The following is a 57,671-nucleotide window of genomic DNA, read 5'->3' as shown; positions in this document are numbered from 1 at the left end:
TATGTAATACTGATAGAGATAATTTCTCCTGTAGTAATAGCACTTTTTCTAAAAATTGGAGCCGTACCATGTCTGCGACTATTGTAAATACAACTGATGATAACTTCCAAGCAGATGTTCTAGACGCTGAAACACCTGTACTTGTTGACTTCTGGGCAGGTTGGTGTGCACCTTGTAAAGCAATTGCACCTGTTCTTGAAGACCTATCAAGTGAATATGCTGGTAAAGTAAAAATTGTTAAAGTTGATGTAACTTCTTGCGAAGATATTGCGGTGAAATACAATATCCGTAATATTCCTGCTTTATTACTTTTCAAAAATGGTGAAGTTGTAGCTCAACAAATTGGTGCTGTACCTCGCTCTAAACTTGTTAGCTTTATTGATGAAAATGTTTAAGTCAAAATGCTAAGAATGAAAATACGCTATACTTTTTTATAGCGTATTTTTTTCGGCTATAAATTGACAAATTAACTAAGCTGGCTTATATTACATGCTCAAGAGGCACTGAAGGGAATCATCTTCGTCCGGCTTCTTACAAGACACAAACATAAAGATCGCCACTCGGCAACAGAAATTGTTTTTTCACATTTTTCTTCGAAACAATCAATCAGACTTCTGAATTGTTATTGTGTAAATACAATTGCGATAATCTTTTTTGTATGCGAGCGATTTTTCTTCTTTTTAAACCACACTCTACTCTTTCCTAATTCTGACCCTTATGAATTTAACTGAACTCAAGAAAAAACCAATTGGTGAATTAATTAAAATTGCTGAATTTATGGGCCTGGAAGGTATGGCTCGTAACCGAAAGCAAGATATTATCTTTGCCATTTTGAAACGCCATGCAATGAATGGCGAAGAAATTTTTGGTGATGGCGTTCTTGAAATTCTCTCTGATGGTTTTGGTTTTTTGCGCTCTGCGGCAGGTTCGTATTTAGCAGGTCCGGATGATATTTATGTGAGTCCTTCACAAATCCGACGCTTTAACTTGCGTACAGGTGATACCATCACAGGTACTATTCGCCCTCCAAAAGAAGGTGAGCGTTATTTTGCGTTGCTCAAAGTTAACCAGATTAACTATGACACGCCAGAAAATTCTCGAAATAAAATTTTATTTGAAAACTTAACACCCCTTTTCCCAACTGAACAATTGGTTATGGAACTCGGTAATGGTACGACAGAAGACTTAACTGCTCGTGTTGTTGACTTAGTTGCGCCAATTGGTAAAGGACAACGTTCTATTATTGTTGCACCGCCAAAAGCGGGTAAAACAATGTTACTTCAAAATATTGCTCAATCTATTGTTAGAAACAATCCTGAAGTATTCCTGATTGTTCTATTAATTGACGAGCGTCCAGAAGAAGTAACTGAAATGGAACGTACTGTTCGCGGTGAAGTCATTGCTTCAACATTCGATGAAGCTCCTGCTCGCCACGTACAAGTTGCAGAAATGGTAATTGAAAAAGCAAAACGTCTTGTTGAACATAAAAAAGACGTTGTGATTCTTCTTGACTCTATTACCCGTCTTGCACGTGCCTACAACACCGTTATCCCATCATCAGGTAAAGTATTAACTGGTGGTGTAGATGCTCATGCATTAGAGCGCCCTAAACGTTTCTTCGGTGCTGCACGTAATATTGAAGAAGGCGGATCTCTTACGATCATTTCAACTGCTTTGATTGAAACAGGCAGTAAAATGGATGACGTAATTTATGAGGAATTCAAAGGTACAGGTAACCAAGAGATTACACTTGATCGCCGTATTGCTGAAAAACGCGTCTTCCCTGCCATGAATATTAAGAAATCTGGCACTCGTCGTGAAGAGCGTTTAATGGATGATGATAACTTACGTAAAGTATGGATCCTCCGTAAACTTCTACATCCTATGGATGAGCTGGCTGCAATGGAATTCTTACTCGATCGTATGAAAGAAACCAAAACAAATGATGATTTCTTCGATCAGATGAAGCGTAAAGCTTCAACTTAATCGATTAATCTTCATAAAAAGCCACTCTTTTGAGTGGCTTTTTATTTGGTTGACAAGCTTTACACAAAAATACATTTTGCAGTTTTTTATGTAATTTTACTTATAAGCTTTTGATAATAATTATTTTTGAATTAAAAAAAATAAGTTTTTTAGTAGTTTATCTCTACCTTTTCCAATACACTCAAGCTGATTGATTGTTTTTTTCTGTTAAAAAACAGACTGTTTTTCTGTTTTTCATACATTTTTTTGACAGACGACAGTAGTATTTCAGCATTTGCAGTGATAGCATAGCGGCAGACCAGTTAGACTGCTCCATGCGTTGTTACCTAGCTACGTTTTAGGAATAATAAAAGCAAAACAGTCCAACTTAGGTTTTTTTAATCTCAAATCTTTTTTGTGAGAGTGATGCCATGTTATTCAAAAAATTTGCTGCCGTTGCTGCTGTAGCTGCTACTTTAGCTTTCGTTGGTTGTTCTAAGAAAGAAGAAGCTCCTGCTGCTGCTTCTGAAGCTGTAGCTGCTGCTTCTGAAGCTACTACTGCTGCTTCTGAAGCTGCTACTGCTGCTTCTTCAGCTGTTGATGCTGCTTCTGAAGCTTCTGCTGCTGCTGCTTCTGCACCTGCTGCTTCTGAAGCTACTGCTTCTGCTGCACACTAATCTATATATTAGATTAGAAAAAAAAGAGGACATTTTGTCCTCTTTTTTTACGCCTAAATTTGATATTCCAAAGATCACTTCACTTAAACTATCTAGATAAATTGATATCACACATCGTAGCTGAATAAACCCATCTAAATATAAGTAAAAAAAAGCAGATCAATCGATCTGCTCATTTCCAACGCGTTGTCTAAACTTTTGACCTGCTCTGAAGGTCACTACCCTACGTGCTGAAATTGGAATTTCTTCACCTGTTTTAGGATTACGTCCTGGACGTTCGCGTTTATCTCTTAACTCAAAATTACCAAAACCAGAAAGCTTAACCTGCTCCCCAGCAATAAGTGCTTGGCTAATTTCGTCGAAAAACAACTCGACCATTTGTTTTGCTTCACGGCGATTTAAGCTGGTTAACTCACTTAAATGATCAGCCATGTCTGCTTTAGTTAATGCTGTCATGAGGCCCTCAATGTCGCTTGATAAGTGTTTTCTAACACTTGGATTATATTGTCCATACCAGATTTAATTTCAGCATCTTCAAGCGTACGTGAAGGATGTTGCCATAATAACGCAAACGCTAATGAGCGTTTACCTTCTTCGACACCCTGCCCCGTATACACATCGAATAACCATGTAGAGTCTAAAAGCTCTCCACCAGTTTTTTCGATTAACTGCTGAATATCTCTAACATTTATATTATCAGAGATTAAAAGCGCAATATCACGTCTGATCGAAGGAAAACGTGATAATTCTGTAAAATTAGATACATAAGATTGCAAAACTGCTGTTTGATCGAGTTCAGCAACCCAAGTTGTGCTCAAATCTAGCTCATTTTCTAAAGATGGATGCAGACGGCCTAAGTAACCAATTGATTGTCCATCAACTAAAATTTCAGCAGACTGTCCTGGATGCAACCATGCACGCTCTGAACGCACATATTCAACTTTGACACGACCAGCAGCTAGAATCTCTTCAATCTCTCCTTTGAAGTCGAAGAAATCCATTGGTTGAGGCTTAACATGCCAAGATTCAGGTTGCTGTGAACCTATTGCAACCAAAGCTAAAGTTGGAATCTGTTTTAGATCTTCAATACTTTTAGCATTTTGATAATCAAAACGTAGCCCTAATTCAAAGAAACGAACACGGCTTTGCTGACGGTTAAGATTATATTGTACGCAAGGAATTAAACTTGAAAGTAAAGTACTACGCATCGCAGCCAAATCACTTGAAATTGGATTTGCTAGCATTAATGGATTTACTTGTGGGTTTAATTGCTTTTCAAGTTTTGCATCAGCAAAGCTAAAGCTAATTGCTTCTTGATAACCTAAAGTCACGATCGTTTGACGCAGCTCAGCGAGTTCAAAACGATCTTGATATTTAGCAAATTTAACATCCATGCTTGGTAAGCTAATTTGGATATTGTCATAGCCATCAATACGCGCTACTTCTTCAATTAAGTCTTGATAAATAGCCATGTCATAGCGATGTGATGGTGGTACTACACACCATTCACTTTCAGCCTTAACTGTTACCTTACAGCCTAGTCGAGTTAAAGCATCTGTAATGAAATCAGCAGCAACTTGATATCCCAATAATTGGTCTACTTGAGCTTGCTTGAGTTCAATAGCTTCACGTTTTGGAAGTAAATCAGTTTTTTCAGCTACAGTGATAGGACCAAACTCACCACCCGCTAATTCTTGAATGAGCTGAGAAGCACGATTCATCGCAATTAATGGCAATTCAAAATCTACACCGCGTTCATAACGTTGCGAAGAATCTGTATGCAAACCAAAACGGCGAGCACGCCCAGCGATCGCAAGCGGAGCGAAGAATGCGCTCTCCAAGAAGATATCAGCCGTATCATCAGTTACACTTGATGCTAGACCGCCCATAATACCAGCGATTGCTAATGCTTTCTGGTCATCTGCAATAACCATCACATCTTCTTGCAACTCAACTTCTTGATCATTCAAAAGTTGCAACTTTTCTTGCGGCTGAGCTTGACGAACGTGTACAGTTCCATCGATTTTAGCTAAATCGAAAGCATGCATTGGCTGACCCAATTCCATGAGGACATAGTTCGTTACATCAACCAAAATGCTGTGAGTACGAATTCCTGAACGTGCTAAAGCTTGTTCCATCCACTCTGGAGTCGCAGCTTTTACATTCACGTTTTTAACTACACGCCCTAAGTAGCGTGGAGCACCATCCGTACTGATCACTACTTTTTTCTCATCAGTGATTGTCGCATCAACTGATTTGATTTCAGGCTCATTCATTTGCAGTTGGTTAATTACTGCAATCTCACGTGCGATACCACGGATACTAAAACAGTCACCACGGTTTGGCGTAATACTGATATCGATGACGTTATCATCAAGTTTTAAGTATTCACGGATGTTTATCCCTACTGGAGCATCGACAGGTAGCTCAAGCAAACCATCAATTTTATCTTCAAGGTCAATTTCAGAAGCACCACAAAGCATGCCTTGTGACTCAACTCCACGAAGTTTACCTTTTTTGATTTTAAAATCACCAGGTAAAACTGCACCAATGGTTGCCACAGGTGCTTTCATTCCAGCGCGAACGTTCGGTGCGCCACATACAATTTGTAAAGGCTCACCTGAACCAATATTCACTGTTGTAACACGTAGACGGTCTGCATCAGGGTGCTGCTCAACAGTGAGTACTTCACCTATTACAACGCCTGTAAATGGTTTAGCTACAGGTGCCAATTCATCCACTTCAAGACCAAGCATCGTCAACTGATCAGACAATGTATCACTATCAATTGCCGGATTAACCCATGTACGTAGCCAATTTTCGCTAATCTTCATCTTTATAAACCTTTTTTAATCCTGAAAAACTGTTAGGCAAATTGGCGTAAGAAACGCACATCATTTTGATAGAACATACGCAAGTCATTAATGCCATAACGCAACATAGCAAAGCGCTCTACCCCTAAACCAAAAGCAAAGCCTTTGTATTTATCAGGATCAATACCCGCAGCACTTAATACATTTGGATGTACCATGCCACAGCCTAAAACCTCTAACCAACGGCCACGTTCATCCATAATATCTACTTCTGCACTTGGTTCAGTAAACGGGAAATATGATGGACGGAAACGTACCTTTAAATCTTTTTCAAAAAATTCATTCAGCAGGTTAATTAATAAACCTTTTAATTCAGCAAAGCTGGTGTTCTCAGCAACATACAAGCCTTCGATCTGATGAAACATTGGCGAATGCGTCTGATCAGAGTCACAACGATAAACGCGGCCTGGACATACGATACGAATTGGTGGCTCACTTGTTTCCATTGTACGAATCTGTACACCAGATGTGTGCGTACGCAGTAAATGAGTGGCATCAAAATAGAAAGTATCGTGCATAGCACGCGCTGGATGGTGACCAGGAATATTTAATGCTTCAAAATTATGATAGTCATCTTCAACTTCTGGACCAGTCGCAACTGTAAAACCAGCTTTAGTGAAGAACTGACAAATTCTTTCTTGTACTTGAGTAACAGGGTGAACTGTACCGACGCGTTGACCGCGGCCCGGCAAAGTAATATCAATCGTTTCACTTGCTAGTTTTTGCTCAAGTGCTGCCTGTTGTAATGCCGCTTGACGTTCTGTTAAAGCAGTATTAATTGTTTCTCGAACAGCATGAATCGCAGCACCTTGTACTTTGCGTTCTTCAGGGTCCATTTTCCCTAATGCTTTCGATTGTTCTGCAAGCTGGCTTTTTTTCCCTGTAAATTGCACACGCACCTGATCAAGTGCAACAAGGTCTTGAGCTGCTGCAATGGCAGCAAGCGCTTCTGTGGTCAGGGCTTCCAGTGACATATTAACTCTCAAAGCAACAAATTAAAAAAATATAATAAAACACTGCATTCTAACAGTTTTTCATCAGATTGATGAAGTTTATCCATCATGAAAAATGTATTAGGCAACAAAAAGATAAAACGTATAAGATAATAGCATCGTCAATGAGATCAACTATTATGGCGCTCAATCAAATTTGGAAACAACAACTTACGCTTGTGACGTATGGTAATGAATACCTCCGTCAGAATTTAAGCTTTACCCAATGGCGACAACATCATATTTTTGACCACCATAGTTTTCAGTTTCGTGACTTAGCCTCTCAGCATTTACTCGCTCAACACTTTCAAGTTTGGCTAGAAGCGCTAAAAAAACAAGGTACCACTCAGCTCAGTTTACATTTATCAAGCCTGCTAAATGAAGAGCAAAATCCAAACAGCAACGTTGAGCTTCTGCCTTATACTCATTTTATCGTTAGCCATCAAAATGATAAGAAATTTGCATGGATTTTTGGCCATGAACTTGCTGAATGGTATAACAATGATAATGAGTTTGAAGCGCCTGCTTCACAAACCTGTGAGCTTCGTCTAGAAACTTTCTGGCGTTTTGAACTCAATGAAAAATTATCAAAAAAAATTGAAGCTGATTTAAAAAATCCGCCATGGCAAGAAATAGCTGACTTTATGGAGAGTGAATTATTTCGTAGTAAATATGCAGCAGGGTTTGAAGAGCCAGAATTTCAAAAAGCTCATTTTGATGGTACAAACATTACGAGCCAAGAACCAAGACTTGCTTTAATTCCAGAGAATTATCCTGCAGATTATGCTCATCAGCTTTTATCTCGCACTCAAGCATTGGCTAATTATTTAGAACAAAAGAAACGCCTTGCAAATGATCCATTAGGAGAAGAGCTAGACCAAGAACAACTCATCAATTTAAGAAATTTTACGCAAAAAACTGATGATTTATTTGCCAAACTTATTGTTAAGGCTGCAAATCACTACCAAACAGCTCAGATTGTACCTGTAGTTAAAGCCTCTCCGTTCGAGCAATCAAATGAAAATCCACAACATTTGAAATCTCATCACCATAAAGGTACTGGTTCAGGCGTTATTAAGCTGATTATTCTAACGATTATTATTTGTGCTCTGGCTTATTATTTTGGGCTTTAATCAAAATTACAGTTCCCATTGATAAAGTAATTCTGTTATTTCGAAGCCGAACTCAGGTAGTTCGGTTTCGCCAATTATTCTGGCTCCCATTTTTTCATAGAAGAAGCGACTCGGATTTTTGTTAAAGACTTCTAAACGAATAAAAGCATAACCTTGATTTAAAGCGCATTGATAGAACTTCTGGAATAACTCACGGCCTATGCCTTGTTTTTGAACTTCTCTTAAAAGATAAAAAGCAAGAATTTCAGCAATATTATTTTCTGGATTTAAATAACCATCGAGAAAGCCTTTCACTATTCCATTTTCAGAATAGATAAATAACTTATGATCAGGACTTTTGGTGATTTCTTTCCATAACTGTTCTTTATCTAGTACGTTAAGCTCATCCAATATTTCCTGCTTAAGCATACCTGTATAGGTTTCTTTCCAACACTGCACATGCACTTCTGCAATAGATAATGCATCTATAAAATTAGCTATACGAATTTCTGTTTCACTTAGTGATTGCAATTCGTTCCCCTCATATCACTACTTTTAAAGTGAAGCACCCATTTGTTTCATATAAACTTATTCAGCTAAAAGCCGCTCTCGAACATGCATTAAAGTAAAACCTAACAAATTTAAGCCTTGCCATTGAGATGGATTTTGAATATGTGGATGGTCTTGTGCCATACCAACTCCCCAAATTTTATCGACTGGAGATGCTTCAACTAAAATACGATCTTTTGTGGCTAATAAGAATTCTTTCAATTTATGATGCTGAGAGAATTTAGCAAAGTTCGCCTGTACGACAATGCCAAACCGATTTTCTTGCCATATCTGTTCATCATAATTACGCACTTTACGACCAAGCTGTTTCGCCTCATTCGGATGTTTAACCTGCAAGATCCGTGCAAAATTTTCTTCATCATTAAATAATTTTGCTTTTTGCGCCATCATATAGTGCTCAGCAGTAAAGTATTCATCACCTTCCACTTTAAATTGCGCAGGAAACCACTGGCTAAAACAGCTTTTATCAACAAGATCAGCTTGTTTGGGAGTATGCCCCCAGAAATATAAGTACTTAAATTGGTGGCCTTGCTGTACTTTTTGAATTAAGTCATTTAGAAATTTTTCATCTTTCATCATTTATCTCTGATTATTTTCTCTTTTTTTAAATAGAACCACTAAAAATAAAAAAGACCGCTAAAAAGCGGTCTTTTTTTGAATCTCTAAGCTTATGCAGCTAATGCGCCTTTAGCTTTTTCAGCTAAAGCAGCAAATGCTACTGCATCATGCATAGCGATGTCAGCTAATACGCGACGGTCGATGATCACTTGAGCTTTTTTCAAGCCATCGATCATACGGCTGTAAGATAAACCGTTTTGACGAGCACCAGCATTGATACGCGCAATCCATAGAGCACGGAATTGACGTTTCTTTTGACGGCGGTCACGATAAGCGTATTGACCAGCTTTGATTACCGCTTGGAACGCTACGCGGTAAACGCGTGAACGAGCACCATAGTAACCTTTAGCGCGAGCAAGAATTTTTTTGTGACGACGATGAGCCACTACACCACGTTTTACACGAGCCATTTATAATCTCCTTAGATGTATGGGCACATACGACGAACTGAGTTCACGTCAGAAACATGAACCATTACACAGCCGCGTAATTGACGGATACGTTTAGCAGATTTTTTGGTCAAAATGTGGCGCTTAAATGCTTGTTTGCGCTTGAAACCGTGTGCAGTCGCCTTGAAGCGTTTAGCAGCACCGCGGCGAGTTTTCATCTTAGGCATAACAACCTCTTTTGAACACCTGTTCGGAACGTTTGCACCATTGCAAAAACGACCTGCAGGTAAGGGAGCCGATATTCTAAAGCATCCCAACTTAAAACAAAAGTAAAATGCTCATTTTTTGATAGTAAATTGTCTATTTTATATAAACGATATTTTCTATAATCAATTATCAAATTACGAGAAAATCCATAAAATCATCGCCTATAATAAGTGCAATATCCTAAATTCAAAAGAATATGAATATACAAAATGATGCTTTCGCTGCATTACGGTATCGAGACTTTTCTATCGTTACGATCAATCAGTTTTGCTTAACGCTCGCAATTTTGATTCAAGAAATTATTGTTGCCTATTCATTATATCAAATCACCAAAGACCCACTAACTTTAGGTTTAATTGGTCTTGCAGAAGCCATTCCTTTTATTGCCCTTTCTCTTTGGGGAGGCTATTTTGCAGATAGGTTTAATAAACAGATTATTATGAAAATCTGTTTATTTTTTGCGGTTCCCCTTCCCTTGGTTTTATGGTTACTTTTCCACTTACATGGTTTAGAGCATATCAGTGTTAGCTTCCTTTCTTGGGGCATTTATGCTGTTATTTTTGGCTTAGGAACAATCCGCGGTTTCTACAATCCTTCTGCAACATCTTTAAAACCATTTTTAATTCCACGCGAACTTTATGCAAATGGTGCGACATGGACAACCATTGGTTGGCAAAGTGGTGTAATTATTGGACCAATGCTGGGTGGTTTCATGCTTGCTTATTTAGGTAGAGAAACCAGCCTATTTAGCGTTGCTGTTTTACTTGGCATTTGCTTTATTTTAATTAACTTATTGCATAAACGTAATTTCCCTAAAATTGAAACTGACAATATTCTAGAAAGCTTAGGAGAAGGTTTCCGTTTTATCTGGAAAACCAAAATTGTTCTTTGGGCGATTTCTCTTGATTTAGCTTCTGTTTTATTTGGTGGCGTTATCGCGTTATTACCAATTTTCGCAGAAGATATATTAAAAGTCGGTCCTGAAGGGCTTGGATATTTACGAGCAGCTCCATCTATTGGCGCACTTATCACGATGATTGCTTTGACTCGCTTTCCGCCAACTCAGCACGCATGGCGTAACATGTTACTTGCTGTAGCAGGTTTCGGAATATTTACTATTCTATTCGCCTTCTCAAAAAATATGTGGTTATCTCTTTTTGCTCTTGCTATGACAGGCGCATGTGACAGTATCTCTGTTGTTGTAAGACAAACCATTTTGCAAATTTTCCCACCAGAAAATATGCGAGGCCGCGTTGCTGCCGTAAACGGTATGTTTGTATCTTCAAGTAATGAATTGGGAGCCTTTGAATCAGGTTTAGCGGCTAAATATTTAGGCACGATTACCGCTACAATTTTTGGAGGCTGCATGACGCTGGTTGTTGTGACTTTCTGTTGGATCAAAACGAACGATCTATTTAAAGTTGATATCACCAGAAGCTCAGAAGATTAATTTAAATAGTTATAAATCAAAGCATCTTCGGATGCTTTTTTATTTTAAATAAAACCCATCACCACCCAGTAAATAAACAAATAGCGTCCTGCTTTGGCAATAATAACAATACCAAGGAAACGCCAAAAATTTTCTTTGAAGAGTCCAGCAACCAAAGTAATTGGATCGCCAATGATAGGTGCCCAACTCAAAAGTAAGGAGTAAAAACCATACTTATGATAAAAGCGTTGGGCTTGTTCTAAACGCTTTTCAGAAACTGGAAACCACTTTCGATGTTTAAATTGCTCTATCTTTAGACCTAACCACCAATTGACACAAGAACCTAAGACATTACCCAAAGTAGCAGTACTGATTAAAAGCAAAGCTGAATATTGTCCCTTTAATAATAAGGTGACCAATACCGCTTCAGACTGTAAAGGTAATAATGTGGCAGCGCCAAAAGCACTGATAAAAAGCAAAAAGTAACTCAGCATAAGCAATTATACCAAATGACTTTTTGCTTTAAGCATTTATTAAATCTAGGCAAGAAATTAAGCCACTTTAATCGATAATGCTTTCTGAACTGCTGGGCGTGCTGTTAAGCGGACAATATATTCTTGTACATATGGGTAATCTTCAAGTTGAATACCTTGCCATTCATAACGCAATATCCAAGGTAAAATTGCCATATCAGCAATCGAGTACTCACCAGCAACAAACTTTTGACCAATTAATTGTTTATTAAGTACACCATATAAACGTTTAGTTTCATTTACATAGCGGTCTATGGCATAGGGGATTTTTTCTGGGGCAAAACGATTAAAATGATGATTTTGCCCAAGCATAGGCCCTAACCCGCCCATTTGCCACATGAGCCACTGCTCAACCTCAACTCGCTCTTGTTCATCATCTGGATAAAATAATCCGGTTTTTCGACCTAGATATTGCAAGATAGCACCCGATTCAAATATTGATATCGGCTCACCACGAGGTCCATTTTGATCAACAATCGCAGGAATTTTATTATTTGGAGAAATTCTCAGGAAATCTGGTTGAAATTGATCATTTTCTAAAATATTAATTGGGTAAAGGGTGTAATCCAATCCCATTTCTTCTAAGGCAATTGTGATTTTATGTCCATTGGGAGTGCCCCAATAATATAGATCAATCATTCTATTTTCCTATTCATCGTTATCATGACTGCGTCTTGCGTTATATCATGTTTTAAGAGGAGCGATGAGATTTCCAACACTAAAAAACACATAAAATTCGTGAATTGAATTTCTTAAAAAAATATAGCAATTGTCTTAAATAAAACTGAACAAAGAAAAGTTAAGTGATATTTTTTATTAATATTAGAGTAAAAAAAAGCACTGCTTTTGCAGTGCTTTTTTTGAGTCTTACTTTTTCTTTTTCGGTCCAAGTAACATACCCATTTGACGGCCTTCCATTTTTGGTGCTTGTTCCACAACCCCATACTCAGCCACGTCTGCTTCAATTTTTTGCAATTGAGCTAAGCCAAGTTGTTGATGAGCCATTTCACGACCACGGAAACGTAAAGTGATCTTCACTTTGTTTCCTTCTTCAAGGAATTTCAAAATAGCACGAAGCTTAACTTGATAATCACCAACATCAGTTGCAGGGCGCAGTTTGATTTCCTTCACTTGCACTTGATGCTGTTTTTTCTTCGCATCTTTTTGCTTCTGCTTAAGGTCAAACAAGTGCTTGTTGTAATCCATAATTTTACAAACAGGCGGCTCGGCGTTTGCAACGATCTCAACAAGATCAAGTTCAACTTCTTCAGCAGCACGCAGTGCTTCACTTAATGAAACAATTCCTTTTTGCTCACCTTCAGCACCGACGAGGCGTACTTCTTTTGCACGGATCTCATCGTTAATTGCTGGACGGTTGCTTTTTGCACCTTGTTGTTGGTTACGGTCAGGCTGTTTAATCTTTCTTACTCCACAATATACCGGCCGCGTTCGGCGACGGCAGACTTCACTAAGTCAATGAATGCATCTACTGACATAGTACCTAAATTTTTTCCTGAGCGCGTACGTACATTCACTGTACCTTCTTCAACTTCTCGATCACCAAGAACTAACAGGTAAGGAATACGCTCTAAAGTACGCTCACGAATCTTAAATCCGATTTTTTCGTTTCTCAAGTCAGAAATAGCACGAAGACCATTTTCTTTGAGTTTTGCTACGACTTTCTCACAAGCTTCAGCTTGAGAGTCAGTAATATTCATAACACATGCTTGTAACGGCGACAACCAAGGTGGCATGAAACCAGCGTAGTGTTCAATTAGTATACCAATAAAACGTTCAAAACTGCCAAGAATTGCACGATGCAACATAACAGGCTGATCACGATCATTGTCTTCAGTTACGTATGACGCATCTAAACGCTCTGGTAAGTTGAAGTCACACTGAATAGTACCACATTGCCATACACGTCCGAGACAGTCTTTCAATGAGAATTCAATTTTCGGACCGTAGAACGCACCTTCACCTGGCTGTAATTCCCACTCAAGACCCGCTGCATCTAAAGCATCTGCTAAAGATTTCTCAGCCATATCCCAAAGTGCATCATCACCCACACGTTTTTCTGGACGTGTAGACAGTTTCATTTGTACTTCTTCAAAGCCAAAATCTTTATAAACATCTAAAGTGAGTTTAATAAAGTCTGCAACTTCTTGACCGATTTGTTCTTTAGTACAGAAGATATGAGCATCATCTTGTGTAAAACCGCGTACACGCATAATACCGTGTAAAGAACCAGATGGTTCATTACGATGGCAAGAACCGAACTCGGCTAAACGAATTGGTAAATCACGGTAAGACTTCAAACCTTGGTTGAAAACTTGTACGTGACATGGGCAGTTCATTGGTTTAACCGCATAATTACGACTTTCAGAATGAGTCGTAAACATGTTGTCTGCGTAGTTTGCCGCATGACCTGATTTTTCCCAAAGCGTAAAGTCTACGATTTGCGGAGTTTTAATCTCGAGGTAACCATTATCTTGCTGAACTTTACGCATGTATTGTTCAAGAACTTGATAAATTGTCCAACCATTTGGATGCCAGAACACCATACCCGGTGCTTCTTCTTGCATATGGAACAAGTCTAAGGCTTTACCAATTTTACGGTGGTCACGCTTTTCAGCTTCTTCAATACGCTTAATGTACGCAGCAAGCTGTTTCTTATCAGCCCATGCTGTACCATAAATACGTTGAAGCTGTTCATTCTTCGCATCACCGCGCCAGTAAGCGCCAGAGATTTTTGTCAGCTTGAATGATTTTAAGAATTTGGTGTTTGGTACGTGTGGACCACGGCACATATCCAAATAATCTTGATGGTAGTACAAGCCCATTTGTGTTTCTTCAGGCATGTCTGCAATCAAGCGTAATTTGTATTCTTCGCCACGTGCAGTAAATTCAGCAATTACTTCATCACGTGGTGTCATTTTTTTAATGACATCGTAATCTTGGTCGATGAGCTTTTTCATGCGCTCTTCGATCGCTGCCATATCGTCTAATGTAAACGGACGAGGCATCCAGATGTCGTAGTAAAAACCTTCTTCAATGACTGGACCAATCACCATCTTGGCTTCAGGGAATAGCTGCTTAACAGCATGTCCTACAAGGTGTGCACAAGAATGGCGAATAATTTCAAGACCTTCTTCATCTTTTGGAGTGATAATTTGTAAGGTCGAATCTTCGGTAATTAAGTCACATGCATCAACTAAGCGATCATTTACACGGCCAGCAACAGTATTTTTTGCTAGACCAGGCCCGATACTTTGGGCAACTTCCATAACAGATACAGCGTGATCAAAACTTTTTTGATCGCCATTTGGCAATGTGATAATTGGCATAAAAAAATCCTTAAGGAGTGATGCCCTATACGAAGGAGCATTTCACCGCGAGATTATGATCGAGGCGAACCTCAAAATATAAAAACGGTGTAAATCAAAATTAAAAAACCTGAAAGATTTTACACTTGTTCAAGCAAAGTGAAAACCTTTGAGCCCACAAAATCATAAATACATTTTGCTTATCAGGTAAACAGCAATAAATGACTTAAAAATATATTGGGAAGATTTTTTAAACACACTCAGCGCAAGTGGTTTAAGATGAAGAAAATAGCATTTTTGCTCATTTTCTGACTGAAGGGTATTTCTGTTTAAGACTAAAGCATAGATGCTTTGATGCGTATTAAGTCATATTTTCAAAGAATGAATTAAAAATAGAACACGGAGTTGTTTACCATGGTTAGTGCTTATGATGAGTTACCACGCACACCCGCAAACTTTGTTGCATTGTCACCTCTACGCTACTTAGAGCGTGCAGCCTATATTTATCCGAATCAAGCTTCAATTATTCATGGTAAGCGCCAAATTTCATGGAAAGAAACTTACCAACGTTGTTGCCAGTTTGCTTCTCAGCTCAAACAGCTGGGCATTGAAAAAAATGATACGGTGTCGGTCTTATTACCAAATATTCCAGCCATGGTTGAAGCACACTTCGCAGTTCCAATGGCTGGTGCCGTACTCAATACACTCAATACACGCTTAGATGCAAAAACAATAGCTTTCATGCTTGAACATGCTGAAAGCAAAGTGCTTTTGGTTGACCCTGAATTTGTTAATTTGGCAAGAGAAGCCCTCTCTCTTATTCCTGACCAACACATTATTGTGATTGATGTAGCTGATGATGAATATGAAGGCGAAAATCAGTTTATTGGTTCTTTTGAATATGAAGAATGGCTAGCCCAAGGCGACATTAACTTTACTTGGCATTTACCAGAAGATGAATGGGATGCGATTAGCTTAAATTATACATCTGGAACTACAGGTAATCCTAAAGGTGTGGTCTATCATCATCGTGGGGCTTATCTCAATGCTGCAAGCAATATCTTAGCCTGTGGCATGAAACCTCGTGCTGTGTATTTATGGACATTACCACTTTTCCATTGTAATGGTTGGTGTTTTGCATGGAGTATCGCAGCCAGTGGTGGAACGAATATTTGTTTACGCAAAGTCGACCCAGAATTAATCATGCAACTCATTGCAGAACATAAAGTTGATTATTTCTGTGGTGCACCGATTGTTCTTTCAATGATTATTAACTTACCTAAAGAAAAACAAACCAACTTTGATCATCATGTTGAAGTTATGGTTGCTGGTGCAGCTCCTCCAGTTGCTATTATTGAAGGTATGCGAAACATGGGAATTAACGTCAACCATGTTTATGGCTTAACAGAAACATATGGTCCTTCTGCCTTATGTGCTTCACAATCTGGATGGAATGAACTTTCAATTGCTGAACAAGCTCAGCTTCATTCCCGTCAAGGTGTACCTTATCCATTACAAGACAGTATGCGTGTTTTAGACCCTGAAACAATGCAGCCTGTCCCGAATGATGGACAAACCATGGGGGAAATTATGTTTCGTGGCAATATTGTCATGAAAGGCTATTTAAAGAACCCGAAAGCAACCCAAGAAGCTTTTGCTGGCGGATGGTTCCACACGGGAGACTTAGCCGTTTGCCACCCCGATGGTTATGCAAAAATTACTGATCGCTCGAAAGACATTATTATTTCAGGCGGAGAAAATATCTCATCTCTAGAAGTAGAAGATGTGTTGTATAGACACCCAGCTGTTTTAACCGCTGCGGTCGTTGCCAAACCCGATGCTCGTTGGCAAGAAGTACCCTGCGCATTTATTGAATTAAAAATGGGTACTACAGCAACACCTGAAGAAATTATTGAATATTGCAAAAAAGAGTTAGCACGCTTTAAAGTTCCTAAAGATGTGATTATTACAGAAATTCCAAAAACATCGACCGGCAAATTACAGAAGTTTATTTTGCGTGAATGGGCAAAAGAACGGGCTGAGAATATATAAATAAAAAAAGCGACGCTTCGAGCGTCGCTTTTTTTATTTAAGCGCATTTAGCCTTGATCAGACAATAATGCGATTTGCTGCACATAGTTAACAAATTTAACTTTTGATGCCTCAATATCTGCTTCACTCGCCTGTTGAGTTTTATCACGGTTGATTCTCAACACATGCTGACGCAAAGTGTGACGTTCCGATGCATTATAAATTTTACTAAATTCATTAATTGCAGGATCACCCTGCTCAATCATACGGTCAACCCAACGCATTAATTGAGCCTGTCTTTTCGCGCCTTGCTGCGGAGTTAAATAAGACAAAATAATCGTCTCATCTTCATTGCGCAATAACTTACCAATACGTTGAAATTGGCGACGACGTGCTTCAAAAGAACTAATGTTCTGCACTTCCATTAAAGCATCAATTAAACGCTCATCAACTGGAAGTTTCTGAATTTGTTTAATAGAAAGTTGTGCGAGTTGCTCACCTAAAGCAGCCATGCGTTGCACTGCTTTTTTCTGTTCGGTTTTACTTGCACGTCCTTCTAAAGAACCGAAATCTTCTTCAGTATAACGTTGGGAACCACGTGCCACGATTAATCTGCCTCATAAAATTTTGCTGCGAATAACGCCAGTACTTCATTTAATGCCTGCTCTTCGTCGGTACCATCAATGACCAATCGCAAAGTGGTCCCTTTACCTGCACCTAACATCAGCAAAGACATAATATTTTTTGCATCTACCAAATGATCGCCTTTTCCAATCTGGATTGACGAACGAAACTTTGTAGTGACCTCTATCAGTTTTCCTGATGCACGAGCATGTAAACCGAGTTTATTAATTACATCAACAGTTGTGTCTATCATGACCAGTGCTTCATTTCTCTGTGTAAGACCTGAACAGACCATTCTGCCTCAAGTGCTTGTTTTAGTCTATCTACGATATAAACCGAACGATGTTGCCCCCCAGTGCAACCAATAGAAATCGTCATATAGTGACGATGTCCTTCAGCAAATGCGGGAAGCCATTTTTTTAAGAAGTGAAGAATATCATCAAACATTTCGTTTGCTTGCGGACTTGCTTCTAAAAATAGTCTTACTGGCTCATCCAAACCAGAAAAACGTCTTAATTCTAAATCCCAATGCGGATTTGGTAAATGCCGTACATCAAAAACATAATCGGCATCTAAAGGAATGCCATGTTTATATCCAAATGACTGCAATATGACAATAAGCTTATCTGACTGCCCCAATTTAGACAGTAAAATATGCTTTAAATCATGAACGCTTTTATCCGTTGTATCAATATGAACCGTAGCGCGGAACTGAATTGGAAGCAGTAACTGCTTTTCTTCATGAATACATTGCAACAGACTTTTAAAACGATTAGCTAATGGATGTGGACGACGCGATGCACTAAAACGCGCAATCAGATCCTGATCTTGTGTCGTCAAGTAAATAACATCAACAGTTCCATGTCTTTGTAATTGCTCAAACACATGATCGAACTCTTGCATATCTGCCCGAGTACTTCTTACATCCACACCTAAAGCCAATTGCTCTAGATTGTTTTCATGATCTAGCTTTGCCACAATTTCAGGCAGCAATGCCAAAGGCAAATTATCAATACAGTAATAGCCCAAATCTTCTAATACTTGAAGGGCCGAAGATTTTCCTGAACCAGACTGTCCTGTCACGATAAGTATACGCTTCATGGCATGGCTGTCCTTTGATCTCTTTTATTGGGGTGTAAAGGCAACTTCTAAATTGTCAATCAAACGGGTTGCACCTAGTTTTGCCGCGACAAACAACACAATATCACGATCAAATTGAGCAACAGGTAACAGATTTGTCTGACGAGCTTCGACATAATCAACAACAAAACCATTATCTGTCAACTGAGTTTTGATATCTTCTACAACTTGTTGCAAATCTTTGCCTTGATGTAACTGTTGCTCAGCCTGCTTCAAACTTTGATAAATAACCGGAGCAATCTGACGGTTCTCAGCACTTAAATAACCATTTCTTGAGCTAAGCGCCAAGCCATCTGCTGCACGAACAATTGGCACGCCAATTACTTCTAAAGGAATATTTAAATCTTGTACAAACTGACGAATAACGGCTAACTGTTGGTAATCTTTTTGTCCAAAGAAAGCGTAATTCGGTTGCACAATATTAAAGAGCTTAGTTACAACCAAAGCTACACCATCAAAGTGTCCTGGACGTGAACTACCACATAAAGCATCTGTAATCTGGCTGACACTTATGTTCGTTAAACGTGGTTGTGTACCGTACATTTGCTCAACTGATGGCGCAAAAATAATGTCACAGCCAACATCCGCAAGTAGGCGACTATCCTGCTCTAAAGTACGAGGATAGCTGTCAAAATCTTCGCCTGGACCAAATTGAGTCGGATTTACGAAGATGCTTACAACCACAACATCACATAGCTTTTTCGCTTCACGAACAAGTGTGAGATGCCCTTCATGTAGATTTCCCATGGTTGGGACAAAACCAATAATTTTACGTGCAGCTCTAGCAGGATTTAAAGAAGCTGCAAGACCTTGTATGGTTGTTTCTGTTTTCATGAATTACAGCTCAACGTGAAAAGTATGTTCTTTGGCAGGGAATGACTGATCCTGCACAGCAGCATGAAAAGCTTTGAAAGCGTCTAAAATAGCAGTTTCACCTGATTGCTCTTTCATAAAGTTACGCACAAAACGCGCAACTCGACCAAAAGTTAGGCCCAACATATCTTGTACAACCAATACTTGGCCATCAGTTGCATTACCTGCGCCAATACCAATTACAGGCGTATTTGGAAATAATTCAGCAATTTCTTGACCCAACTGGGCAGGAACACATTCAAGTAATAATACCGCTGCGCCCGCCTCAACCACTGCTGTACAATCAGCAATAAGCTGATCTGCTGCTTCACGTGTTCTAGCTTGTAATTTATAGCCACCGAATACATGTACAGATTGAGGCGTTAAACCTAAATGTACACAAACAGGTACACCATTACGGGTTAAAACCTGCACGATTTCACTTAACCATGCACCACCTTCAATTTTCACCATTTGAGCGCCAGCTTGCATGACTGTTCTTGCATTTTGCAAAGCATCATTCAAGGTTGCATAACTCATAAATGGCAAGTCTGTCATAATCAAGGCATGTTGATTACCGCGACGCACCGCCGCCGTATGATAAGCCATATCTTCAACGGTTACTGGCAAAGTTGAATCTCGCCCTTGAATTGCCATTCCAAGAGAATCACCAATTAAGATTGTATCAATTTCAGCAAGTTCCATTGCTTTTGCCATGCTTGCATCGTAACAAGTTAGACAAGAGAACTTACGTCCTTCGGCTTTAAATTTTCTTAAGTCACTCAAACTAATCATGATGATATCCTCTACAGGAGTTTGCAGAACATAATGAATCGAGAGCTTAAGCCCAAGACTCATCCGCAAGTACAGTCAGCGTTGGCTGCTGTATCAGTTCTAAATTTTTAAGTGGCTGATCATTAATCTGTAAATCAGCATCTAAATCTAATAAAGGAATCACAACGAAATCTCGTTGTAGAATGCCTATGTGCGGCACAGTTAAGCGCTCATTGTGAATTTTTTCATTGCCATAAATAAGCAAATCCAGATCTAAGGTTCGCTCACCCCAACGACGAAGTCGTACACGGCCAGCTTCTTGCTCAAACCGTTGTAAATGATCCAACAAATCTAAAGGTGCAAGATCGGTATTTAATTTTGCAACTGCATTTAAATAATTTGGCTGATCTTGAGGCCCCATAGGTGGACTTTGATAAAGTCTAGAAACTTTAACCATTCCTAACGTCTTAAGCTTAGCAATGGCTTCAGATAAAATTTGACGTGAATCGCCTAAATTACTTCCTAAACCAATATAAGTGGTTATTGTCATTGCGTTGGCCCAAAGACGACTTGGCTTAAATCACGTTGTACCCGCTTACGTTTTAAAATTGGATGATCGCCCATCACGCCTGCTTCAGAAGTAGTCGCTTTTTCAACAAATCGGCCAACTGCCTGATCTTGTCTAGTACGTTCTTTTTTCCCACGGCGAGTGCGTGGTTCCGGAATATCAACCAAAGGTTCAATTTCGGTGTCAACTTTATTATTTTCAAGAGGTTCAGCAGCAGCTTTACGACGGTTTCTAGCTTTCTGACGATTATATTGGCTAATCGCAGCTTCTTTTTCGTCATTTGACATTTCTTGGTAGGCTTCCCACCAACTTCCCATTCCTTGTGTTGTATCATCACCAGACTTTTCACGAAGTAATAAGAAGTCAAAACCTGCACGGAAACGAGCATGTCCAGCCAATGCTTCTATTTGCTGTGGTTTTGGATTAAGCAAACGAGTTTGCATTTCCCAAACTTCACGAATAAAAGTTTCAGCAAAGCGAGGAATAACTGTACGTGTTGCTTGGCGTTTTAAGACATCTAAACCAGCCTGCGCACGGGCTTCAGCCGGCACAATACCTTTAGATAAATAAAACTCACAACGCTCTAAAAATGGTTGCCACAATAACACTGCATAGAAAAATGCTGGGTTAATTGTTTTTCCAACTTGAATACGTTGATCTGTATTCTTTGCTGCTCTTAAAATAAATGGAGTGAGGTTAGGCTGAATATCTGCAAAGAGTTGCTTCCAGACACCAAACTCAATCAACATTGGCAAAACACGCGCCAAATGCCCCATTGTGAACAGCTTCTGAGATTCATCGTATAGACGATGCGGAGAGACATCACGCAGTAATTGCGTCATTTCAGCATCAAAGATATCGAGAATATTTGAATCAATTTTGAAATTTAACTTAGCTGCAAAACGTAGAGTTCGCAGCATACGCACTGGGTCTTCTTCAAAGCGCTGTGTCGGATCGCCCAATAACCGTAGAGTTTTATTTTTCACATCGTCAATTGCTTTGCAGAAATCGAGTACAATACTCTTACGCGGTTGGTAATATAGCGTATTGATTGAAAAATCACGTCGAGCAAAGTCTTGTTCGATAGTACCCCAATTATTGTCACGTAAAATCATGCCTGAGGCACTAGTGACTGCTTTTTTAGGAGGGGCACGGAATGTAGCAACTTCAATAAGCTCACGCCCTGAATAGACATGTGCCAATTCAAATCGACGTCCAATGATTCGGCAACGTCTGCCAAAAACTTCTTTAATTTGAGAAGGTGTCGCATTGGTTACTGCATCGAAATCTTTAGGATTAAACCCTAGCATTAAATCACGGACACCACCCCCAACAATATAAGCTTCATAGCCAGCTTTAGTCAGGCTATCGATCACATCTAAAATCGAAGAAGGAAGTTGGGCTGTGGACAAACCACATTTTGACGCTCGCAAGGTTTGCAAAAGACGCTGTCTCCTACGTCAGGACGTAAATAACAAGTTGTCGCTAATCATAGCTCTAACGCACACAAAGGGCAATTTGATTCTCTGTAGTTTGCGCATGAAATGACAATTGACAAACAGATGATTTATAAAGTCAAACGTGCTTTATTCTTTTCAAAAATGGCTGGACCAATGCCCTTTACGTTTTTAAATTCATCAATATTTTTAAAGCCACCATTCTTTTGACGGTATTCTACAATCGCTTGAGCCTTTTTCTCACCAATACCTTTTAGCTTTTGAAGCTCATCAATATTGGCTTGATTCAAGTGAACTTGTCCCGAAGAGTCAGTCATAACTGAGCTTTTTGGAACACTAGAATGAGAGGCGTGTTGTATGCTTAACTTCTGATCATACATCTGCTGTTTAGCCTTCCACTCCTTAAAATTTTGATCAAAAGATTGAGCATGAACAAAGGTTGAATAAATCAGGCTCCAAAATAAAACAATAAAAATATAAGACTTACTCTTCCAAAGATTCATGCTGAGATGCATGTGTTTTTTCCCCTAAACGTAACTGCCGCTTTGCCTGATTCCACAATTCATCCATTTCAGACAAGGTCATGTCTTCTAATGTTCTTTGCTGTTTTTGGGCTTGATCTTCAATAAAAGCAAAACGGCTTCTAAATTTATGTATTGTTGATAAAAGTGATGTTTCACTTGAAATCGCAAGTTTACGTCCTACATTGACTAATGAAAACAGGCAATCTCCAAATTCATCTTGAATTTCATCAATATTTTGATTTTTTAGTGCTTGCTTAAACTCGTCTAGCTCTTCTTCTAGTTTTCCATAAGCATCTTCTACGGTTTCAAAGTCAAAACCAACTTTTGCGACATTTTCTTGAATTTCTTGTGCCTGCAATAGAGCTGGTCCATGCTTAATTTCATCCAACCTTGATTGCGGATTGCCTTGTTTTTCTTGCTGTTTAATTTGTTTCCAAAGCTCACTTACTTGCTCTGGCGTTAAATTATTAAATTGATCTGCCTGAAAAACATGTGGATGACGGCGTATTAACTTTTCACTTATTGCCTCAACAACATCTTGAAAGTTAAAAGCACCTTGCTCACTAAACATTTGTGATTGAAACACAACTTGTAATAACAAATCGCCTAGCTCATTTCTGATTTCATCGATATTACCCTGACGAACAGCAGCCTCAACTTCATATGCTTCTTCAATCGCATATTTAGTCAGTGACATTGGAGTTTGTTGTTGATCCCACGGACATTTTTCTCGTAACTCTTGCATGATTTTAAGCAATTTATCCATGGTAACCCTCAAGTTTAAAAAGTCGGTCAGTAAAACTAAGATTTTAATTTGTTATGATCAAAATCAAAGCGATTAAATCAGTCGCACTATTGTACTGACAAAGAGAAAAAAGATGAGATACAGTATTCTGATTAGTGGTGCCGCTCAAGGTATTGGGGCTGAAATTGCACGCGTATTCTACAAACAAGGATATAAAGTAGGCATTTATGATATTAATGAATCGCTTGCTCAAGAATTGGCAAACGACTTAGGGCCAAATGCCCGTGCCGGCTATCTAGATGTAAGTGATTACGACCAATGGCAACGTATATTAAAAGAATTTACTGAATGGTCTGGCGAACTCAACATCTTAGTAAATAATGCCGGTATTTTATATTCTGGCGCATTTGAAACAACTGATATTAAAGCCCACCAAAGAACAATAAATATTAATGTAAACGGTGTCATCAATGGCTGTCACGCTGCCCTACCTTATTTAAAGCAAGCGTCTTTTGCACGTGTTATCAATCTATCATCAGCTTCTGCAATTTATGGACAAGCTGACCTTATTTCTTACTCAGCCAGTAAATTTGCTGTTCGCGGAATTACTGAAGGTTTAGATGTGGAATGGAAAAAATATGGTATTCGCGTTTTAGATGTGATGCCGCTGTTTGTGCAAACTGCAATGGTTAACAATATGGATGCAGGCACTATTCAAAATATGGGGATAGATTTAACTCCAAATGATATTGCTCAGCAGGTGCTTACGCTTGTAGAGAAAAAGGCTCATTTCTGGACGCCTACTCACACTCCAGTTGGTATAAAAACCAAACTGCTTTATCAACTCTCAACTTTAAGCCCTCAGTTTTTAAATCGGCTCACTAATATTTATTTATCGAGAAAATAATCCAATATAAAAAAGGCTGTCATTTGACAGCCTTTTTACTCAATTTATTTAAACACCTTGAATCATGCGTCGTGCGCTAATAATTCCAGGTTGCTGCTCTAAACGAGCCAATAAGCGAGAAAGTTGCGCTAAACCCTTAACCTCAATGAGCAACTTCATATTGGCAATACCATCTGCCTCAGAAATTGTATTGACCTGACGAATATTGATTTGGTCAGAGAAAATCACTTGAGTTAAGTCTTTAAGCAGACCACGACGATCATAAGCTTCCACCACAATTTGAACGCTTTGACCACGTGTTGGCTGCATTTCCCAATCGGCTTCAACAGCACGCTCTGGTTCTTGCTTAATCATACGCTGGTAGTCTGAACAAATGACTTTGTGGATGCTAACACCACGATTCAAAGTAATATATCCAGCGATTGACTCACCATGTACGGGCTGACAGCACTGCGCAATATGCAGCTCTACATTGTCTAAACCATCAATTAAAATTCCATGAGCCGACAATGTATGGCTAGCACGTGGATTTAATGCTGGTTTAAGCACTAGTTCAGGTTCATCCTGATCTAGATGCATTTGACGGTTCACCTGATTAATCAAGGCATGTAAGCTAATATCACCGCTTACTAGACTCACCAAAATATCATCACCCGTTTTCACGTTAAAATGTGATGAGTAATCATTTAGATCAATACTTTTTGGATGAATCGCTAGACGAGCTAACTCTTTATTAAGAAGTTCACGGCCAACTTCAAGATTTTTACTCCGATCTTGCTGTCTAAACCAATGACGCAGCTTGTCACGAGCACGAGAGGTTTTAATATAACCTAAAGAATTGACCAACCAATCTCGGTTTGGATCACGATCTTTTTTAGTTAAAATCTCAACCTGCTCACCAGTTTTTAAAGTATAGGTCAGTGGCACATAACGCTGGTTAACTCTCGCTGCATAACACTTGTTCCCTACTTCCGTATGGACATGGTAAGCAAAATCTAAAACTGTTGAGCCACGTGGCAATTCCTTAATATCACCATCACGACTAAAAACGTAAATCTTCTCAAAGCCTTCAAAGTCTTGTAACTGTTCAAAGCCTTCAGTTTCATCTTCGTTCTGATGTACCGTCGTTTCATTGCGCTCTTGATAGTGTTCTAAAACAGCACGCAATGAATGCAAACGATGATTAAAGGAATGGTCAGTATTCTTTGAACCTTCTTTATAGTTAAAGTGCGAACATACGCCTAATTCTGCTTCGTCATGCATCTCATGAGTACGAATTTGTACTTCAAGCGATTTATTCTCGGCAATTACAGCAGTATGCAAAGAGCGATAACCATTTGCTTTCGGGTTGGTAATATAGTCATCAAACTGATGCGGAATGTGACGCCAGATTTGATGAACAATGCCCAAAGAGTGGTAACACTCAGGTACGCTATTGACCAACACACGCAAGGCACGAATATCATAAAGCTGATCAAAACTCAGGTTTTTGCTTTTCATTTTTCGATAAATCGAATAAATGTGCTTCGCTCGACCTGTGATTTCTGACTCGATTCCGTAAGATGCTAACTCATTTTTTAAACGATCAATCACGAACTGAATATAGTGTTCGCGCTCTAATCGTTTTTCATTGAGTAATGACGCAATTTCTTTATAACGATCTGGAGCTAAATAGCGAAAAGCGAGATCTTCAAGCTCCCATTTAAGCTGGGCAATACCGAGTCGATGCGCCAATGGCGAATAAATAGTAAGAATTTCACGTGCTACGCGTTCTTGACGTTCACGAGATGAATTTGCTAGTTCTCGTAAAGAATAGGTACGTTCAGCAAGTTTAATTAAAACAACACGAACATCTTCGGTAACCGAAATCAGCATTTTATAAATGCCACTTAAATGTTCTCGTTGATTATTATTAAAATGATCTTCTAACCGTTTATTTTTCTCAATGAGTTCCGAGAGCTTACCCATTGCCAAAGTGCCTTTGACAAGGTTATAAACCTGCTCCCCAAATTTCTGTTTTACTTCTTCTATATCAGTAATGTCTTCACGCACACTACGATAGAGCATTGCTGCCGATAGAGTATCTTCATCTACATGGAGATGGGCCAGAATATCTGCCATTCCAACGCCTGTAGCGAAAGTATTTGAACGATGATTAACCGTTGAGTCCAACTCTTTTTGCAGGGTTAAATGAGCAACCTGCTCAAGCTGTTCAAGCTTCGCCCCATCTAATATTTCACGCACCCGATCCAACCATGAGGCTAAACCGATTTGCGTTTCGGCGGCATGCTCTACAGTCGTTTCCTCGGACAACTCAGTTAGTTGTTCAGGTAACTGTTCACGTACTGTGACCATACCATTCTCCTCAATATGTAACTCATGTTTTTAATCGTTTATCTCTTGAATTTTTTCAAATAGTGCAATGGATTCAACATGTTCTGTGTGCGTAAACATGTCCATCACAGCTGCTTTTTTTAACTGGTAACCATATTGGACCAAAACACCCGCATCCCTTGCCAGTGTAGCTGGATTACATGATACATAAACGATTCTTTTTGCTCCAAAATTTGATACATACTGCATAATTTCATATGCACCAGCACGAGGAGGATCAATCAATAATGCATCAAATCCTTGATTTGCCCAAGAATGATGCGAAAAATCTTTTGTTAAATCTTGTGAAAAGAAGGTTGCTTGCACCAAACTATTGCATTTTGCATTAGCTGTTGCCCGTTGCACCATTTCTTCACTCCCTTCCACACCGACAACCTGACCACTCTCACCAACACATCGTGCTAACGGGAGTGAGAAATTACCTAAACCGCAAAATAGATCAAGTACCTTTTCACCTAGTTGCAATTGAAGCAATTCACATGCCAATTGAACCATTTGTTCATTTACTGTGGCATTGACCTGAGTAAAATCCAATGGCGAAAAAGCAAAATTTACATCAAACCGCTCTAAGGCATAGTGTAAACGTAAAGCACCTTTTTCATCATCAATACGATGAATACTTTCAGGTCCCTTAGGCTGTAAATACAACTGCCACCCTTTGTCTAACGCAAATTGCTTTAATTGGTTGACATCAGAATTGTTTAATTTTTCTACATGACGAACCAATAAAGAAATCTCATGATCACCTTTTGCTAATTCTACATGACCTATGTGCGCTTTGCCTTTTAGACTTTGGAGTAAAATACGCAGCTCAGGCAAGCTATCTGATAGTTTTTTATCCAAAACGCTACAAGTGTGGATAGAAGTTAGTCGATTACTATGATGTTCACGAAACCCCATAATTAAACGATCTGGCTTTGGCAGATAGCGCACCCCTATTCGAGCACGTCGACGATAATCTGTTTGTAAAGATCGGATTGGCTCAAGCCACTGTTCAGGCTGAATTCCTGCAAAATGTTGTAAATGCGATTGGAGCACACTTTGCTTTAAACGGATTTGTTCATCAGGATGGATATGCTGCATGCTACAGCCACCGCAAATACCATAATGAGGACAAATTGCATCTATGCGATGAGTTGAAGGTTCTCCTAACAACTGCACCATCTCAGCTTCTTCAAGACGCTTTGCTTGATGGGTAATCTGAGCCTTTACAGTTTCTCCAGGCAATGCATAGCGAATAAAAACTTTCTTGCCATGCTTATCTGCTGGATGATCAGGATGAGAACCATAATGCGCAATTCCCCGCCCCTCATGAGAAAGTGTTTCAACGTGAAAAATATATTCAGGTTGTTGAGGCTTGCGAGATTTGGCTTGTTGTTTCAAAGGATGAACCTAAAAATCTGAAGGATTAAAATAGTGAGAAGTAAATTCAGTATGTTTCGAAGTACGTTCCCATACTTCAAGAAAATCAGACTGTTGCGGCATGGTCTGTAAATATTCAATACTCGAACTAATCCAGTGGTTATGTTCATCTACGCTCAACTGGCCTTTTAGTACGAGCCAACGCAAATAAATAAACCATGTATTGAGTACATCCCCTTCACAATAGCTAGTCAATTTTAACCACTGTTGATTACGAACATATTCAGGCACATGATAACCCGATTCACCGCGTTTACCCGGCAAACCTAAAATGCAGGCAATATCATCAAGCTTTTGAAAATTACGCCCATTAAACATTGCCATCACGTCCATTAAATCAATGTGGCGATGGTGATAACGGTTTTGGTAATTATTAAAACGCTTCTGGCTATCAATCTCACCTTGATCAAATAGACCAGGTGCAGAGAGCCCATGATACATAGCGCGAAACAGAATGACAGGTAAATCAAATTGTGAGCCGTTCCAACTCACTAAAGTCGGATGACGCTTATCAAAAATTGACAAGAACTTTTGCAAAATTTCTGCTTCAGAATATTGTTCTCGACTAAAAGAAAATAATCTAAAGCCAGACTCATCAATCCATAGACCAGAAATACAAACGATTTCATGTAAAGGTAAACGCTGAAAATCCATACCAGATTCTTGGCGACGGATTTTTGTGAGCGCTTGCTCTACATCGGACTCAGGTAAATCAAGATGATATAAATGCGCTCCCGCTTTTAAATCAGTTAAAGTTTCAATATCAAAAACTAAGGTAGGGAAACGCATGATTTCTCTCAATTATGAGTTATCGTCCTGTACTGAAAACAGTCCTGTAGATAAGTAGCGGTCACCACGATCACAGATAATGCAAACAATAACAGCATCTGGATTTTCTTCTGCAATTTTCACTGAAGCCCATACCGCCCCACCAGAAGATGTACCTGCACTAATTCCTTCCTGACGTGCTAAACGGCGAGCCGTTTTTTCCGCTTCAATTTGCGGAATATCCATAATTTGATCAACACGTTTCGGATCGAAAATCGTAGGTAAATATTCTTGTGGCCAACGGCGAATACCAGCAATATTTGAACCTTCAGAAGGCTGTAAACCAATAATTTGAATATCTGGATTTTGTTCTTTTAAATATTTAGAAACACCCATGATGGTACCAGTTGTACCCATTGAACTCACAAAATGAGTAATCTTTCCACCTGTTTGCTTCCAAATTTCAGGGCCAGTTGTTAAGTAATGAGCTTCGACATTATCTGGATTGCCAAATTGATTGAGGACCAAACCTAGACCTTCAGCTTGCATTTGCAAAGCCATATCTCGTGCAGCTTCCATATTCGGCGCTTCAATCAATTCTGCACCATAAGCACGCATAGCATCCTTACGTTCCTGACTTGAATTCCCCGGCATGATTAATTTCATTTTATAACCACGCATTGCTGCAACCATTGCCAAAGCAATACCTGTATTCCCACTGGTTGCTTCAATCAAGGTGTCACCTGGTTTAATTTGACCGCGTTTTTCTGCTTGCATAATCATGTTATATGCAGGACGGTCTTTTACAGAACCTGCCGGATTATTACCTTCTAATTTTGCTAAAACCGTCGCTTGCGTATGAGAAGCTAAACGCTGCAAACGAACTAGAGGTGTATTACCTACATAGTGATCTAACAAAAATTCGTCGGCTAAAAAGTCAGGTTGTGTATTACTCATGATCAACACCTATATCGAGGTGCGCCTATTGTATGAAAAAATGCTCGGTACTGCACCCATTTCAATATGCTTTTTCATGAAAGCGATTAAAGCTCGGTCATTTATAAAATGCCGTCTGTTTTAAAATAAAGCGTGATAAGATGCCGTACAGAGAGATAAATCTGATGTAGCCATGTCTAATTTCAATAAAACCTTATCGAAACGCTTACGTCTGAATCATGCATATGGGCAATTGATTGCTCTAATTTTTGTGCCGATTATGATTTTAACAGGGGTCGGTGCTTTTCTGGTTTTAACTGAAACGTCACATTCGGTAAAACAACAACAGCTACATCACGCCTCAGCGATTCTAGCTCGCTACAATCAGATTGCGAAAGATCTATATACACTGGTTGAACTACAACCTGATGAATACGATCATGCCCAGCACATTATGCAAAGCATGTTTAGCGAAAAAAATCTTAAACGCGCGGTATTAATTGATAACAATGGACAGACTTATTTAAGTATTGGTTATCGTGATAATCGTTATTGGCCTAGCTTTCCTAGTAATAATATTTTTTTTGGTCCCATCTCTTATAACCATAATAATATTTATGGAATGCAGATTAGTAATAAAGCTGGAAAAGCCCCAGTTTGGTTAATGATTGAAATGGATAACCAACCTTTAGAGTTGGCACGTTATCGCATTATGATTGCTCTCGTCATTACTGGATTAATGACCTTATTATTACTTTTACTGTGCTTGAATTTTTACTCTCGTCGCTGGATTGCGCCGATGTATGAAATTCGCATGCAGTTGCAACGTCTAAATGCTGATACTCTAGACCAGCACCTCGTTATTAACAGTACTGGGGAGCTACGCTTACTACAACGTGATATTGCAAATGTTGTTAAGCGATTGCACTTTAGCTTTTTAGAGTTAAAAGAGCACACCGAACAAACAGAAGAAGACTTACGCAGAACACTAGATACCTTAGAAGTCCAAAACATTACCTATCGTCAAGCACGTGACCAAGCGATTTCATCAAACCAAGCAAAGTCAGTTTTCCTTGCCAATATTAGTCACGAGCTTCGAACACCTCTAAACAGTATTGATGGCTTTATTCATTTATTGCTTCGTCAACAAAATTTAAATAATGAGCAAAATCTTTATTTGCAAACCATTCGCAAGTCGTCGGCCCATTTATTGGCATTAATTAACGATGTATTAGATTTCTCAAAAATTGATGCGGGTAAATTAGAACTTGAAACAGCACCTTTTGATTTAGAAGAAGCCATTTTTGATGTCATGGATATGCTGTCGCCTTTGGCCGCTCAAAAACATATCGCCATGGCTTTTTACTATGCAGACAACATTCCACAAGAAGTGATTGGTGATGCTTTACGCTTCAAGCAAATCTTGACCAACTTAATTTCTAATGCAATCAAATTCACTCCAGATGGTGAAATTATTGTTCGCGTTCGTATGGAACATGATGATATTGGGCAATGTCTGCTTCATTTCAGTGTTCAAGATAGTGGTATTGGTTTAAGTGGCACAGACCGTAAAAAACTATTTGAATCATTCTCGCAAGGTGATGCATCGGTTACACGTCAATTTGGCGGTACAGGTTTGGGTTTAGCTATTTCTAAACAACTTGTTCATCTCATGCATGGTCAAATTGGTTTTGAAGATAACCAAGAACGCGCTCCAACAGAAAAAGGCTCGACCTTCTGGTTTACCGCACAATTTGTGGTAGATGAAGATTACGAAATCGAACACCCACACTTTGAGCATTTACAAGTGGTGTCTTATCTTGCGCACCCTGCTACAGCAAGCGTTTTACGTTACTACCTTGAAAACTACCATGTTCCACACATCGAAACACAATCGATTCTGGACTTGTTTAGCCGCTTAAAACATCTTGATCAGAAAGATAATACATGGCTCATTGTTGACCATAGCGGCGATACTGAAGCGTTATTAAAAGAAATACGCAGTCGTTATCAAGGCAATTTAGCCGTCTATGGCTATCAAATGACACTTGAGCCAAACATGCTCAGTGAATACCGTGCTCGCCCTCTCTATCAACCATTAAGTCGAAGCGGACTCATTCAATTATTAAATGATCAACCTATTTTTGAAGAGGAACAACAAGACTTTAATGGTCAGGGTTTACACATTCTGGCAGTAGATGACCATTTGCCCAACTTAATTGTTTTAGAAGCCTTACTTGGTGAGCTAAACGTTAAAACAACTAAAGCACTTAGTGGTCAAGAAGCACTTAACCTGATCCAAGAGCGAATTGATCAGAAACTTAAACCATTTGATTTAGTGTTTATGGATATTCAAATGCCTGTCATGTCAGGTATTGATACAACTCGTGCTATTCGCTCTTTAGAATCGACTTTAGACGGAGAAATGCAGCTTCCAATTATTGCACTAACCGCGCATGCGCTTGCTGATGAAAAGCAAAAACTCCTGAAAGTAGGCATGAATGACTATGTCACCAAGCCAATCCAAATGGAGCAAATCATCCAGATCTTAACGCAATGGACTAAAAACAACTTTACAGCAAAAGCCTTAGATAAAGACCATCATGTCGTTGCAGAAGCTTTAGATCCACAAATTTTAAATTGGCAACAAAGTTTGCAGCTAGCAGCAAATAAAGAAGACTTAGCGCAAGATTTACTTAAAATGTTAGTTGATAGTTTTCCAACTGAGCTAGATGAAATGCAGCAGCTCATTGAGCTTGAAGACTTCCCTCAACTTGAGCATGTTTTACATCGCCTTTATGGTGCTACTCGCTATGTAGGTGCACCAAAACTACAACAAGTCACTGGTGACTTTGAGCAATTTATTTCAACGTTGCGTAAAGAACGTCGTATAGCAGATGAAGGCTTCATTGAAGAAGTAATGCAGCGCTTTGATGAACTAGGTCTTGTCGTTAAAGAGGTAGAAAGTGCAGCCCATCAAATTCTGGTGATTCCTGACTAACATCTCTATCAAAAAGGCATGACTGAGCTGTCATGTTTCCAAATTACAGCCATGTTATGCTCCGTTCATCTATAAAAAAAGAAGCGGGAATCTCATGGCACTCTTACGTATTGAAAAAAATAATGGCATTGCAACGGTATATTTAAACCGTCCAGACAAACGCAATGCAATGAGTTTTGCCTTATTAAAAGAGTTAGTTTCAACTGCAAAAGCAATTAAAAAAGATAGAGATATTCGCTGTGTTATTTTGACAGGCGAAGGGAATGTGTTTAGTGCTGGAATTGATTTATCTGACCTAAACAATCCGAAAAACTCTGCTTTTGCCATTTGGGAACTTGTAAAACCCGGACAAAGCCTTTTTCAAAAAGCATTTCTGACTTGGCAAAATTTACCTGTACCCGTTATTGCTGCATTAGAAGGATATTGTTTCGGCGCAGGTATGCAACTTGCCTTGGCTTCCGACATTCGAATTTCTCATCCAGAAACAAAAATGTCGATTATGGAAAGCCGTTGGGGTTTAGTTCCTGACATGGGACTTACTCGCTCGTTAAAAGGCTTAATTAGCGTTGACCTTGCAAAAGAACTCACCTTAACTGCCCGTGTTTTTGATGGGAATTATGCAAAAGAAATCGGTCTTGTGACTCACTTAAGTGACTCGCCTTTAGAGAGAGCACATGAGATTGCAGTTGAAATGTTACAACGCTCACCTGATGCCCTCACTGCCGCAAAACGCGTACTAGATGCAATGGAGCATCAACCAGAAAAATCATTACGTCTAGAAAAAATCTGGCAACTTAAATTATTACTTGGTAAAAATAGCAAACTTGCTCGTAAAAAAGACAAACATCCGGAAGTTAATTTTTTACCACGCCAATATAAATAAAGAGCTTAGATGATGAATTTTGATCGTAATACCCCTATTGCTTTTTTAGGTATCGGGCTTATGGGAAGTCGGATGGCAACCCGCCTTATTCAAGCCGGCTTTCAAGTTGCGGTTTGGAATCGAACCTTCTCTGCATGTGAAGAACTGATTGATATCGGTGCCCAACCTTTAGAACTTTCAAATATTGGTGACTATCCTATTATTTTAATCTGTCTAGCAGATGATAAAGCCGTAGAGGCAGTATTTGAAAAAATTCAACCTCACTTAAAAGCTGAACAAGTTATTGTAGATTTCTCAAGCTTATCTGTTGCTGTAACAAAAATGCTTGCTCAAGCAGCTGCCACACATGACGTTATTTGGATTGATTCACCTGTATCAGGTGGAACGGCTGGAGCAGAACAAGGCACACTTGTCATTTTTGCAGGCGGTAATGCTCAAACGATTACAGAACTAACACCTGTTTATAATGTTCTATCTCAACGTGTAACTCGAATGGGCGATACAGGAACTGGCCAAGCTACCAAAATTTGTAATCAACTGATTGTTGCAGCCAACAGCGCCCTTATTGCAGAAGCTGTCGCGCTTGCAGACCGAGCTGGTGTAGATACAACTTTACTCGCTCCTGCCTTAGCAGGCGGATTTGCGGACTCTAAACCCTTTCAAATTCTAGCTCCACGTATGGCAACTCATACCTTTGAGCCAATTCAGTGGAAAGTTCAAACATTATCTAAGGATCTTAATAATGCAGTAACATTGGCTAACAATGTTAATTTAGATATCCCAGTTGCACAAAAAGCTCTATTACAGCTACAAACTCACCAAAAAAATGGCTTTGCTGAGAAAGATTTAGCTACTATGATTCAATTAGTAGAGCAAAAATAAACGGAGTTTGAGTATGGGTCGTCTTGCAGTCAATTTATCCATGATTTTTACCGAAGTTCCTTTAATTGAACGCTTCGCTCTGGCCCATGCACAGGGCTTTGAATATGTAGAAATTCAATTCCCTTATGAATTAACTATTGCAGATATTCAAACTCAACTCGAACGCTACAACCTTAGCCTTTGTCTAATCAATGTGCCTGCTGGTGACCTTATGCAAGGCGGAAATGGTTTAGCAGGCATTCCTGGTCAAGAAATAGCTTTCCATGAAGCATTAGAGTTAGCCATTAGCTATGCCACAGCTTTAAAGGTTCCTCGTGTTAATATTTTAGCTGGTAAACAACCGCTCGATGCTGACTTACTGCCTTGTTTAAAAACCTTAGCAGCTAATTTAAAACTTGCGTGTAACTTACTCAGTGAACACGATATAGAACCCGTTTTTGAAATGATTAACGGTACAGATATGCCCCGCTTTTTAGTACAAAATATTGCGCAGGCACAAGAAATGCTAGAAGCGGTCAACGACCCTACTCTAAAAATGCAATATGATTGCTATCACATGGCAATGATGGGCGAAGACGTACTTGAGGGTTTACAAGAGAATATTAACTCAATTGGTCATATTCAATTTGCAGACTGTCCAGGCCGACATGAGCCAGATACAGCTGAAATTCCTTATGAACAAATTTTTTCTTGGTTAAAACAAAGTTCTTATCAAAACTATATTGCAGCCGAATATAAGCCTGAAAATACTTCAAATCAGTCATTTACATGGAAGAAAAAGTATTTTTCGGATGATGTAAATATATAAACTGTTACGAGTTTTGTTTGAAATTTAGCGCGAAAACCACTATATTAGATAGTGAGTAATTGTCAGGAAAATATACCCTATATGAATTTAGAACCATCGCCCAGCGTGTCTAATTCTCACGATTTCGCAATGAATACCTCAAATAAAGACGTACAAACTTGTCTCAAAGTCGTCCACGACGCTTTAGTTGATGTAAAAGCAAAAGATATTCTCCAGTTAGATGTTAGCTCAATTAGCAATGTCGCTGATGCTATTGTAATTGCGAGCGGTACTTCTACTCGTCATGTGAAAGCACTTGCAGACAATGTTGCAGAAGAAGCTCGAAAAGCCGGTTTCCGCCCGATTGGCGTTGAAGGTGAACGAGATGCAGAATGGATCTTAATTGATCTCGGCTTTGTTGTAGTACATGTGATGCTACCAACAGCTCGTAAATTCTATGATTTAGAAAGCTTATGGCGTACCGCTCCAGAGTCGGTTGCTTAAAATTTTGCTTTTAAAAAAAGCGGCTCTTTTGAGCCGCTTTTTTTAGTTGTTAAAGGTGATATTTTTCATTACCACCTACAGTTTATTATGTACTAGCTTTTCTTTTTTCTCGAATAACTTTAAGCATTTCCTCAGCCATATTTATTTTCATTTTCTTTACAATATCACTTTGTAGCTCAGAAATTAGTTTGAGTTGCTCCGTACTTATATTTTTATAATCATCACCTGCCATTTTTTTTATATCAGTTACCCCCATCCATTCCTTTTCCTCTTGTCTACATTTATAGAAAGCATCTTCAACAATATCATTTTCATCTTTGTTCATTTTTATTGGAGGCCCAACTTGCCCCATCAAACAATTTGCATATTTTTCACTCGCCTCCTCAAGAGGCTCTGCCAAAGTTACCGATGAAAAGGAAAAACTGATAAATGAGATTATGAAAAAGATTACTCTTTTAACCACTTAAACTCCTTAAATAATTACTATATATCAATCAAATATTATCATTCTTAGCATCCAGTTAAAGTAAAAAATTGCCAATATAGCCTCTCCATCACATTAACTAAAAATAAATACCTCCATTTTTGATTATAGAGATTAAGTGAAAGTCCAAAGCTGCCAGTCATCACCCATTTTTAAATTTGACATGACAAATTGTCAGATTTGCAGCACTATACATTTTCTGAAAGTCCTCACCAATAAATAGCATAACCGGAGTACAGAAAGTGAAGATATTAATTACAGGTGCCAATACGGGCATTGGCTTTGCTACAGCAGAACAACTCGTTAAACAAGGACAACACGTCATTCTAGCGTGCCGAAATCCACAAAAAGCCCAAGATGCACAGAACAAACTACACTCACTCAATCAAGGCCAAGTCGATTTAGTTTCCCTCGATTTAAACAGTCTTGAGTTAACCCGAAAAGCAGCAAATGAAATTGCTGATCGCTATGGCAACCTTGACGTACTCATTAATAATGCAGGCTTATTTGCCAAAACTAAAAAACTCACCAATGAAGGCTTTGAGCAACAATTTGGGGTTAACTACTTAGGTCATTTTTTACTTACTCAAAAATTACTTCCAGTTTTAAAACAATCTCCGAAAGCACGTATTATCCATCTTGCATCTATTGCTCACTGGGTGGGCTCAATTAAACCCAACAAGTTTCGTGCAGAAGGTTTTTACAATCCCCTGTTCTATTATGGGCAATCAAAGCTTGCAAATTTATTATTCAGCAATGCATTAGCAGAACAACTAGCTGGAAGTTCAATTACCAATAATGCATTACACCCCGGCGGTGTTGCTTCCGATATTTATCGTGATTTACCAAAACCGGTTTATGCCGCGATGAAATTAGGATTAGTGCCAACTTCAGTTCCAGCAAAACTCATTACAGAAATGGCAACTGGAAATGCTTGGCAAAACCGTAATGGCGAATATGTCAGCGCACATATGCCAGACTGGAAATCATCACATGCCAAAAACCAGCAACTGGCACGCGACCTCTATCAACAATCTCTAAACCTCGTAGAAAAATTTCTTTAAACAAATAAGCCAAATAAAAAAAGCCACCCGAGGGTGGCTTTTACAATCCTGATTGAGGTCAGATTAGTGACCACCACCATTGATTGCTTTTGTCATATCTTCAACAACTTTCTTAGCATCACCAAAGATCATCATTGTTTTTTCGTTATAGAACAAATCGTTGTCTAGACCAGCATAACCTGTTGCCATAGAACGCTTAATCACCATAATTGTACGCGCTTTATGAGCTTCAAGAATCGGCATGCCATAAATCGGCGAGCTTGGATCATCTTTCGCAGCAGGGTTTACAACATCATTTGCACCAATTACAAGTACTACGTCTGTTGCAGGGAAGTCTGAGTTAATCTCATCCATTTCTAAGATGTCTTCGTACGCCACGTCTGCTTCTGCAAGCAATACGTTCATGTGACCAGGCATACGACCAGCAACAGGATGGATTGCGAAACGAACGCGAACACCTTGCTCTTTTAGAATTTCACACAATTCTTTTACAGCATTTTGTGCACGACCTTGCGCCATACCATAACCTGGCACAATCACAACGCTGTCAGCATTTGACATCAAGAAGCCAGCATCATCAGCAGAACCAGAACGATGGTTACGTTGAACTTGCTCACCTTTGGCAGCAGTAGCAACCGCTGCACCACCCATTGCACCACCAAACAATACATTGATGATCGAACGGTTCATTGCTTTACACATGATGTACGACAGAATCGCACCAGATGAACCTACGAGAGAACCCGCAACGATCAACATGTTGTTTTCAAGTGTAAAACCAATACCTGCCGCAGCCCAACCAGAGAATGAGTTAAGAAGCGATACTACTACAGGCATATCACCACCACCGACTGGTGCAATCCACACCCAGCCAAATGCAAGCGCAAGAGCTGTCATTGCCCAGAAAGCAGTCATGTTGCCAGTCGTGAAGAAGTAAAAACCACAAGCCAACATCGCAATAAAGATAAGGGCTTGAACAGGTTTAACCCATGCACCAGAAATTGTTTTCGCCCATTTTTTCGCAGCCAATTTACCGTAAGCAAACACAGATGCTGTAAAGGTAATCGCACCAACGAAACAACCAACAAACAATTCAAATAAGTGAACTTTGCTCATGTGCACATGTTGCACACCCGCTGCCGTTAAAGCTGCCTCATTTTGAGCAAACAATTCAGTAAGTTGGTTGTTATGTAAAATTGCAGCAATTGCAATTAAAACAGCAGCCAAACCAACCAAAGAGTGCATAAGCGCAACAGTTTCCGGCATTTGCGTCATTGGTACAGTACGAGCACGTGCAATACCTACGATTGCACCGAGCACCATTGCACCAACAATCATCCAGATCACTGGGTTATTCGCAACAAAGAAAGTCGTTACAACTGCAATCGCCATCGCGATCATACCGTAACGGTTACCTTGAATTGCTGTTTTAGGGCCAGACAAACCACGAAGCGTCAAGATAAAGAGGATTGCGCCAACAAGGTACAACCAGTTTGCATTTGCTTGAATAAATTCCATGTCAAAGCCCTCTTATTTCTTTTGCTTAGGCTTGAACATTTCCAGCATGCGTGCAGTTACTGCAAAGCCACCGAAAATATTAATGCTTGCCAAAAATACTGCAATCGCACCAAGTACGCTCACCACATTTACACCTTGAAATGCAACGTTAGCATCTACACCCAAAACAGGTAGACCCACAGTTTGCAACATCGCACCCACTACAATAATAGATGACAACGCATTGGTTACAGCCATAAGCGGCGTATGTAAAGCTGGTGTAACACCCCAAACTACGTAATAACCTACGAAGATGGCAAGGACGAAAATTGTAATAGTTTCAACCATGAGAAATCTCCTTAACCACGCTTAAGCAGTACTTGACCGCCATGAGTGACCAATAGGGCTTTTTGGATTTCGTCTTCTTGATTAATCGCAAAGTTTTTCTCTTTGTCGAATAAAGTCTCTACGAAATTAAAAACGTTACGTGCATATAGCGCTGAAGCTTCTGTTGCTACAGTTGCCGGAATATTTGGAATACCCAAAATTTTCACGCCATTTTCTGTAAAAACAGTCTCGCCCACTTTAGAGCCTTCAACGTTACCGCCAGTTTCAACAGCCATATCTAAAATGACAGAACCCGGTTTCATCTTGGCAACAGTTTCAGCCTTAATCAGACGTGGTGCATCACGACCCGGCAACAACGCAGTAGTAATCACGATGTCAGCATTAGAAACAGCCTTATCAACAATCGCTGCTTGGTCTTTGATGTACTGCTCACCCGGCATCCATCCATAACCATTTTTAGCGGCATCTGCTGCACGTTGTTGCTCTTCTTCAGACATTGGTACGTCTAACCACTTACCACCCAAAGATTCAACCTGATCTTTTGCTGTAGGACGTAAATCGGTCGCTTCAACAATTGCACCTAAACGTTTTGCAGTTGCAATTGCCTGAAGACCTGCAACGCCCACACCCATAATCACAACACGAGCAGGTTTTACAGTACCAGCAGCAGTCATAAGCATTGGGAACATGCGCTGATATTCAGCAGCAGCAAGCAAAACTGATTTATAACCAGAAAGGTTTGCCTGAGAAGACAAAACGTCCATATTCTGCGCACGAGAAAGCGTACGAGGAAGCAATTCTAGAGCAAAAGCAGAAACTTGCTGATTCGCAAACTGATCTAGCTCGGTATTACGATAAGGATCAAACATTGCTACAACAGCAGTATTTGCTGCAAGTTTTTGAATTTCCCCGCCTTGTGGCGCGCGAACTTTCAAAATAATTTGACTACCCGTATAGGCATCATCCGTAATGGTTGCACCGACCTGTTCATAAGCACTGTCAATGTACGCGGCCTTTACACCAGCACCACGTTCAATCACAACGCTATGACCAGCGCTAATCAACTTCTTTACTGTCTCTGGCGTAGCAGCTACACGATTTTCACCGACGACAGTTTCGGTTGGGATTCCGATCTGCATGAGCGTTCCTCAAGCTAATTTCTCATTGTCAAAAACATTGCAAGCTGCAATGTTTCCCCCATGTGTATTCTTTGTACAGAATTTGGATTCTAATTGAACTTTTTTAAAATACCACCCAATATTTATTTAATAAATACCCATATTTTGAACTGATGATTCACGATATTTGATTTGAGGTGTAATATAGGAAGATTTTTCTTTTTTTGCAGACAATAGTCTCTCTTATACAGTCTTGTATATGAAAATTTCGTTTTCTTCGTTTCAAATCGGGTCTTTTTTGCTCTTTGCTCTGCTTTTCTATTTAGTACAAAAGCAATCTTTATTAAACAGACTTATGCCCTTTCTCCATTAGTAGATGCTACAGTCCTGATGGCTTTACGCATGCTAAGCGCTTTACCGTTCTTTCTACTTATTTGTTGGTTTAACAGGCATCATAATCAGGGCATAAAAAAGAAGGATTGGCTAATTTTAATTTTTGCCGGTCTATTAGGCTACTACTTTGCCAGTTGGCTCGATTTTATGGGTCTCATGTTTATTAGTGCCTCTCTAGAACGAATTATTCTATTTTTATATCCCACGCTTACAGTCATCGTCTCAAGCTTACTCTACAAACAAAAATTAGATGCAAAAAGTTTATTTGCCATTTTTCTTAGTTATGGTGGAACCGTACTGGTCATGCTTCAAGAGCATAACAACGCACCAATTCAGGGCAACTTCTGGTTAGGTACAAGTTTAGTATTTGCAAGTGCGGTGGCTTTTGCAGGCTATTTATTACTAACCCCACCATTAATTAAGAAATTTGGTTCTTGGAATTTCACAGGGTTAGCATTAACTGTGGCTTGTATCGGTACATTAACGCACTATGCACTCAGCACACCTCACCCGATTCAACTTCTATTACAACTCCCCTCTAGTGTGATTTGGTATGGAATCGGCCTTGGCTTCTTAGTCACCGTGTTACCTACCGTTATGCTCATGCAAAGTATTGAACGATTAGGTGCCTCTCAATCTGCAATGATTGCTTCGATTGGACCGGTTTTAACAATTTTGCTTGCTGTTGCCTTTTTAAATGAACACTTAAATATGTGGCAATGGGTCGGTTGCCTTCTCAATATTATTGGTGTGATGATGATTACACTCAGAAAGAAAAGGCTAAAACATTAAATTCTCTTGACCTCAACTTAAGTTGAGGTTGGATACTCATCTAAATTTTAATGAACGGTTGAGTTCCATGAGTAAAGAAACTTTTAAAATCATAAATCCATCAACTTTATATGACCCTACCCCAAATGCTTATAGCCATGTGGCTGTAGTAGAAAATTTTAAAAAGATTATTCATATTGCAGGTCAAGGTGGCGAAAATTCAAAAGGTGAATTAAGCCCAAATTTTGAAGAACAAGTTATCCAAGCCATTAATAACATTCAACATGCTTTAAAAGCTGCCAATGCGGAGCTTAGTAATATTGCGGTGTTAAGAGTTTTAGTTGTTGACCATTCGGTCGAAAAGCATCAAATTTTGATTAAAATTATGCAGAATTTATGGAAAAATCATCCTTTTCCAGCCTGTACACTCATTCCTGTACCACGCCTTGCGCTAGAACACATGCTTATTGAAGTCGAAGCAACGGCATACACTTAATAAAATCGAGAGAACATCATGTCTACCCCTGAAGATATCAGTCAGAATAAACCTTTGCTTTGGTTGATGGCAGCAGCATGTGGCTTATGTGCAGGTGTGAATTACTATTGTCAGCCTCTAATTCACTCGATTCAACAAGAGTTTGCTGTAACTCAAGCACAAGCTGCTTTAACAGTGACATTTGCTCAAGTGTCTTATGCTCTCGGTTTACTATTTATTGTTCCGATGGGTGATATTGTTAATAAAGCTAAAGCTATTCCGTTTTTGATGGTGCTTTGCGCAATTGGCCTATTTACTTCTGCTTTTGCTGTTAACTTACCCATGCTATGGATCGGTACAATTTTAGCAGGTTTGTTTTCGGTTGCAGCTCAAGTGCTTATTCCACTTGCCACAATGACTGTAAAACCCGAAAAAACTGGCGAAATCATTGGTTTTTTAATGAGTGGTTTATTAGTCGGGATTTTACTCTCTACCAGTCTGGCAGGCTTATTTTCGAATCTTTTCCACTGGAAAGTGGTTTATGTGGTAAGTGGCGTATTAATGCTACTGCTAGCATTTACCTTAAAAAGCCGCTTGCCTTATGTCTTACGTATGAAAATGAACTATGGGCAAATCTTTGTTTCCATGGCTCAACTTTTACAGCAGGAAAAGCGATTATTATTAAGAGCACTTACAGGTGCTTTCGCCTTTGCAGCAGTAAGTATCTTGTATTCCACTATCGCCTTACTCCTTACCTCAGCACATCATTTACCTGATCTCTTTATTGGACTAGTGCCTTTAGTGGGTATCTTCGGTGCTTTATCAACACGCTACATTGGTAAATATGCAGATCAAGGCCATACTGGCTTACTGACATGGATGGGCTGCGGGCTGTTCTTAGTAAGTTGGGTTTGTTTCTACTTTGGACAAACTTTACTTTCTACTTATGTTATTGGCTTTGCTTTAATTCAGTTAGCACTCGCGCTCGTACACACCAGTAACCAGAGCATTATTTTCCGTTTACGACCAGATGCTAAATCTCGTATTAATGCCATTTATATGACCACTTACTTTATTGGTGGTGCAGGTGGTTCAGCATTAGGAATTTTTGCATGGAACCGTGGTGGATGGACCATGACTTGCCTTGCAGGGATTGGGCTAGTTGTTCTTTGTATTTTATTTAGTATGCTCGATACGATCTTACAAAAAAAGAAAATGGCTTCCCAATAAGGTAACTTGTTATAAATCATCTTTCTATATTCAACACAAGGGTGGTTATAAATTACTCGGTTAAATGCCCCTGTCGATTCAAGCATAAACCTCGTATAATGCTGCCCTTTCATTAATTTAGCGACTTTTGGGCTATTGGTTATGCAATCACTTCAATCGTTACAACCTCGTATTTCTGTCGCACCCATGATGGACTGGACTACAAAGGATTATCGATTCTTTGCACGCTTGTTTAACCCAAATGTTGTGCTCTATACAGAAATGGTAACTACAGGTGCGATTCTTTTTGGCGATGCAAAACGTCATTTGGACTACAGCGCACAAGAACACCCTATCGTATTGCAACTTGGTGGCTCAAATCCGCAAGAGCTTGCGACCTGCACAAAAATGGCCGAAGACTGGGGTTACGATGAAGTCAACCTCAATGTAGGCTGCCCAAGTGATCGTGTACAGAACAATAAAATTGGTGCTTGCTTAATGGCAGAGCCAGACTTGGTTGCTGAATGCATTCATACCATGCAAAAAGCAGTAAAGATTCCTGTAACAGTCAAACACCGTATTGGTATCGATGACATGCAATCTTACGAAGAGATGCTTCATTTCGTAGATACTGTTGCGGCAACAGGTTGTACTTACTTCGTTGTGCATGCTCGTATCGCTATTTTGAAAGGTCTATCTCCGAAAGAAAACCGTGAAGTTCCACCTTTACGCTATGAAGATGTTTATCGTTTAAAACAAGAGCGTCCACATCTCACCATTGAAATTAACGGCGGAATTAAAACGTTTGCTGAAACTCAAGCACATTTACAGCATGTTGATGGTGTCATGATTGGCCGTGAAGCCTACCACAATCCCTACTTACTTGCGGAAATGGGTCAGCTTTGGAATTTAGAGGCCCCAAATCGATTCGATATTATGGAACAAATGCTGCCATATATTGAACAACGTATGGCTGAGGGTGCTCCGCTTTCAATCATTACTCGTCATATTTTAGGTTTATTCCAAAACTTGCCAGGTGCTCGCAAGTGGCGTCAGGCGCTAAGTGGCGGAAATGCAAAAACTTTAGGTGATGTAGAACAGGCTATTAGCAACATGGAAGCAGCTCTAATTCGTACCGAGGAATATTTAAAAGAGCAGCAAGCTTAAGTTTGTGATCGCCTCTTAAATTGTAAGAAAATGTGGCATTTTAAATCAGAGACTTAGATTTTGAGTATATTCGCAAATGTTGAAGCAAAATATTCAAATTTAAGCTCTGATTAATTATTTTTTTATAATGATATCAATAATTTAAATTTCACTATTTTTAATCACTCTTTTGATAAGCATCTTTTTACTCCAAAGCAGACGCCTCTGGAAAAAAGATACGTTATTACATAACATAAACAAAACTTTTAAGGTACGCCGATTAGTATCTCTGAACGCCACAGGTAGGTGGTGATTTTTTTAATATGGATATGAGTAGCACGGTAGAGATTTCACGATGATTATTTATGACGGACAAGTAGCTGATAATTACATGTATCAGGATTCAAATCAGGCAACTATTGTTGTATCCCACAGCACCCCAAGCCTTCCTTATCCTTTCACCATGAAACCCAATAATCATCAGACAGAAACTTCCAATACTCCCGCTATAGATATTGATAAATTTGTAGAAAAATTAGAAAGTGTTACCTCTAGACGCAGTAAAGCTCGTTGCGCACGTAGTATCCGCCTTGCACTAGAATCTGCTGGTGCCAATGTCGAAAATCACCCAATTGCAGCTTCAGATTGGGGAGATACCTTAAAAAAGATTGGCTATAAAGAAATTAATCCAGCCTTTGATGAACCACAAGAAGGTGACATCTATATCATTCACAGAACCCGTAACCATGTTTATGGACATATTGCTGGATATACAGGAAGTGAATGGGTCTCTGATTTCAAACAAAATAGTTATGATGTCTATAAAGATGATAGCGTTACTTACACTTACTATAGATTAGCCACTTAATCATTTTTCTAAGATTGAAAGGTTTGATAAATGAGTTCAGCACAATGCTGAATCAATTCATCATGATCTTTTCTATAGACCAGCAAAACTTCTGAAAGTGACAAATGATCTGCCAAAGGTAATAACTTTACTTGGTTAGGCAAAATTTGCTGAAATTCTTTAGGCACAATACTTACACCTAAATTTGCAGCCACAAGGTGTAACTGTGAAATCTTACGTGACTGGATTGGAGCTTTTTGTGGGGTAAATCCTGCGGCTAAACATAGATTTGAAACTAAATAGCTTAATCCACCTCTTTTAGAATGTGGTGTAGAAACAAAGTATTCTTCTTTTAAATCTTTGACTTCCAACTTCTCTTTATTTGCAAATTTAGCATGATCAATATGTATAGCCACCATTAAAGGTTCTTCATATAATTTAATAATATTGACGTCGTCTAATGTTTGCCGAACTGGTGGTCTAATCAAACCAATATCAATTTTCCCATTCAGTAAAGCTAAAATCTGGTGCTCAGATGACAAGGTGTTTATCTCAAAATTTATATGTTTGGCTAAGCTAATTTCTTTTAATATTTGAACCTTTTTATCATCCATGACAATACTGCTCGAGTAAGCAATTTTAATCTGGCGATTTTTTCCTTCTGCAATATTCTTAGAAACTCCAATGATCTCATTTAAATAATGCATATTATCTTTTATTTTTTTATAGAAGACCTCTCCCGCTGTTGTCAGTTTCACTTTCTTATCAGCACGATCAAATAACTGAAAATCAATTTCTTCTTCTAGCAATTTAATTTGCCGACTTAAAGCAGACTGAGCTATGAATAGCTTTTCAGAAGCCGCGGTAAAGCTTCCTTCTTCAACAATTTTTATAAAATATTGGAATTGTTTTAACGTGAGCATTTCTATCTCAAAATTAGATCATGAGGTCTATTTTCTATATTAGATTAGATAGATTGCCTTCGCTAGAATTTTATAAAGACCATTCACTTGATTGAATTATTCATGAAGTATTTAAAAGGTTTAGCCATCTTCACCGTTATTGTTCTAATTTTATGGTGCTTTAAATTTTATGATCAACAGCTCCCAACACAGCCCCATCACGACAACATAGAGTTATATGATTAACTTTACTCAAAAAACAAAAGGCATGCACTCACATAAGCGCATGCCTCTTCAATATTTAAATCACGCTTTCTTTAAATCGAGTTTCTTCAAAACTTCAGCCACAGCAATCATAGCAAAGCTTGAAGTCACCACTACCGCTGAACCATAGCCACCACAGCGTAAGCCAGCCGATGGGCAAACATCTGCACTCGAAAATGGATTATCGATTGAATAAACACAAGTAATACCAAATTTCTCTTTCGGCTTTTTACAGATCCCACGAGCACGAAGTTGACTACGTAGCTTCGCTAACATTGGGTCTTGTTCTGTTTTTGATAAATCAGCCACACGGATTTTAAGCGGATCAAGCTTACCACCAGCTCCACCCGACACAATCAACGGAATTTTATTAAAACGGCAATGGAGCATTAAAGCCAACTTTGCTTTAACGTCATCAATACAGTCCAAGATAATATCGGGTACAGGGTTTAACAGCGCCGTGACATTCTCTGGTGTTAAGAAGTCATCAATAATATTTACTTTAATACGTGGGTTAATTTGGCGACAACGTTCCGCCATGATCTCAACTTTTTCACAACCTAGAGTTGATGTCATTGCAGGTAACTGACGGTTCACATTTGATGCTGCAACTACGTCCATATCGACCAAAGTGATCTCGCCAACACCTGTACGTGCCAAAGCTTCTACCGCCCAACTACCGACACCACCAATCCCAATCACCATCACATGACTTTTTTCATAGTGCTGGAACGATGAATCACCATAAACTTTCGCTACACCTGCAAAACGGCGGTCATATTCATCTTGTGGAAGATCGGTCATTGCTACTCTTTGAGGATATAAAACACGGGAGGTATTTTACTGCTTTTTAGAAGAAAGTGTATTTTAGATCAAAGAAAACTTGAGATGGTGATATTTAAACTCACGACAAGCCTTATCATTATTAATCAAATTATACGGCTTAAGATTTAAACTATTGTTTACTAGTGTGACAGGCAGCATGGATGCTGCTCAGTTGGGCTGCGGTATAAGGATATACCGTCAGCCCGACAAAGGATTTTTGTTACTTTTTATCCTTAAAAAGTAAGGATACGCCTATATAGTCAACTTTAGCCAAAGCACTCCCATTACAAGGTTGTACAAACTTAGCCAATTTATGAAGCAATCAAATTCCGTAATACATAATGCAAAATACCACCCGCCTTAAAGTACTCAACCTCATTTAACGTATCAATTCGACACAACACATTAAAGTGGCTGGCGACTCCATTTGGCCCTTTTACATCAACCTCAAGAATTTGATGAGGCTGAACGCCATCAGACAAACCTCTAATTGATATCACCTCATGACCAGTTAAGTTGAGAGATTGTCGAGTTTGCCCATCAACAAACTGTAGTGGCAACACACCCATACCTACCAAGTTTGAACGGTGAATGCGTTCAAAACTTTCAGCAATGACAGCTTTGACACCTAACAAGTTTGTTCCTTTGGCAGCCCAGTCACGTGAAGAACCTGTTCCATATTCTTTACCAGCAATAATCACAAGCGGTGTGTGTTCTTGTTGGTAACGCATCGCCGCATCATAAATAGCGAGTTTTTCACCACTTGGCACATGAATGGTATTACCACCCTCTTCACCACCAAGCATCTCGTTTTTAATACGAATATTGGCAAAGGTCCCGCGCATCATGACTTCATGATTACCGCGTCGAGAACCATAGGAGTTAAAGTCTTTTGGCTCAACACCTTGCTCTTGTAAATATCGACCTGCCGGACTGTCTTTTTTGATATTACCTGCCGGTGAAATATGGTCAGTTGTTACCGAGTCACCAAGCACTGCCAAGATATTTGCTTGTTCAATATTTTTAATTGGTTTTGGTGGTTCACCAATGCCTTCAAAGAATGGCGGATGACGGATATAAGTCGAATCATCAGCCCATTCATAAGTTTTACTTTTTGGAATCTGAATTGATTGCCAGCTTTCATCACCATCAAACACCGCAGCATATTCTTTATGGAACATGTCTGTATTTACTTTCTGTAAAACGGCATCAATTTCTGCCTGACTTGGCCAGATATCTTTTAAGTAAACAGGTTGCCCATCTTTACCTTGCCCAATAGGTTGCGTTGTCAAATCAGTACGAATATTACCAACTAAACCATAAGCGACTACCAAAGGTGGTGAAGCAAGCCAGTTTGTTTTAACTAATGGGTGTACACGTCCTTCAAAGTTACGGTTACCAGAAAGTACTGATGCAACATTCAAATCATGGCATTGAATTGCTTCTTCAACTGGTTCAGGTAAGGGACCTGAGTTACCAATACAGGTTGTACAACCATATCCCACCAAGTTATAGCCCAACTCATCTAAATACGGCGTAAGCCCAGCAGCTAGCAAATAGTCAGTCACGACTTTAGAGCCTGGTGCAAGAGAGCTTTTCACCCACGGTTTACGCTGCAAACCTTTTTCAATCGCTTTTTTAGCAAGCAGACCTGCTGCCAGCATTACACTTGGGTTAGAAGTATTGGTACAAGATGTGATGGCTGAAATAACAACATCACCATGATTTAATGGATAAGTTTGCCCTTCAATCACACAAGAAGGGCTTTCATGTTGAATATTTGCTTTTTTTGCCTCGACAGCAGTACCTCCACCGCCTTCATTTTCCAAACGTTCTTTGGCTTCTTTGGCCGGTTTTAAAGTTAACTCCATCAACGCATTAAACGTTTTTGGTACTTCTGATAAAAGCACTCGGTCTTGTGGGCGTTTTGGACCTGCCAAACTTGCCTGAACTGTACTCATATCTAGACTTAAAGTATCTGTAAAAACAGGTTCATCACCAGCATTTCGCCATAAGCCTTGTGCTTTGCTATACGCTTCAACCAGTGCAATACGATCACTTTGACGACCAGTTAATTTTAAATAACCTAATGTCACTTCATCAATTGGGAAGAAACCACAAGTCGCACCATACTCTGGTGCCATGTTGGCAATAGTTGCACGGTCAGCAAGTGGTAAATCTGCTAAGCCGTCTCCATAGAACTCTACAAATTTACCCACGACACCTTTTTGACGAAGCATTTGAGTAATAGTCAGTACCAAGTCAGTTGCCGTAATGCCTTCTGGTAGTTTTCCTGTGAGCTTAAAACCAATGACCTCAGGAATCAGCATCGAAATCGGTTGGCCCAGCATAGCTGCTTCGGCCTCAATTCCTCCTACACCCCAACCTAATACACCTAAACCATTAATCATGGTGGTATGTGAGTCTGTACCCACTAAAGTATCTGGAAAAGCAAAAGTCTGGCCGTTATCCTCGCCTAACCACACTGCTTGTGCCAAATATTCTAAATTGACCTGATGGCAAATCCCCGTACCTGGTGGCACTACACTAAAGTTATTAAATGCAGATTGTCCCCAACGTAAAAATTGATATCGCTCACCATTACGCTGCATCTCGATTTGTACGTTTTCTTCAAAAGCCTGATCATCGGCAAAATAATCAACCATGACAGAGTGGTCAATCACCAAATCAACGGGAGATAATGGATTAATTTTTTCAGGGTCGCCACCCGCTTGCGCCATCGCTGCTCGCATTGCAGCTAAATCAACCACTGCAGGCACACCCGTAAAATCTTGCATTAAAACCCTTGCAGGTCGATATTGAATTTCTTGATCTGAGGTGCGAGTTTTTAGCCATTCTGCTAAAGCATGGATGTGTTCAGTTTTAACGCTATGTTGATCTTCAAACCGTAATAAGTTTTCCAATAATACTTTTAAAGATTTCGGCAGTTTGGCAATATCCCCTAGCGTTTTCTCTGCTTGGGCTAAGCTAAAAATCTGATAATTGCTGGAACCTACTGTTAGCGTCTGTAAAGCATTAAAACTATTGATATTGCTATACTTAGCCATTGGGTTATCCTCCCATGTCTGGCAATGTTATTTTTCACGTTTTTACATGTTGTTTTCTTACTTTAAGCTTCTTTTTTAATCACTGTGTTTTGTTTTAGTTAATATTTTTAATCTTTGATTTTTATTACGATAATTTCAATGCGGTGAGAGAGTTTTTCCACAGCAACTCAGCCAAATCTGACTCTGGTATATTTAAATTTTCAGCCAAACTTTGTAAAACATACGGCAAATTAACAGGGGTATTACGAGTACGCTGTTCTGTTGAGGTTTGACAGCAAAGCGGTGTCATATCTGGACAATCTGTTTCAATCACCAAATGCTCTGCACCTATAGCCTGCACAACTGTATGAAGTTTTTTCGCATTTGGGTTGGTGATCTGCCCCGTCACACCAATTTTAAAACCAAGCTTAATAAGTCCCTTTGCCTCTTCTACCCCACCACTAAATGCATGAGCAATGCCGCCCAATTTAAATTTTTGAGCTTTTAGTATAGCGAGCACATCACCATGCGCTTTTCGGATGTGGAGTAATACTGGTTTTTGATATTGGGTTGCAAGCTCTAACTGATCTGCAAAATATTGTTTTTGCTTATCATATATATCGGGCTGCTTATGTTCTTTTAAGAAAGTATCTAGGCCAATTTCACCTACCGCCACACAGTCCTGTTGCCGCAAGATGTGTTCAAGGTGAGAAAGATGTTCTGGCTGATGCTCCTCAATATAAAACGGGTGTAAGCCTGGTGCTAAATATGAAGTGGGCACATTTTCCCAGCTCTTTAACTGATGATGAATTTGCACCAATTCGTCAAAGCGTGACTGCACAAAACCAATTAAGACTAATGCATCGACCCCAGCTTTTTTGGCATTAAGCGCTAACTGTTGCCGATCTTCATCAAAATCGGCAACATCAAAATGGGTATGGGTATCAAACAAATGCATTAGCCAGCACTTTTTGCAACTGGTGCTGAAGCTGGTTTAGCTTTAGGTTGTGGCAAATATTCTTGTTTCAACACTTCTTGTAATTGGTCATATGGAATGACTAATCGAGGTAATCCCACCACATATGGTCCAATTTCATATTCACCATATTGAAGAATTAAACCTTGCTCACCCAATAAGAAGTTATCAGATAGTTTAAACGGCCAAGCTTGCTCATATTCACCCACATTATCAGCCAGTTTAGAGTCTGTAACCCAAGTCTTAAAGGCTTCATGGGCTAACTTTTCTAATGCAGTTTTTTGCTGTGGGCGTAACAAATCTTCAAGCTTGATCTGCTTTTGTTCTTTTAAATCAAAATTATAATAATGCTGTGCAGCAGAACCGTGCGCACCACCTAAATAGCTACTACTATTCAGTACCACAGTTACAACTTTACCTTGAGCCTGCAAGATTTTAGGTTTCACCAAAAGATTAATTTGATGATTACTACTTAAAGCTTTTAACTCATTGTCCAAACCAATAAATGAATTGGCGTAACGTTGAACCTGCGCATCAAAACTATTTTTTTGCTCTGCACTCGCAACTGCTGAAGCTTCTGTTTTTTGATCTGCTTGCTTCACTTTAGCATCTGGTTCAGCAATCTCTAAAATTTGACCTAAAGTCTTTAAAATTTGCTGATCTAGAATTTTGTCAATAAATGGAAAATTACTCTGCAAACGTTCAACTGTGAATTCTGGACAAGTTTTACCATCACAATCAGGTAAAGCAACCTTAGTAGGAACTGTTTCGCCCTTCAAAGTCAGCTCTACTGGCTTTTGTTCCTCGACTGCTGGTTTCTGCTGTTCTTGAGAATCCTTAGGATCAGCTTTAGGTTGGCATGCCACCAAAAATATAGCAGAAGCAAGCAAAGTTAATCGCAGTGAAGCTTTAGAAGATAACATCATATTTTGCCTTTTATTCTAAGGAGATTACTCAGTGCCTTTTCTAAGAAATTAGCGCATATAAATAGAGGTTGCAAATTCTGCTACCATCTTAAAACATTTGTTCATAAACCTCGGGTTGTAATATTTTTTTAGTTTGTTCTTTAGATAAATAAATATCGAGCTGTGGAGCTTCTTTAGTGATCTGGTTTGCCTGATAATGTAAGCCAACACCTTCACCATCAAAGAACCAATCTGCTTGTCCCCAATATAAAGTTTTTGGTGCTTCTTTCTTTATGTCAGCAGTCTGCTTTTTTAACCAGTCTTGATAGGCCACCTGCACCATTTGATGCACAGTCGTTTGTTGATCTTTTTGTAAAACATCCAATAAAGCTAAGCTTTTATGCAGTTTTCGGTCGGCCACGAAAAAGTAATAACGATCTTTAATCGTGAGCTCTTCTTGCTTGGTATCAAGCCCTAATTGCAATAGAACATATTGGTTACGTTGCGATGCAATACGCGTATGAAGATGTAATTCATAAGCCCGATTCTTTGAATATTTATCTTGCCATTCATCAGACTTTTTAACATAGGCATTAATGGCTTGCTGCAAGCTTAAGTCTTTTTTCAAATCAATTTGGTCTTGGATCACTTTAGCCTGACTTTTAGCAATCCATTCATTTAGCCATGCATCTTGGGTCTTTATCGTTTGAATATCGACATCAATACAGTTTTTCTTTTCACAAAATGGCAAAGCATAATCCGCTTTTACTTGTTGTAAGTTAAGAAATGGCAGTACTTCAGCCTTTTCTATATGTTGAGTTTGGGTAGATGCTAGTTTTGTTTGAGAAGATGATGAAGGCTGAGTTCTTTTCCAGACAAAAAGACAAATTGCCAAAATTAATATGAGTATTGCAACTACAAGCGCAATAACTGTCTTTCTATTCAAATTCATTTCATCATCCTTTCTTATTTTTCAAAACAAAACAGCTTCTATTCGAAGCTGTTTGTCACATTAAAATGATCAGTGTTCACGTGTGTTACGGAACTGAATATCAGGCCAACGCTCTTGCATAATCTGCAAGTTCACTCGGCTTGGCGCAAGATAGGTTAAGTGTCCGCCGCCATCGATAGAAAGTTGATCATGTGCTTTCTTCTTAAACTCATTCAGAGTTTTTTCGTCATCACAGTGAATCCAACGAACTGTGTTAACACTTACAGGCTCATAAACACAGTCAACCTTATATTCTTCTTTCAAACGATAAGCAACCACATCGAACTGAAGCACACCTACCGCACCCACAATCAGGTCATTGCTGATTTGTGGCATAAATACCTGAGTCGCCCCTTCTTCCGACAACTCTTTCAAACCTTTTTGCAATTGTTTTGACTTCAATGGATCTTTTAAACGCACACGACGGAACATCTCTGGCGCAAAGTGAGGAATACCTGTGAAATGCAAATTTTCACCACTGGTAAAAGTATCACCAATTTGAATTGTGCCATGGTTATGTAAACCAATAATATCGCCTGGCCATGCTTCTTCTAAATGTTCACGCTCACCAGCAAGGAATGTCAAAGCATCACTAATACGGACATCTTTACCAAGACGCACGTGGTTCATCTTTAAGCCTTTTTCATATTTACCAGAGCAAATACGCATGAAGGCAATACGGTCACGGTGTTTCGGATCCATGTTGGCTTGAATTTTAAATACAAAACCAGAGAAACCTTCCTCTTTCGCCTCAACCACACGCTCTTGTGTAGGATGCGCTTTAGGTTCAGGTGCCCAGCCCATGAAAGCATCTAATACGTGGTCAACACCAAAGTTACCTAATGCCGTACCAAATAGAACCGGAGTTTGTTTACCTTGTAAAAATAATTCGCGGTCTAATGGCTCATTCGCCATTTGCACAAGTTCAAGCGACTCTTCAAAAGATGCCCAAGCCAACTCACCTACTTTTTCGCGAATATCCGCATGATCATATCCATCACGGACTTCAATATCAGTAATCGTTGAACCGAAACCTGCTTTGTAGATATACAATTTATTTTCAATAATGTTGTATACACCAGCAAAATCACGTCCCATCCCTAATGGCCATGTAATCGGTACACAGCGGATATTGAGGACATTTTCAATTTCATCAAGTAACTCAAGCGGCTCACGAATCTCACGGTCCATCTTGTTTACAAATGAAATAATAGGAGTGTCGCGCATACGACAAACTTCCATCAATTTGATGGTACGTTCTTCGACACCTTTTGCACCATCAATTACCATTAACGCAGAGTCAACTGCGGTTAGAGTACGATAAGTATCCTCCGAGAAGTCTTCATGCCCCGGTGTATCGAGTAAGTTAATCGTATGACCTTTATAAGGGAACTGCATAACAGACGTGGTAATCGAAATACCACGCTCTTTTTCCATTTCCATCCAGTCAGATGTAGCTGCACGGTCAGATTTACGGCTTTTTACCATCCCTGCAACCTGAATTGCTTTACCCCATAACAGTAATTTTTCTGTCATGGTGGTTTTACCGGCATCGGGGTGGGAAATGATGGCAAATGTGCGGCGTTGAGCAACCTGTGCCGCTAACTCATCTTTAAAACTCATGAAATACACCTACTGCGGAGATTGCAGTGCCAAAGACCTAAAGTCGATCAAAATAAAAATTGGCGTAATTGTAGCAGATTTATAGAAGTGTTTAATGATTGTTGATAAGCCATGAGCTACTCATAAGCTTTTTATATATTTTTTGAGAATGTAGCTTAGTATCTTAGAAATTTTATAATTAAAAAAGCCCATACAATCATAGATGGGCTTTCTTCGGACTTAGCAGAATATCTTATGCCAGTTTCTTTTCTTCAATAAACTGAACATCAGCAATTTGTGCATCCCAGAACTCATTCCATAACGCACAATATTCAATACATAGCTTCGTTAAGCCGTCATAATCATCTTTGGTAATTGCTTGTGCTAAAGTGAACCAAAGATCATCTTGATGGTCATCATCAGCAGCTTCAGACGTTTCATCAGTAGATACACCATGCACATGGTAATACCCACCACCTTCAACATCGATATTCACAAATTTGGTCGCTTGACGTAATGGAGGACTAAAAAGAATAACCTCTTCCTCTGCAACAGCTAGTAATGCAACTACATTGATATAACTATCATAAGAAGATTCTAAAAATGATCTAACCTGATCTGAAATTTTTGATGGCTTAAAATTACGACGATCAAGCTCTGTTAAACCATAATCATTAAGTAAATCTTCATATAATGGATAATGAGCATATTCAGGATTCCCCAAATAATAATTATCTTTGCCTAAACCAGGACGAAAACCAAATTCATCAAGTATATTTAAACTTAATAATACTCTTGGAAACATTTTAGCTCCAGAATGGAGTTTAGGTTCCAGTTGTTTTGTCAGAAACTGAGCCTTTAATAAAGCATCTGTAAAAATTTGTACAATTGCATGACGATATTCTAAATGAATATGGGTCAAACTCTTCTTATCGAGATATCCATTATTTAATACTTCAATTGCAGGATGTCTAGAAACTGGTAGTTTTGCAATTTTACTTCTTAAATCTTTAAGAAATTGTAAATTCTCTTCCCACTGTTTTGCAGGAATACTATTTCTCATCCCTTGCAATGCTTTTTCTCTTGGATTATTAAAGTCTTCAAATTTTTTTGACATAATCATTCTCAGTAAAAAGTTTTTCTTATAGTTAAGTTATATGGCCTTATTTTTATTCCAATTTTGCATTCAATTGCTAAAATAAATTCCACGAACCTAAACTTAACAATTTTATATTATGTTTATTAACTCAACAAATCAACGAATTAATTAATAATATTTAAAAAAAGTAAATTATTGCCAATTAGAAATAATTTTATTGTTTTCAACAACAAATCAAGCTATTGAATAAATATAATTTTTTAAATATCATTAAATAAGATTTATTTAAGCTTTCATACTTTACAATAGCAAAGTTAATCAAAAATATTTTATGACGGGGAAACCGATGTCAAAAAGAGAAACTATTATAACAACAGCTACCACCCTCTTTAACCAGAAAAGCTACACCTCTATTGGGGTTGATCGTATTATTGCTGAAGCAAACGTGGCAAAAATGACTTTTTATAAATATTTTTCTTCTAAAGAAGCCTTAATTGAAGAATGTCTTCATCGGAGAAATTTAGAAGTCAGAGCTTCTTTATTTAATAAAGTTAATGATATCGATGATCCATTAATTAAACTTAAAAGTATTTTCAATTGGTATGTCGACTGGATCAATACAGATGACTTCAATGGGTGCTTATTTAAGAAAGCCACGATTGAAGTCATGCAAATGTATCCATCTATTAAATATCAAATTAATGAATATCGAGATTGGGTTTATAAATTAGTTTTCTCAACATTTTCAGAACTAGAAGTTGAGAACAAACAAGTCCTTACAGGTCTCTTTCTTAATATTGTAGATGGGCTCATTATTGATGGCACTATAAATAAATCAAAAATCAACTCAGAAAAAACATGGTCTTATATAAATAAAATCATTAATTTCGAGAAGGTTCGAGAGTGTGCAACTATTTAATACATATAAATTAATTAACTTTTTATACTTTAATAAAAATAAACAATAATGTTAATTTGGGTGGAGAATAAACTCCTACTCCACCAAGTTAAACCCAATTCACTCATTTTCTACAATCCTATAAATTGAATGATCTTATTTTTAAAACAAGCATTTCACTTCAACCCTAATCAATACCCTCCATTTTAAGTCTAATTATTTTATAAACTTAATAAAATCAATAAGAAAATTTTATAATCTTTTTAGCTCGAGCTATCTATTCACTAAAGTAATTCTTCAATAATGATATATATTTTATTTAAATATACTAATAAATTATTATATCCAAAGTATTTTATTCTCTATAATAAATGAAAAGTTAACACATCCATTTCAAATATTTTATATAAGTTATTAAAATTATTATATAAATTTCACTAACAAACACTTCCAATAGCACACTATAACTTGCTGGGCTTTGGGCTAAAGCTTTTTCAATTTCAAAAATTATTAACTATGCAATCCCATCTAAATGAACATGTAACAAGATACTCTCTGTTAAACTATATATTTATGCTTAACCTTTTCTTTGCAACTGAATAGGCACGTATTCTCTTTAAGCGTATCATTTTTAAAGATTAGACCTAGGTTGATCAGCCACTTTTTAGTAGGAAAGTTTGAAAAATTAACAAAATAAATTAAAGAAAATTAATATATAAAAGGTTAAACGAAATTAGCCCCTTGAGACTCAATGAGTTGATCAACCTGAACAGGCATTCCCAATAGATAACCCTGAAATTGCTGACATCCTAAACGGGTCAAAATCTCAACCTGCTGCTGAGTTTCCACCCCTTCTGCCG

The 57,671-nt window shown here is 38.8% G+C and carries 57 protein-coding genes and 1 pseudogene (1 of these 58 only partly in view); 20 read left to right on the top strand and 38 right to left on the bottom strand.

Going from position 1 to position 57,671, the window contains the following annotated elements; translation table 11 throughout:
• Window positions 1-68 precede the first annotated feature (68 nt).
• Window positions 69-395 (top strand): thioredoxin, encoded by a 327-nt coding sequence (gene trxA, locus ACT53H_RS11170; RefSeq protein ID WP_003655060.1) that lies wholly within the window; start codon window positions 69-71, stop codon window positions 393-395.
• A gap of 322 nt (window positions 396-717) precedes the next feature.
• Window positions 718-1,986, top strand: coding sequence for a transcription termination factor Rho (gene rho, locus ACT53H_RS11165; protein WP_004794523.1), 1,269 nt, complete (start codon window positions 718-720; stop codon window positions 1,984-1,986).
• Between the two features lie 181 nt (window positions 1,987-2,167).
• Here the strand turns inward: rho and ACT53H_RS11160 are convergent, their stop codons facing one another.
• A complete protein-coding gene (locus tag ACT53H_RS11160; protein ID WP_081399565.1) occupies window positions 2,168-2,302 on the bottom strand; it encodes a hypothetical protein in 135 nt (44 codons plus the stop codon).
• Window positions 2,303-2,396: 94 nt separating this feature from the next.
• Here ACT53H_RS11160 and ACT53H_RS11155 point away from each other — a divergent pair, with 94 nt between their 5' ends.
• On the top strand, window positions 2,397-2,642 hold the full coding sequence (locus ACT53H_RS11155) for a hypothetical protein (protein WP_174738796.1): 246 nt from the start codon (window positions 2,397-2,399) through the stop codon (window positions 2,640-2,642).
• A 159-nt stretch (window positions 2,643-2,801) separates the two neighbouring features.
• On the opposite strand, the gene ACT53H_RS11150 is transcribed toward ACT53H_RS11155, so the two are convergent.
• Genes ACT53H_RS11150 through pheS form a run of 3 tightly spaced genes read right to left on the bottom strand, consistent with a single transcriptional unit; the run spans window position 2,802 to window position 6,489 of the window.
• On the bottom strand, window positions 2,802-3,098 hold the full coding sequence (locus tag ACT53H_RS11150) for an integration host factor subunit alpha (protein WP_000126166.1): 297 nt from the start codon (window positions 3,096-3,098) through the stop codon (window positions 2,802-2,804).
• A complete protein-coding gene (pheT, locus tag ACT53H_RS11145) occupies window positions 3,095-5,476 on the bottom strand; it encodes a phenylalanine--tRNA ligase subunit beta (RefSeq protein WP_476009242.1) in 2,382 nt (793 codons plus the stop codon). The genes ACT53H_RS11150 and pheT overlap by 4 nt, the downstream gene beginning before the upstream one ends.
• Window positions 5,477-5,508: 32 nt before the next feature.
• Entirely contained in the window at window positions 5,509-6,489 is a 981-nt protein-coding gene (pheS, locus tag ACT53H_RS11140) for a phenylalanine--tRNA ligase subunit alpha (protein ID WP_004794529.1), read from the bottom strand.
• A gap of 158 nt (window positions 6,490-6,647) precedes the next feature.
• Here pheS and ACT53H_RS11135 point away from each other — a divergent pair, with 158 nt between their 5' ends.
• Complete coding sequence (locus ACT53H_RS11135; protein ID WP_004794531.1) at window positions 6,648-7,640, top strand: hypothetical protein; 993 nt, start codon at window positions 6,648-6,650, stop codon at window positions 7,638-7,640.
• A gap of 6 nt (window positions 7,641-7,646) precedes the next feature.
• Here the strand turns inward: ACT53H_RS11135 and ACT53H_RS11130 are convergent, their stop codons facing one another.
• The 4 genes from ACT53H_RS11130 to rpmI form a co-directional block, all read right to left on the bottom strand.
• The gene (locus tag ACT53H_RS11130) at window positions 7,647-8,150 is read right to left on the bottom strand and encodes a GNAT family N-acetyltransferase (protein ID WP_174727307.1); all 504 of its coding nucleotides are present in this window, start codon (window positions 8,148-8,150) and stop codon (window positions 7,647-7,649) included.
• Between the two features lie 57 nt (window positions 8,151-8,207).
• Window positions 8,208-8,765, bottom strand: coding sequence for an NADAR family protein (locus ACT53H_RS11125; protein WP_476009241.1), 558 nt, complete (start codon window positions 8,763-8,765; stop codon window positions 8,208-8,210).
• 92 nt (window positions 8,766-8,857) lie between these two features.
• Complete coding sequence (gene rplT / locus ACT53H_RS11120; protein ID WP_000124858.1) at window positions 8,858-9,217, bottom strand: 50S ribosomal protein L20; 360 nt, start codon at window positions 9,215-9,217, stop codon at window positions 8,858-8,860.
• 11 nt (window positions 9,218-9,228) lie between these two features.
• Window positions 9,229-9,423, bottom strand: a complete 195-nt coding sequence (rpmI, locus tag ACT53H_RS11115) for a 50S ribosomal protein L35 (protein WP_003655048.1) — start codon at window positions 9,421-9,423, stop codon at window positions 9,229-9,231.
• Between the two features lie 236 nt (window positions 9,424-9,659).
• On the opposite strand from rpmI, the gene nreB reads away from it, so the two are divergent.
• Window positions 9,660-10,913 carry a nickel resistance MFS transporter NreB gene (gene nreB, locus ACT53H_RS11110; protein WP_004794538.1) on the top strand — a complete coding sequence of 418 codons (1,254 nt, stop codon included), beginning with the start codon at window positions 9,660-9,662 and terminating at the stop codon, window positions 10,911-10,913.
• A 44-nt stretch (window positions 10,914-10,957) separates the two neighbouring features.
• Here the strand turns inward: nreB and ACT53H_RS11105 are convergent, their stop codons facing one another.
• The 4 genes from ACT53H_RS11105 to thrS form a co-directional block, all read right to left on the bottom strand.
• Window positions 10,958-11,386: a YqaA family protein gene (locus tag ACT53H_RS11105; protein ID WP_004794540.1), complete on the bottom strand. Its 429-nt coding sequence runs from the start codon at window positions 11,384-11,386 to the stop codon at window positions 10,958-10,960.
• Between the two features lie 57 nt (window positions 11,387-11,443).
• Entirely contained in the window at window positions 11,444-12,064 is a 621-nt protein-coding gene (locus ACT53H_RS11100) for a glutathione S-transferase N-terminal domain-containing protein (RefSeq protein ID WP_005302422.1), read from the bottom strand.
• A 228-nt stretch (window positions 12,065-12,292) separates the two neighbouring features.
• A complete protein-coding gene (infC, locus tag ACT53H_RS11095; RefSeq protein WP_081399203.1) occupies window positions 12,293-12,844 on the bottom strand; it encodes a translation initiation factor IF-3 in 552 nt (183 codons plus the stop codon).
• 5 nt (window positions 12,845-12,849) lie between these two features.
• On the bottom strand, window positions 12,850-14,772 hold the full coding sequence (gene thrS / locus ACT53H_RS11090; RefSeq protein ID WP_476009240.1) for a threonine--tRNA ligase: 1,923 nt from the start codon (window positions 14,770-14,772) through the stop codon (window positions 12,850-12,852).
• Window positions 14,773-15,165: 393 nt separating this feature from the next.
• Here thrS and ACT53H_RS11085 point away from each other — a divergent pair, with 393 nt between their 5' ends.
• Window positions 15,166-16,803: an acyl-CoA synthetase gene (locus ACT53H_RS11085; RefSeq protein WP_476009239.1), complete on the top strand. Its 1,638-nt coding sequence runs from the start codon at window positions 15,166-15,168 to the stop codon at window positions 16,801-16,803.
• A gap of 47 nt (window positions 16,804-16,850) precedes the next feature.
• Here the strand turns inward: ACT53H_RS11085 and yjgA are convergent, their stop codons facing one another.
• The 9 genes from yjgA to mazG all read right to left on the bottom strand — a co-directional run bounded on the left by yjgA (window position 16,851) and on the right by mazG (window position 23,487).
• Complete coding sequence (yjgA, locus tag ACT53H_RS11080) at window positions 16,851-17,387, bottom strand: ribosome biogenesis factor YjgA (protein ID WP_004794549.1); 537 nt, start codon at window positions 17,385-17,387, stop codon at window positions 16,851-16,853.
• Between the two features lie 2 nt (window positions 17,388-17,389).
• A complete protein-coding gene (locus tag ACT53H_RS11075) occupies window positions 17,390-17,659 on the bottom strand; it encodes an HPr family phosphocarrier protein (RefSeq protein ID WP_013198928.1) in 270 nt (89 codons plus the stop codon).
• Window positions 17,656-18,507 carry an RNase adapter RapZ gene (rapZ, locus tag ACT53H_RS11070; protein ID WP_004794551.1) on the bottom strand — a complete coding sequence of 284 codons (852 nt, stop codon included), beginning with the start codon at window positions 18,505-18,507 and terminating at the stop codon, window positions 17,656-17,658. Before rapZ ends, ACT53H_RS11075 begins: the two co-directional genes overlap by 4 nt.
• A 24-nt stretch (window positions 18,508-18,531) precedes the next feature.
• Window positions 18,532-19,380, bottom strand: a complete 849-nt coding sequence (gene panC, locus ACT53H_RS11065; protein ID WP_004794555.1) for a pantoate--beta-alanine ligase — start codon at window positions 19,378-19,380, stop codon at window positions 18,532-18,534.
• Window positions 19,381-19,383: 3 nt separating this feature from the next.
• A complete protein-coding gene (gene panB, locus ACT53H_RS11060; RefSeq protein WP_004794557.1) occupies window positions 19,384-20,193 on the bottom strand; it encodes a 3-methyl-2-oxobutanoate hydroxymethyltransferase in 810 nt (269 codons plus the stop codon).
• 46 nt (window positions 20,194-20,239) lie between these two features.
• Window positions 20,240-20,722, bottom strand: coding sequence for a 2-amino-4-hydroxy-6-hydroxymethyldihydropteridine diphosphokinase (gene folK, locus ACT53H_RS11055; RefSeq protein ID WP_004794560.1), 483 nt, complete (start codon window positions 20,720-20,722; stop codon window positions 20,240-20,242).
• Entirely contained in the window at window positions 20,719-22,182 is a 1,464-nt protein-coding gene (gene pcnB, locus ACT53H_RS11050; RefSeq protein ID WP_476009238.1) for a polynucleotide adenylyltransferase PcnB, read from the bottom strand. The genes folK and pcnB overlap by 4 nt, the downstream gene beginning before the upstream one ends.
• Window positions 22,183-22,307: 125 nt before the next feature.
• Complete coding sequence (locus ACT53H_RS11045; protein ID WP_476009237.1) at window positions 22,308-22,712, bottom strand: ComEA family DNA-binding protein; 405 nt, start codon at window positions 22,710-22,712, stop codon at window positions 22,308-22,310.
• On the bottom strand, window positions 22,681-23,487 hold the full coding sequence (gene mazG, locus ACT53H_RS11040; protein ID WP_476009236.1) for a nucleoside triphosphate pyrophosphohydrolase: 807 nt from the start codon (window positions 23,485-23,487) through the stop codon (window positions 22,681-22,683). Before mazG ends, ACT53H_RS11045 begins: the two co-directional genes overlap by 32 nt.
• A gap of 112 nt (window positions 23,488-23,599) precedes the next feature.
• Between mazG and ACT53H_RS11035 the strand changes: the two genes are divergently transcribed.
• A complete protein-coding gene (locus ACT53H_RS11035; protein WP_353155672.1) occupies window positions 23,600-24,373 on the top strand; it encodes an SDR family oxidoreductase in 774 nt (257 codons plus the stop codon).
• 48 nt (window positions 24,374-24,421) lie between these two features.
• Here ACT53H_RS11035 and ACT53H_RS11030 read toward each other — a convergent pair whose 3' ends face one another.
• From ACT53H_RS11030 to cysM, 4 genes are read right to left on the bottom strand one after another with little or no spacing between them, the layout of a single operon-like run.
• Window positions 24,422-26,728 carry a RelA/SpoT family protein gene (locus ACT53H_RS11030; protein ID WP_005302395.1) on the bottom strand — a complete coding sequence of 769 codons (2,307 nt, stop codon included), beginning with the start codon at window positions 26,726-26,728 and terminating at the stop codon, window positions 24,422-24,424.
• Window positions 26,729-26,758: 30 nt separating this feature from the next.
• Window positions 26,759-28,150, bottom strand: a complete 1,392-nt coding sequence (gene rlmD, locus ACT53H_RS11025) for a 23S rRNA (uracil(1939)-C(5))-methyltransferase RlmD (RefSeq protein WP_476009235.1) — start codon at window positions 28,148-28,150, stop codon at window positions 26,759-26,761.
• 9 nt (window positions 28,151-28,159) lie between these two features.
• Complete coding sequence (locus ACT53H_RS11020; protein WP_476009234.1) at window positions 28,160-28,978, bottom strand: 3'-5' exonuclease; 819 nt, start codon at window positions 28,976-28,978, stop codon at window positions 28,160-28,162.
• 12 nt (window positions 28,979-28,990) lie between these two features.
• On the bottom strand, window positions 28,991-29,914 hold the full coding sequence (gene cysM, locus ACT53H_RS11015; protein WP_004794576.1) for a cysteine synthase CysM: 924 nt from the start codon (window positions 29,912-29,914) through the stop codon (window positions 28,991-28,993).
• A gap of 172 nt (window positions 29,915-30,086) precedes the next feature.
• Between cysM and ACT53H_RS11010 the strand changes: the two genes are divergently transcribed.
• The 5 genes from ACT53H_RS11010 to rsfS all read left to right on the top strand — a co-directional run bounded on the left by ACT53H_RS11010 (window position 30,087) and on the right by rsfS (window position 35,950).
• Complete coding sequence (locus tag ACT53H_RS11010) at window positions 30,087-32,894, top strand: GacS-like sensor histidine kinase (RefSeq protein ID WP_151963972.1); 2,808 nt, start codon at window positions 30,087-30,089, stop codon at window positions 32,892-32,894.
• A 94-nt stretch (window positions 32,895-32,988) separates the two neighbouring features.
• A complete protein-coding gene (locus ACT53H_RS11005; RefSeq protein WP_151963973.1) occupies window positions 32,989-33,777 on the top strand; it encodes a crotonase/enoyl-CoA hydratase family protein in 789 nt (262 codons plus the stop codon).
• A gap of 12 nt (window positions 33,778-33,789) precedes the next feature.
• Window positions 33,790-34,659, top strand: a complete 870-nt coding sequence (locus ACT53H_RS11000; RefSeq protein WP_476009252.1) for an NAD(P)-dependent oxidoreductase — start codon at window positions 33,790-33,792, stop codon at window positions 34,657-34,659.
• A gap of 13 nt (window positions 34,660-34,672) precedes the next feature.
• Complete coding sequence (locus ACT53H_RS10995; protein ID WP_004794584.1) at window positions 34,673-35,467, top strand: hydroxypyruvate isomerase family protein; 795 nt, start codon at window positions 34,673-34,675, stop codon at window positions 35,465-35,467.
• Between the two features lie 81 nt (window positions 35,468-35,548).
• On the top strand, window positions 35,549-35,950 hold the full coding sequence (gene rsfS, locus ACT53H_RS10990; RefSeq protein ID WP_004794586.1) for a ribosome silencing factor: 402 nt from the start codon (window positions 35,549-35,551) through the stop codon (window positions 35,948-35,950).
• Between the two features lie 85 nt (window positions 35,951-36,035).
• Here rsfS and ACT53H_RS10985 read toward each other — a convergent pair whose 3' ends face one another.
• On the bottom strand, window positions 36,036-36,413 hold the full coding sequence (locus ACT53H_RS10985) for a hypothetical protein (protein WP_476009233.1): 378 nt from the start codon (window positions 36,411-36,413) through the stop codon (window positions 36,036-36,038).
• A 263-nt stretch (window positions 36,414-36,676) separates the two neighbouring features.
• Between ACT53H_RS10985 and ACT53H_RS10980 the strand changes: the two genes are divergently transcribed.
• On the top strand, window positions 36,677-37,498 hold the full coding sequence (locus ACT53H_RS10980) for an SDR family NAD(P)-dependent oxidoreductase (protein ID WP_476009232.1): 822 nt from the start codon (window positions 36,677-36,679) through the stop codon (window positions 37,496-37,498).
• A 63-nt stretch (window positions 37,499-37,561) separates the two neighbouring features.
• Here the strand turns inward: ACT53H_RS10980 and ACT53H_RS10975 are convergent, their stop codons facing one another.
• From ACT53H_RS10975 to ACT53H_RS10965, 3 genes are read right to left on the bottom strand one after another with little or no spacing between them, the layout of a single operon-like run.
• Window positions 37,562-39,016, bottom strand: a complete 1,455-nt coding sequence (locus tag ACT53H_RS10975) for an NAD(P)(+) transhydrogenase (Re/Si-specific) subunit beta (protein ID WP_004794591.1) — start codon at window positions 39,014-39,016, stop codon at window positions 37,562-37,564.
• A 12-nt stretch (window positions 39,017-39,028) separates the two neighbouring features.
• Window positions 39,029-39,343 carry a proton-translocating transhydrogenase family protein gene (locus tag ACT53H_RS10970; protein ID WP_394555685.1) on the bottom strand — a complete coding sequence of 105 codons (315 nt, stop codon included), beginning with the start codon at window positions 39,341-39,343 and terminating at the stop codon, window positions 39,029-39,031.
• An 11-nt stretch (window positions 39,344-39,354) separates the two neighbouring features.
• Entirely contained in the window at window positions 39,355-40,482 is a 1,128-nt protein-coding gene (locus tag ACT53H_RS10965; RefSeq protein ID WP_004794594.1) for a Re/Si-specific NAD(P)(+) transhydrogenase subunit alpha, read from the bottom strand.
• 238 nt (window positions 40,483-40,720) lie between these two features.
• On the opposite strand from ACT53H_RS10965, the pseudogene ACT53H_RS10960 reads away from it, so the two are divergent.
• The 5 genes and pseudogenes from ACT53H_RS10960 (at window position 40,721) to ACT53H_RS10940 (ending at window position 45,323) form a co-directional block, all read left to right on the top strand.
• Window positions 40,721-41,646: pseudogene (locus ACT53H_RS10960) on the top strand (DMT family transporter).
• 67 nt (window positions 41,647-41,713) lie between these two features.
• A complete protein-coding gene (locus ACT53H_RS10955) occupies window positions 41,714-42,121 on the top strand; it encodes a RidA family protein (protein WP_004794599.1) in 408 nt (135 codons plus the stop codon).
• A gap of 18 nt (window positions 42,122-42,139) precedes the next feature.
• Window positions 42,140-43,330 carry an MFS transporter gene (locus ACT53H_RS10950; RefSeq protein ID WP_174758428.1) on the top strand — a complete coding sequence of 397 codons (1,191 nt, stop codon included), beginning with the start codon at window positions 42,140-42,142 and terminating at the stop codon, window positions 43,328-43,330.
• A gap of 141 nt (window positions 43,331-43,471) precedes the next feature.
• The gene (gene dusA / locus ACT53H_RS10945; protein WP_476009231.1) at window positions 43,472-44,476 is read left to right on the top strand and encodes a tRNA dihydrouridine(20/20a) synthase DusA; all 1,005 of its coding nucleotides are present in this window, start codon (window positions 43,472-43,474) and stop codon (window positions 44,474-44,476) included.
• A 334-nt stretch (window positions 44,477-44,810) separates the two neighbouring features.
• The gene (locus ACT53H_RS10940; protein WP_174740501.1) at window positions 44,811-45,323 is read left to right on the top strand and encodes a hypothetical protein; all 513 of its coding nucleotides are present in this window, start codon (window positions 44,811-44,813) and stop codon (window positions 45,321-45,323) included.
• Between the two features lie 8 nt (window positions 45,324-45,331).
• On the opposite strand, the gene ACT53H_RS10935 is transcribed toward ACT53H_RS10940, so the two are convergent.
• Window positions 45,332-46,231, bottom strand: a complete 900-nt coding sequence (locus tag ACT53H_RS10935; RefSeq protein ID WP_476009251.1) for a LysR family transcriptional regulator — start codon at window positions 46,229-46,231, stop codon at window positions 45,332-45,334.
• Between the two features lie 96 nt (window positions 46,232-46,327).
• On the opposite strand from ACT53H_RS10935, the gene ACT53H_RS10930 reads away from it, so the two are divergent.
• On the top strand, window positions 46,328-46,450 hold the full coding sequence (locus ACT53H_RS10930; RefSeq protein WP_081399568.1) for a hypothetical protein: 123 nt from the start codon (window positions 46,328-46,330) through the stop codon (window positions 46,448-46,450).
• Between the two features lie 60 nt (window positions 46,451-46,510).
• Here ACT53H_RS10930 and ACT53H_RS10925 read toward each other — a convergent pair whose 3' ends face one another.
• From ACT53H_RS10925 to ACT53H_RS10895, 7 genes are all read right to left on the bottom strand, one after another.
• Window positions 46,511-47,272, bottom strand: coding sequence for a tRNA threonylcarbamoyladenosine dehydratase (locus ACT53H_RS10925; protein ID WP_476009230.1), 762 nt, complete (start codon window positions 47,270-47,272; stop codon window positions 46,511-46,513).
• Window positions 47,273-47,604: 332 nt separating this feature from the next.
• On the bottom strand, window positions 47,605-50,361 hold the full coding sequence (gene acnA, locus ACT53H_RS10920) for an aconitate hydratase AcnA (protein ID WP_476009229.1): 2,757 nt from the start codon (window positions 50,359-50,361) through the stop codon (window positions 47,605-47,607).
• Window positions 50,362-50,485: 124 nt separating this feature from the next.
• Window positions 50,486-51,298, bottom strand: a complete 813-nt coding sequence (locus tag ACT53H_RS10915) for a TatD family hydrolase (RefSeq protein WP_476009228.1) — start codon at window positions 51,296-51,298, stop codon at window positions 50,486-50,488.
• Window positions 51,298-52,239: an RsiV family protein gene (locus tag ACT53H_RS10910; protein WP_174728933.1), complete on the bottom strand. Its 942-nt coding sequence runs from the start codon at window positions 52,237-52,239 to the stop codon at window positions 51,298-51,300. Before ACT53H_RS10910 ends, ACT53H_RS10915 begins: the two co-directional genes overlap by 1 nt.
• 91 nt (window positions 52,240-52,330) lie before the next feature.
• The gene (locus ACT53H_RS10905; RefSeq protein WP_476009227.1) at window positions 52,331-53,173 is read right to left on the bottom strand and encodes a hypothetical protein; all 843 of its coding nucleotides are present in this window, start codon (window positions 53,171-53,173) and stop codon (window positions 52,331-52,333) included.
• 69 nt (window positions 53,174-53,242) lie between these two features.
• The gene (locus ACT53H_RS10900) at window positions 53,243-54,835 is read right to left on the bottom strand and encodes a peptide chain release factor 3 (protein ID WP_107880740.1); all 1,593 of its coding nucleotides are present in this window, start codon (window positions 54,833-54,835) and stop codon (window positions 53,243-53,245) included.
• A 232-nt stretch (window positions 54,836-55,067) separates the two neighbouring features.
• Entirely contained in the window at window positions 55,068-55,931 is an 864-nt protein-coding gene (locus ACT53H_RS10895; RefSeq protein WP_476009226.1) for a hypothetical protein, read from the bottom strand.
• 328 nt (window positions 55,932-56,259) lie between these two features.
• On the opposite strand from ACT53H_RS10895, the gene ACT53H_RS10890 reads away from it, so the two are divergent.
• Window positions 56,260-56,832 (top strand): TetR/AcrR family transcriptional regulator, encoded by a 573-nt coding sequence (locus ACT53H_RS10890; RefSeq protein WP_476009225.1) that lies wholly within the window; start codon window positions 56,260-56,262, stop codon window positions 56,830-56,832.
• Window positions 56,833-57,534: 702 nt separating this feature from the next.
• Here ACT53H_RS10890 and ACT53H_RS10885 read toward each other — a convergent pair.
• Window positions 57,535-57,671: the final stretch of a bifunctional diguanylate cyclase/phosphodiesterase gene (locus ACT53H_RS10885; RefSeq protein WP_443271180.1), read on the bottom strand. It continues 1,918 nt past the right edge of the window; 137 of the gene's 2,055 nt are visible here — the last part of the coding sequence; its start codon lies off the right edge, out of view; the stop codon is at window positions 57,535-57,537.

The sequence above is a fragment of the Acinetobacter sp. DMC2 genome (assembly GCF_056314305.1).
This window is presented reverse-complemented; position numbering and strand designations above follow the sequence as displayed.

Excerpts from the sequence above, each read along its gene's own strand:
- trxA (WP_003655060.1), top strand. The coding sequence starts at position 69 with ATGTCTGCGACTATTGTAAATACAACTGATGATAACTTCCAAGCAGAT.
- rho (WP_004794523.1), top strand. The coding sequence starts at position 718 with ATGAATTTAACTGAACTCAAGAAAAAACCAATTGGTGAATTAATTAAA.
- ACT53H_RS11160 (WP_081399565.1), bottom strand. The coding sequence starts at position 2,302 with ATGGAGCAGTCTAACTGGTCTGCCGCTATGCTATCACTGCAAATGCTG.
- ACT53H_RS11155 (WP_174738796.1), top strand. The coding sequence starts at position 2,397 with ATGTTATTCAAAAAATTTGCTGCCGTTGCTGCTGTAGCTGCTACTTTA.
- ACT53H_RS11150 (WP_000126166.1), bottom strand. The coding sequence starts at position 3,098 with ATGACAGCATTAACTAAAGCAGACATGGCTGATCATTTAAGTGAGTTA.
- pheT (WP_476009242.1), bottom strand. The coding sequence starts at position 5,476 with ATGAAGATTAGCGAAAATTGGCTACGTACATGGGTTAATCCGGCAATT.
- pheS (WP_004794529.1), bottom strand. The coding sequence starts at position 6,489 with ATGTCACTGGAAGCCCTGACCACAGAAGCGCTTGCTGCCATTGCAGCA.
- ACT53H_RS11135 (WP_004794531.1), top strand. The coding sequence starts at position 6,648 with ATGGCGCTCAATCAAATTTGGAAACAACAACTTACGCTTGTGACGTAT.
- ACT53H_RS11125 (WP_476009241.1), bottom strand. The coding sequence starts at position 8,765 with ATGAAAGATGAAAAATTTCTAAATGACTTAATTCAAAAAGTACAGCAA.
- rplT (WP_000124858.1), bottom strand. The coding sequence starts at position 9,217 with ATGGCTCGTGTAAAACGTGGTGTAGTGGCTCATCGTCGTCACAAAAAA.
- rpmI (WP_003655048.1), bottom strand. The coding sequence starts at position 9,423 with ATGCCTAAGATGAAAACTCGCCGCGGTGCTGCTAAACGCTTCAAGGCG.
- nreB (WP_004794538.1), top strand. The coding sequence starts at position 9,660 with ATGAATATACAAAATGATGCTTTCGCTGCATTACGGTATCGAGACTTT.
- ACT53H_RS11105 (WP_004794540.1), bottom strand. The coding sequence starts at position 11,386 with ATGCTGAGTTACTTTTTGCTTTTTATCAGTGCTTTTGGCGCTGCCACA.
- ACT53H_RS11100 (WP_005302422.1), bottom strand. The coding sequence starts at position 12,064 with ATGATTGATCTATATTATTGGGGCACTCCCAATGGACATAAAATCACA.
- thrS (WP_476009240.1), bottom strand. The coding sequence starts at position 14,772 with ATGCCAATTATCACATTGCCAAATGGCGATCAAAAAAGTTTTGATCAC.
- ACT53H_RS11085 (WP_476009239.1), top strand. The coding sequence starts at position 15,166 with ATGGTTAGTGCTTATGATGAGTTACCACGCACACCCGCAAACTTTGTT.
- ACT53H_RS11075 (WP_013198928.1), bottom strand. The coding sequence starts at position 17,659 with ATGATAGACACAACTGTTGATGTAATTAATAAACTCGGTTTACATGCT.
- rapZ (WP_004794551.1), bottom strand. The coding sequence starts at position 18,507 with ATGAAGCGTATACTTATCGTGACAGGACAGTCTGGTTCAGGAAAATCT.
- panC (WP_004794555.1), bottom strand. The coding sequence starts at position 19,380 with ATGAAAACAGAAACAACCATACAAGGTCTTGCAGCTTCTTTAAATCCT.
- panB (WP_004794557.1), bottom strand. The coding sequence starts at position 20,193 with ATGATTAGTTTGAGTGACTTAAGAAAATTTAAAGCCGAAGGACGTAAG.
- folK (WP_004794560.1), bottom strand. The coding sequence starts at position 20,722 with ATGACAATAACCACTTATATTGGTTTAGGAAGTAATTTAGGCGATTCA.
- ACT53H_RS11045 (WP_476009237.1), bottom strand. The coding sequence starts at position 22,712 with ATGCATCTCAGCATGAATCTTTGGAAGAGTAAGTCTTATATTTTTATT.
- mazG (WP_476009236.1), bottom strand. The coding sequence starts at position 23,487 with ATGGATAAATTGCTTAAAATCATGCAAGAGTTACGAGAAAAATGTCCG.
- ACT53H_RS11035 (WP_353155672.1), top strand. The coding sequence starts at position 23,600 with ATGAGATACAGTATTCTGATTAGTGGTGCCGCTCAAGGTATTGGGGCT.
- ACT53H_RS11030 (WP_005302395.1), bottom strand. The coding sequence starts at position 26,728 with ATGGTCACAGTACGTGAACAGTTACCTGAACAACTAACTGAGTTGTCC.
- ACT53H_RS11020 (WP_476009234.1), bottom strand. The coding sequence starts at position 28,978 with ATGCGTTTCCCTACCTTAGTTTTTGATATTGAAACTTTAACTGATTTA.
- cysM (WP_004794576.1), bottom strand. The coding sequence starts at position 29,914 with ATGAGTAATACACAACCTGACTTTTTAGCCGACGAATTTTTGTTAGAT.
- ACT53H_RS11010 (WP_151963972.1), top strand. The coding sequence starts at position 30,087 with ATGTCTAATTTCAATAAAACCTTATCGAAACGCTTACGTCTGAATCAT.
- ACT53H_RS11005 (WP_151963973.1), top strand. The coding sequence starts at position 32,989 with ATGGCACTCTTACGTATTGAAAAAAATAATGGCATTGCAACGGTATAT.
- ACT53H_RS11000 (WP_476009252.1), top strand. The coding sequence starts at position 33,790 with ATGAATTTTGATCGTAATACCCCTATTGCTTTTTTAGGTATCGGGCTT.
- ACT53H_RS10995 (WP_004794584.1), top strand. The coding sequence starts at position 34,673 with ATGGGTCGTCTTGCAGTCAATTTATCCATGATTTTTACCGAAGTTCCT.
- rsfS (WP_004794586.1), top strand. The coding sequence starts at position 35,549 with ATGAATTTAGAACCATCGCCCAGCGTGTCTAATTCTCACGATTTCGCA.
- ACT53H_RS10975 (WP_004794591.1), bottom strand. The coding sequence starts at position 39,016 with ATGGAATTTATTCAAGCAAATGCAAACTGGTTGTACCTTGTTGGCGCA.
- ACT53H_RS10970 (WP_394555685.1), bottom strand. The coding sequence starts at position 39,343 with ATGGTTGAAACTATTACAATTTTCGTCCTTGCCATCTTCGTAGGTTAT.
- ACT53H_RS10965 (WP_004794594.1), bottom strand. The coding sequence starts at position 40,482 with ATGCAGATCGGAATCCCAACCGAAACTGTCGTCGGTGAAAATCGTGTA.
- ACT53H_RS10955 (WP_004794599.1), top strand. The coding sequence starts at position 41,714 with ATGAGTAAAGAAACTTTTAAAATCATAAATCCATCAACTTTATATGAC.
- ACT53H_RS10950 (WP_174758428.1), top strand. The coding sequence starts at position 42,140 with ATGTCTACCCCTGAAGATATCAGTCAGAATAAACCTTTGCTTTGGTTG.
- dusA (WP_476009231.1), top strand. The coding sequence starts at position 43,472 with ATGCAATCACTTCAATCGTTACAACCTCGTATTTCTGTCGCACCCATG.
- ACT53H_RS10940 (WP_174740501.1), top strand. The coding sequence starts at position 44,811 with ATGATTATTTATGACGGACAAGTAGCTGATAATTACATGTATCAGGAT.
- ACT53H_RS10930 (WP_081399568.1), top strand. The coding sequence starts at position 46,328 with ATGAAGTATTTAAAAGGTTTAGCCATCTTCACCGTTATTGTTCTAATT.
- ACT53H_RS10925 (WP_476009230.1), bottom strand. The coding sequence starts at position 47,272 with ATGACCGATCTTCCACAAGATGAATATGACCGCCGTTTTGCAGGTGTA.
- acnA (WP_476009229.1), bottom strand. The coding sequence starts at position 50,361 with ATGGCTAAGTATAGCAATATCAATAGTTTTAATGCTTTACAGACGCTA.
- ACT53H_RS10915 (WP_476009228.1), bottom strand. The coding sequence starts at position 51,298 with ATGCATTTGTTTGATACCCATACCCATTTTGATGTTGCCGATTTTGAT.
- ACT53H_RS10910 (WP_174728933.1), bottom strand. The coding sequence starts at position 52,239 with ATGTTATCTTCTAAAGCTTCACTGCGATTAACTTTGCTTGCTTCTGCT.
- ACT53H_RS10905 (WP_476009227.1), bottom strand. The coding sequence starts at position 53,173 with ATGAATTTGAATAGAAAGACAGTTATTGCGCTTGTAGTTGCAATACTC.
- ACT53H_RS10900 (WP_107880740.1), bottom strand. The coding sequence starts at position 54,835 with ATGAGTTTTAAAGATGAGTTAGCGGCACAGGTTGCTCAACGCCGCACA.
- ACT53H_RS10895 (WP_476009226.1), bottom strand. The coding sequence starts at position 55,931 with ATGTCAAAAAAATTTGAAGACTTTAATAATCCAAGAGAAAAAGCATTG.
- ACT53H_RS10890 (WP_476009225.1), top strand. The coding sequence starts at position 56,260 with ATGTCAAAAAGAGAAACTATTATAACAACAGCTACCACCCTCTTTAAC.